Below are 57,671 nucleotides of genomic sequence, written 5' to 3'. Positions count from 1 at the left end.
GCGAGGAGTTCGTACGGGCCGCCGCGCTGGCCGGCAACCAGCGCGAGCGCGACCTGCTGCTCGGCAGGGCGGAGGAGTGCGCGTCCTGACGGTCAGCCTGCCGTCGGGTGCACGGGGCCCCCGATCAGCATGGTCGGTGCCCCCGCGACCCGGGTGAGGAACACCGTGGCCGCGCCCGGCCCGTGCGGCTTGACCTTCCTGCGCAGTTCCTCCGGCTCCACCGCCGAGCCCCGCTTCTTCACGGTGAGCGTGCCGACCTCCCGTTCCCGCAGCAGGGCCTTCAACTTCTTGACGTTGAAGGGGAGTTGATCGGTGATCTCGTAGGCCGAGGCGTACGGGGTGGGGCGCAGCTCGTCGGCCGTGACGTACGCGATGGTCTCGTCGAGGAGTCCGCCGCCGACCTCCTCGGCCACCTCCGCGACCAGGTGGGCGCGGATGACGGCGCCGTCGGGCTCGTACAAGTACCGCCCGACCGGGCGCACTCGGGGGTCGGGCAGCCCCCGGCCGAGGAGTGTGCGCGGGCCCGGCAGCAGCGTGGCGCGTACCGCTCCCGGCGCCCCGGTGCCGAACCACAGCACCGCCTCCTTCACGTCCCCGCCGTCCGAGATCCACTCGGCCTCGGCCTCGGCCGGGATCGCCTCGTGCGGGATGCCGGGGGCGATCTTCAGAGCCGCGCGGGGAGCCCCGAGGGCCGTGGCGACCGCCCAGGACAAGGGCGGTGAGTAAGCCTCCGGGTCGAAGATCCTGCCCCGCCCGCCCCTGCGGGCCGGGTCTACGAACAACGCGTCGTAGCCCGCCGTGTCCACCCCCGTGACGTCCGCCTCGCGCACCTCGATCAGCCCGGCGAGCCCCAGCGCCTCGGCGTTGGCCCGTGCCGCGGCCGCCGTCAGCGGGTCCCGGTCCACGGCGAGCACCCGGATCCCGGCCCGGGCCAGCGCGATCGCGTCGCCGCCGATCCCGCAGCACAGGTCGGCGACCGAGGTCACGCCCAGCTCCTTCATCCGGCCCGCCCGGTACGCCGCCACGCTCGCGCGGGTCGACTGCTCGACCCCGTGGGGCGTGAAGAACATCCGCCCCGCGTCCTCGGCCCCGAACTTGGCTGCCGCCCGCTGCCGCAGCCGGGCCTGCCCCAGCGCCGCCGACACCAGCTCGGCGGGGTGCTCGCGGCGCAGCCGGGTGGCGACGGCCAGCTCCTGCGCGGGATCGGTGTCGCGCACCTCGTCGAGGAGGGCGCGGCCTTCGGGGGTGAGGAGTGGAGCGAGGTCGTTCACCGGGTCATTGTGGGCCAGTCGGTGGATGGTGCGCCTCCGGTGGCGGTGTCGGGCCGGGTTCGGGGCCGGTCCCTGGGAAGATCCGACGCCATGGAACTAGTACTACAAAATGACAAAAGCCGGACACGGTTTCGGAGGGTCGCCCTCCGCTGCGGGGCGGCCGCCCTGGCCTGCGCCGCCCTGGCCTCCGGCTGCTCCGCCCCGGATGCGGACTCCGGCTCCGGCCCGGGCCAGGGCGGCCCCGCCCGGGCCCCGGACCCCCGGGCCCGCGCCGCCGCCGAACACGCCCGACTGGTCGCCGCGGCCCGGCACTGGGGACTGGACGAGGTTCCTCTCAGGCCCCCGGCTCCGCCGGCCCGGAAGCCGACGATCACCCCGCGCGACGGCTTCGAGGTGGACGGCCAGGAGCAGGAGAACCTGCCCCCGGTCTTCACCAGGATCCCCACCAGGCAGAAGGTCGTGTTCCTCACCATCGACGACGGCGCCGAGAAGGACCCCGCCTTCCTGCGCATGATGAGCGACCTGAAGATCCCCTACACGGCCTTCCTCAGCAACTACCTGGTCGAGGACGACTACGGCTACTTCCGCCGGATGCAGTCCGAGGGTCACACCCTCAACAACCACACCCTCACCCACCCCTATCTGCCCGGCCTGTCCTACGAGGAGCAGAGGGACGAGATCTGCGGCATGCAGGCCGTCATGAAGAAGCAGTTCGGCAGGGCACCCACCGTCTTCCGCCCGCCCTACGGCAACTACAACGGCGACACCCTGCGCGCCGCCAAGGCCTGCGGGATCAAGTACGCGCCGATCTGGGACGAGGAGGTCTTCGTCGACCACTGGGAGTACCGCGACTGGGACCGCAGCCTGCACCCCGGCGACATCGTCCTCACCCACTTCCGCGGCCTCGACGACTGGGACGGCACGATGGTCGACGACATGCGCCGGTTCCTGAACAAGGTCACGCGCGAGGGATACGCCGTGGCACGCCTGGAGGACTACCTGTGAGCCGCCGGGGGCGACCGGGAAGCGTGCGGGCCCCGCTGGCCGCCGTACTCGCCTCCACCCTGCTCCTCGCGGGCTGCGCCCAGTCCGTCGACCCCATCGAACGCCTGGGCAAGCGGGCGGCCCAGGGAGTACGGCCGTCGAGCCCGGCCGCGGACGAGCCGTACCGCCGCTGGGGCCTGGCCGCCCCGCTCGCCGCGCCGCCCCGCCCCCCGACGGCCCACCGCACGGGTGTCGCCCCGCCCCGGGTCGTGGACCACGTCGCCACCGCCGACCGGGTCGTCTTCCTCACCTACGACGACGGCGCCGAACGGGACCCGCGCTTCGTCGACATGGTCCGCGACCTGAGACTTCCGGTCAGCTTCTTCCTCACCGACAGCGTCGTGGGACCCGGCTACGGCCACTTCGCCCGCCTGCGCGCGGTCGGCGCCGACATCGAGAACCACACCCTCGACCACCCGGCGATGCCCGGACTGCCGTACGCCGGCCAGCGCGCCGAGATCTGCGGCCAGCAGGACAAACTCAGGTCCCGCTTCGGCCTGCTCCCCCGCCTCTTCCGCCCGCCCTACGGCACGTACGACACCACGACCCTGCGCGCCGCCGCCGACTGCGGCATCTCCGCGCTCGTCCTGTGGCGCGCCGCCATGACCTCCGACGGCATCTTCTACAGCCGCGGCGAACGCCGGCTGCGCCCGGGCGACATCGTCCTCGTCGGCCCCGACGAGGCCACGGGCCTGCCCCTCAAGGAACGCACGAAGCGCCTGCTGCGCCGGGTGCAGGCGAGCGGGCTGACGGTGGGCCGACTGGAGGACTACCTGTAGCTGTGCTTTTCGGCGCCGACCGGCAACCGCCGGCCCGTCGTGGGGGTCCCCCCGCTCGAGCGAAGCCGAGAGCGGGGGAGTTCGAGGACGAGGCCGTTCAGGCCGATAACCCCGCGACGCGCCGCAGGCATTGGCACTCCGCTTGACCGAGTGCTAATCGCGGTCATAGTCTCGGCTCTGGCACTCCCCCATGGAGAGTGCCAACAAACGCGACGGGCAGGTCCGGCACCCGCGACGACGGATCGACCTGGTCGCCACCTCAGACAGTTAACCCCGTGAGATCTCCGAAGGGGGAGGTCGGATCGTGACGACCACCAGCTCCAAGGTTGCCATCAAGCCGCTCGAGGACCGCATCGTGGTCCAGCCGCTCGACGCCGAGCAGACCACCGCTTCTGGCCTGGTCATCCCGGACACCGCGAAGGAGAAGCCCCAGGAGGGCGCCGTCCTCGCCGTGGGCCCGGGCCGCTTCGAGAACGGCGAGCGTCTGCCGCTCGACGTCAAGGTCGGCGACGTCGTCCTGTACAGCAAGTACGGCGGCACCGAGGTGAAGTACAACGGCGAGGAGTTCCTCGTCCTCTCGGCTCGCGACGTCCTCGCGATCATCGAGAAGTAGTCACCTCAAGCAACCCAGTTGCTTCCAGCTGCGCCCCTGGCCCCCGCGACCACCCAAGAAGCCGGGCGCCCGGGGCGCAGTTCTTTTTTCACCCACAGATTTCGAGAGGGCTCCCGCTGTCATGGCGAAGATCCTGAAGTTCGACGAGGACGCCCGTCGCGCCCTCGAGCGCGGCGTCAACAAGCTGGCCGACACGGTGAAGGTGACGATCGGCCCCAAGGGCCGCAACGTCGTCATCGACAAGAAGTTCGGCGCCCCCACCATCACCAACGACGGTGTCACCATCGCCCGCGAGATCGAGGTCGAGGACCCGTACGAGAACCTCGGCGCGCAGCTGGTGAAGGAGGTGGCGACCAAGACCAACGACATCGCTGGTGACGGCACCACCACCGCCACCGTGCTCGCCCAGGCGCTGGTGCGCGAGGGCCTGAAGAACGTCGCCGCGGGTGCCTCCCCGGCCGCCCTGAAGAAGGGCATCGACGCCGCGGTCAAGGCCGTCTCCGACGACCTGCTCGCCACGGCCCGCCCGATCGACGAGAAGTCCGACATCGCCGCCGTCGCCGCGCTGTCCGCCCAGGACCAGCAGGTCGGCGAGCTCATCGCCGAGGCGATGGACAAGGTCGGCAAGGACGGTGTCATCACCGTCGAGGAGTCCAACACCTTCGGTCTGGAGCTGGACTTCACCGAGGGCATGGCCTTCGACAAGGGCTACCTGTCGCCGTACTTCGTGACGGACCAGGAGCGCATGGAGGCCGTCCTGGAGGACCCGTACATCCTCATCAACCAGGGCAAGATCTCCTCCATCCAGGACCTGCTGCCGCTGCTGGAGAAGGTCATCCAGGCGGGTGCCTCCAAGCCGCTGCTGATCATCGCCGAGGACGTCGAGGGCGAGGCCCTCTCCACCCTCGTCGTGAACAAGATCCGCGGCACCTTCAACGCGGTCGCGGTGAAGGCCCCCGGCTTCGGCGACCGCCGCAAGGCGATGCTGCAGGACATGGCGGTCCTCACCGGCGCCACGGTCATCTCCGAGGAGGTCGGCCTCAAGCTCGACCAGGCCGGCCTGGACGTGCTGGGCTCCGCCCGCCGCGTGACGGTCACCAAGGACGACACGACCATCGTCGACGGCGCCGGCAAGTCCGAGGACGTCCACGGCCGCGTCAACCAGATCAAGGCCGAGATCGAGAACACCGACTCCGACTGGGACCGCGAGAAGCTCCAGGAGCGCCTCGCGAAGCTGGCCGGCGGCGTGTGCGTGATCAAGGTCGGCGCCGCCACCGAGGTGGAGCTGAAGGAGAAGAAGCACCGTCTGGAGGACGCCATCTCCGCGACCCGCGCCGCGGTCGAGGAGGGCATCGTCTCCGGTGGTGGCTCCGCGCTGGTCCACGCCGTCAAGGTCCTGGACGGCAACCTCGGCAAGACCGGCGACGAGGCCACGGGTGTCGCGGTCGTCCGCCGCGCCGCCGTCGAGCCGCTGCGCTGGATCGCCGAGAACGCCGGCCTCGAGGGCTACGTCATCGTCTCCAAGGTGGCGGAGCTGGAGAAGGGCAACGGCTACAACGCCGCCTCCGGCGAGTACGGCGACCTGGTCAAGCAGGGCGTCATCGACCCGGTCAAGGTCACCCGCTCCGCCCTGGAGAACGCCGCCTCCATCGCCTCCCTGCTGCTCACGACCGAGACCCTGGTCGTCGAGAAGAAGGAAGAGGAGCCGGCCGAGGCGGGCCACGGCCACGGTCACGGCCACGCCCACTGACGCACCTCAGCACTGAGGCCCGGCACCCCCTGGGGGTGCCGGGCCTTCGCGTCGCCCCCTACTTCTCCAACTCGTCCAGCGCCCCCAACTGCCCCATCAGCCCGAGCCGGTCGTACTGCCACCAGCCCTCGCGGATCTTGCCGTCGCTGTCGAACCGGAAGACCGTCGTACCGGTCATCGACACCTGCCGACCGGTGTTGGGCAGGCCCAGGAACTCGCCCTGCTGGATGCCGTTCCACGTCCACCGGGTGCAGACCCGGTCCGCCTGGGTGATCTGGTCCTCGACGGTGAACGTGAAGCTGAAGGCCTCCCGCCACATCTCGATCTCACGGCGCATGTTCTCCAGCCCGAGATTGTCCTGCTCATTGGCCGGATCGTGGTCGTGGTAGTTCTCCGCGAGCAGGTCGTTCAGCGGTGGCAACGGCCCCTGGACCGCGACCGTGTCGAAGAACCGCCGCGCCTGGGCCGCGTACAGCTGCTCGTCGCGTACGACGTCCAGGTCCGTGAAGGTGGGCATCTCGTCGCACAGGGCGACCAGATCCCGGAAGATCCGGTCGGTCTCCGGCAGGTTCGAGTTCCGCATCGCCTCCTCGTACGACGGGAACTCCACGATCTCGACGACGTGGGTCGCGTCCGAGCGGTCCCTGCCGACCACCGCGTGCGTCGCGGTCCGCTTCCCCTTGGTCTGTTCGACCCACTGGTCCATCAGCCGGTTCATCTCGTCGAGCCGGCTGGTCTTGCAGTCGATGAGCTGTACGAACGTCATGGCGCCGCCTCCCGGCCCCCTGGGTCCGGATCTGTCAGGCCCATTTTCCCACCGGAATGCGGCCGCCACCCGTCCTACTGGGGCCCGTACTTGCGCCCCGTCTTCGAGCTGATTCCGCCGAGCAGCCCGCGCGGGGTGACCTTCACCAGTCCCATCAGCGCCTTGTACCGGGGATCCGGGATGGAGAGCGTCTTGCCGCGCGCGAGGTCGGCCAGAGCCGCCGCGACCAGCTTGTCCGCGTCCAGCCACATCCAGCCCGGGATGTTGTCCGTGCCCATCCCGGCCCGCTCGTGGAACTCGGTGCGCACGAAGCCCGGGCACAGCGCCATCAGGCGAACGCCCGTACCGGCCAGGTCCCTCGCCGCGCCCTGGGTGAACTGCACGACCCAGGCCTTCGAGGCGCCGTAGGTGCCCCGGGGCACGAAGGCGGCCACCGAGGCGACGTTCACCACCCCGCCGCGCCCGCGCTCGCGCATCGCCTCGGACGCCGCCGACGTCAGCCTGAGCACCGCCTCGCAGTGCACCTTGAGCATCCTCAGCTCGTCGGCCATGGGCACCTCGAGATAGCGGCCCTTGTTGCCGAAGCCGGCGTTGTTGATCAGCAGGTCGACCGGGTTCTTCCGGTCGCCGAGCCGGTCGGCCACCGTCTCGATGCCCTTGTCCTCGGCGAGGTCGGCGGCGAGCACCTCCGCCTCGATGCCGTGCCGGTCGTGCAACTCGGTCGCCTGCTCGCGCAGCCGTTTGGCGTCCCTCGCCACCAGGACGAGGTCATGCCCGTCGGCGGCGAGGCGCCGCGCGAACGCGGCACCGATGCCCGCGGTCGATCCCGTAATAAGAGCCGTTGTCATGGCCCAAGGGTAGTGACCCGGACCGACAGCGTCCGCTGCCGGTGACGTCCCCTCAGCGGGCCTGCCCGGCGACGTACTTGCGGGCCGCGGCCAGCGTCTCGGCGCACAGCGCCTCGCCCGCCGCGAGCACCTGCGGCAGCAGTTCCCGCTCCGTGGTCACCGCGCGGAACTGCATCGCCACCGTCACCTCGTGGTCCGGCCGGTGCACGATCTCGATCGGATCGCCCGCCCGGATCTCACCCGGTTCGATCACCCGCAGGTAGGCACCCGTCGCGCCCTTCCGGGTGAACCTCTTCACCCATCCCTGCTCGCCCAAATGGCCCTGGAACGTACGGCACGGAATCCGCCCCGAGGTCACCTCCAGAACCACTTCGGAGCCGATCCGCCAGCGCTCGCCGATCAGCGCCCCGGACACGTCCAGACCCTCCGTCGTGAGGTTCTCGCCGAAGCAACCATTGGCCAACGAACGGCCCAGCTCCGGCTCCCAGTCGTCGAGGTCCTCGCGCGCGTAGGCGTACACCGCCTGGTCGTCACCGCCGTGGTGGCGCAGGTCGCACACCGTGTCCCCGGCGACACCGCTCGCGCCGACCCCCTTGGGCCCCGGGGCCGCCACCCGCACGGGCCCGTCCGCAGGCCGCTTGTCGATGGCCGTCACGCCCTGCGCCTGGTCCGTGTACGGCACCGGCTGCGGGCGGCCGAGGTTGACCGAAAGAAGTTTCATATACGCACGGTACGGGAGCGCACCTCAAAGTGTCGACGCACTATTGGGCGTCCTGTCCAAGTTCGGCTTATGCTCGGAGGGTGATCGAGGCCCGTCATCTCCGCGTCCTGCGCGCCGTCGCCACCACCGGCTCCTTCTCGGCGGCGGGGCGCGAACTGGGCTGCACCCAGCCCGCCGTCAGCCAGCAGATGAAGGCCCTGGAGGCCTCGGTCGGCACCCCGCTGCTGGTCCGCAGCGGCCGCGAGATGCGCCTGACCCAGGCCGGCGAGGCCCTGGTCCGGCACGCCTCCGGCATCCTCGCCGGGCTCACCGCCGCCGAGGAGGAGGTCGCCGCCATCGCGGGCCTCAGGGCCGGCCGGGTCCGGCTGGTCTCCTTCCCCAGCGGCAGCTCCACCCTGGTCCCCACCGCCCTGGCCGCCCTGCGCGCCGCCCACCCCGGCACCCGGGTCTCCCTGGAGGAGGCCGAGCCCCCGAAGTCCGTCGCGCTGCTGCGCGAGGGCGACTGCGACCTGGCGCTCGCGTTCCGCTACGAGGGTGCGGCGGTCGCAGAGGAGTGGGACGACCTCGTCGTACGGCCCCTGCTGACCGACCGTCTGGTGGCCCTGGTGCCGGAGCGGCACCGGCTCGCGCGCGCGGAGTCCGTCGCGATCGGGGAGCTGGCCCGGGAACCCTGGATCGCGGGCTGCCCGCGCTGCCGCGGCCAGCTGGTGGAGGTGTGCGAGAGTGCGGGCTTCACGCCCCGCATCGACTTCGCGACCGACGACTATCCGGCGGTGGTCGGCCTGGTGGGCGCGGGTCTCGGGGTGGCCGTACTGCCGCAGCTCGCGGTGGAGTCCGTACGGCCGCGGGGGGTGCGCACGGTGGCGCTCGAGCCGGTGGTACGACGGCAGATCGTCGCCCTCACGCTGCCCGACCTGGCCCAGGTGCCGGCCGTGGCGGCGACGTTGGAACAGCTGGCCCGGGCGGCCGGGCGCCAGTGACGCCGAGCCAGGGGTGACGCATCAGGGGCACGCGTGCGCGTGCCCGGGTGCGGAGTAGTCGCAAAAACGTTCCTTCAGGCGTTCGAGGCGGTGCTCCCGCTGGTGGTCGATGCCGACACCAGGCGGTTGCGCGCCCGCCCCATCAGCTCTTCGCGCTCGTCCTCGGTCAGGCCGCCCCAGACTCCGTACGGCTCGCGCACGGCCAGCGCGTGCGCCGCGCACTCCGCACGGACCGGGCACCTCATGCAGACCTCCTTGGCCGAGTTCTCGCGAGCGCTCCGAGCCGCCCCGCGCTCGCCCTCCGGGTGGAAGAAGAGCGAGCTGTCCACCCCGCGGCAGGCAGCCAGCAGCTGCCAGTCCCACAGGTCCGCGTTCGGTCCGGGAAGGCGGGAGAAATCTGCCATTACGTGACCCCTTGTAGCCGTTCTGGGCGGATACGGTGCCATCGACCGTACATCTCCGGTCTAAGGAGATGAAAATATGACTCATTGCGAATCTAGCTCCAGACACCAAGAAACGGGACCAAAAACGGCTAAATGGGGCATAGGTTGTGATGAAAAGTTGAGGGTCCGTCGGGCATGTCTGCACCGTGTCGGCACCCTCACGTAGAGTGCCGAAGACGGCACGCGGCCCCGTAACTCTTTCGAGTGACCGTCGTTGAGAGTGCGGAGGCGGTTGAAACCACAAGCGCTCGGGCAGGCGTCCGAGACGGTCGACCGCACAGGTGACGATTCCGTACCAGCCTGGAGGCTCAAGGTGACGCGCATCAGCTGCGGAGGGCGGTCATGACATCCGTCCTCGTCTGCGACGACTCCCCGCTTGCCCGAGAGGCGCTCCGCCGCGCGGTCGCGACCGTGCCCGGCGTCGAGCGCGTGACGACGGCGGCCAACGGCGAGGAAGTCCTCCGCCGCTGGGGCGCCGACCGCTCCGATCTCATCCTGATGGACGTACGCATGCCCGGCCTGGGCGGCGTCGAGACCGTGCGCCGGCTGCTCTCCGCCGACCCGGGCGCGCGCATCATCATGCTCACCGTCGCCGAGGACCTCGACGGAGTGGCCCTCGCGGTCGCCGCCGGAGCCCGGGGCTATCTGCACAAGGACGCCTCGCGCGCGGAGTTGCGCGCCACGGTGACCCAGGCCCTCGCCGACCCGACCTGGCGGCTGGCCCCGCGCCGGCTGCGCTCGGCCGAGATGGGCGCCGCGCCCACCCTCACCGCGCGCGAGATCCAGGTGCTGGAGGGCATGAGCCACGGCCGCTCGAATGCGGAGATCGGCCGCGAGCTGTTTCTCTCCGAGGACACCGTCAAGACGCACGCCCGTCGCCTGTTCAAGAAGCTCGGCGCCTCGGACCGGGCCCACGCGGTGGCACTCGGCTTCCGCTGGGGACTGGTCCGGTAGGAAGCGCACCGCGGCGAGGCTGCGGACCGCCACCCGGGATCCCCGCCTGCCGACGCGCGGGCGGGGCCCAGCGGCGGTGCGGGTGCGGCCGGGACCGGGGGTGGCGGCAGTGAGTGGTGCATCCGTCCCACCCGGAGTCCTCGGTCACCCGTCTGACCTGCTGCCTTGCCGCCACCCGCGGGGGACGAACGCACCACTCGGCGCCCTGCGGACCCTCTCCTGGGGCGCGGCGTGCCCGGGTGGGGGCGGGTGATGGCCCGCCCTGTGCAAGGCGGCCGGGCGGATGCCCGCTGCTCGTTTCGCCGCGGATGCCGCATCCTTGAGGTGTGGAGTCTCTCGGGGACGAGTCGGTCGAGCGGAAGGGGAGGGCGCAGGGGATGAGTGCCGGCGCACCTGCTCATAACGCTTCGGTGCACAACCACGAACACGATGCGACGGACCGGAATGCCGCAAGGCACCATGGACCGATGCGCGACGACGAGGCGGGCACGGCCCATGGGGTGATCGGTGCGCTCGTCCATCGTGCCGTCGACGGCGACGAGCAGGCCACGCACGATCTGCTCGCCCATGTCCACCCCCTGGCGCTGCGCTACTGCCGCACCCGGCTGTCCCGGCTGCCCGGCGACGCGCGCCACTTCGTGGAGGACCTCGCCCAGGAGGTCTGCGTGGCGGTCCTCCTCGCCCTGCCGCGCTACCGCGACACCGGCCGCCCCTTCGAGGCCTTCGTCTTCGGCATCGCCTCGCACAAGGTCGCCGACCTCCAGCGCGCCGCGATGCGCCACCCGGGCTCCACGGCCGTCCCCTCGGACGAGATGCCGGAACGCCCCGACGACTCCCTCGGCCCCGAGGAGCGCGCCCTGCTCAGCAGCGACGCCGAATGGGCCAAGAAACTGCTGGCCAACCTCCCCGAGAACCAGCGGGAGCTGCTCCTGCTGCGCATCGCCGTGGGCTTGACCGCGGAGGAGACGGGGCAGATGTTGGGAATGTCACCCGGCGCCGTGCGGGTGGCCCAGCATCGGGCGCTGAGCCGGCTGCGCGCGCTCGCCGAGCAGTAACCGCCTTGGGCGGAGCCTTCGTAGCTCCTTGGTTGAACAGGCACGCATTCGTTTCCGTACGAACATACGAAGCCTGAAGTCACCTCACACCGTGGAATTTGCTAGCCGTGCTTCCCGTTAGCATGGACATCCGCACCGATCAAGGCCATTTGGGGAAGGTGTCATGACTGCCAACGTCGACGGAGTGCCCGGTAAATTCGCGACACTCGGGCTGACCTACGACGACGTGCTGCTGCTGCCGGGTGCATCCGAGGTGCTCCCCAACGCGGTCGACACCTCGTCCCGCATCTCCCGCAATGTCCGTGTCAACATCCCGCTGCTGTCGGCGGCGATGGACAAGGTGACCGAGTCCCGCATGGCCATCGCGATGGCCCGGCTGGGCGGCGTCGGCGTGCTGCACCGCAACCTCTCCGTCGAGGACCAGGTCAACCAGGTCGACCTGGTGAAGCGGTCCGAGTCCGGCATGGTCACCGACCCGATCACGGTGCACCCGGAGGCCACGCTCGCCGAGGCGGACGCGCTGTGCGCCAAGTTCCGCATCAGCGGTGTCCCGGTCACCGACCCGGCCGGCAAGCTGCTGGGCATCGTCACCAACCGTGACATGGCCTTCGAGAGCGACCGTACGCGCCAGGTGCGCGAGGTCATGACCCCGATGCCGCTGGTCACCGGCAAGGTCGGCATCTCCGGGGCCGAGGCCATGGAGCTGCTGCGCAAGCACAAGATCGAGAAGCTGCCGCTGGTCGACGACGAGGGTGTCCTCAAGGGCCTGATCACGGTCAAGGACTTCGTCAAGGCCGAGAAGTACCCCAACGCCGCCAAGGACGCCGAGGGCCGCCTGCTCGTCGGTGCCGCCGTCGGCGCCAGCCCCGAGGCGCTGGAGCGCGCCCAGGCGCTCGCCGAGGCCGGTGTGGACTTCCTCGTCGTCGACACCTCGCACGGCCACAACAGCAACGCCCTCAGCTGGATGTCGAAGATCAAGTCCAGCGTGAACGTGGACGTGATCGGCGGCAACGTCGCCACCCGCGACGGCGCCCAGGCGCTCATCGACGCCGGTGTCGACGGCATCAAGGTGGGCGTCGGGCCGGGCTCGATCTGTACCACCCGTGTCGTCGCCGGCATCGGCGTCCCGCAGGTCACCGCCATCTACGAGGCCTCCCTCGCCGCCCGTCCGGCGGGCATCCCGCTGATCGGCGACGGTGGTCTGCAGTACTCCGGCGACATCGGCAAGGCGCTGGCCGCCGGTGCGGACACGGTCATGCTGGGCAGTCTCCTCGCCGGTTGCGAGGAGTCGCCGGGCGAGCTGCTGTTCATCAACGGCAAGCAGTTCAAGTCGTACCGCGGCATGGGCTCGCTGGGTGCCATGCAGTCCCGCGGCCAGGGCAGGTCGTACTCGAAGGACCGCTACTTCCAGGCCGAGGTGGCGTCCGACGACAAGCTCGTGCCCGAGGGCGTCGAGGGCCAGGTGCCCTACCGCGGCCCGCTGGCCAACGTGCTGCACCAGCTCGTCGGCGGTCTGCGCCAGACCATGGGTTACGTGGGCGCCGCCACCATCGAGGAGATGGAGTCCAAGGGCCGCTTCGTGCGGATCACCTCCGCGGGCCTGAAGGAGAGCCACCCGCACGACATCCAGATGACGGTCGAGGCGCCGAACTACAGCAGGAAGTGACGCACGCGCACGCGTGAAGGCTCGTCGACGGCGGTCCCGGAGCATCCGGGGCCGCCGTTGTCGTACCCGTCGGCGATACTGGAAGACGCTGCAATGCATCAGGGAAAGGCCAAGACGTGACTGAGATCGAGATCGGGCGCGGCAAGCGCGGCCGCCGGGCGTACGCCTTCGACGACATCGCCGTCGTCCCCAGCCGCCGTACGCGGGACCCGAAGGAGGTCTCGATCGCCTGGCAGATCGACGCCTACCGCTTCGAGCTGCCCTTCCTGGCCGCCCCCATGGACTCCGTCGTCTCCCCGGCCACCGCGATCCGCATCGGCGAGCTCGGCGGCCTGGGCGTCCTCAACCTCGAGGGCCTGTGGACGCGGTACGAGGACCCGCAGCCGCTGCTCGACGAGATCGCCGAGCTGCCCGCCGAGCAGGCGACCCGCCGCCTCCAGGAGATCTACGCGGCTCCCATCAAGGAGGAGCTGATCGGCGCCCGCATCAAGGAGGTGCGCGACTCCGGCGTGGTCACGGCGGCCGCGCTCTCCCCGCAGCGCACCGCCCAGTTCTCCAAGGCGGTCGTGGACGCGGGCGTGGACATCTTCGTCATCCGCGGTACGACGGTCTCGGCGGAGCACGTCTCCCACTCGAGCGAGCCGCTGAACCTGAAGCAGTTCATCTACGAGCTGGACGTCCCGGTGATCGTCGGCGGCTGCGCCACCTACACCGCCGCCCTGCACCTGATGCGCACCGGCGCGGCCGGTGTCCTGGTCGGCTTCGGCGGCGGCGCCGCGCACACCACGCGCAACGTGCTCGGCATCCAGGTCCCGATGGCCACCGCGGTCGCCGACGTGGCCGCGGCCCGGCGCGACTACATGGACGAGTCCGGCGGCCGGTACGTGCACGTGATCGCGGACGGCGGTGTCGGCTGGTCCGGCGACCTCCCGAAGGCGATTGCCTGCGGCGCCGACGCGGTGATGATGGGCTCCCCGCTCGCCCGTGCCACGGACGCGCCCGGCAAGGGCCACCACTGGGGCATGGAGGCCGTCAACGAGGAGCTGCCCCGCGGCAAGAAGGTCGACCTGGGCACGGTCGGCACGATCGAGGAGGTGCTGACGGGTCCGTCGCACACCCCCGACGGTTCCATGAACTTCTTCGGTGCGCTGCGTCGGGCCATGGCCACGACCGGGTACAGCGAGCTGAAGGAGTTCCAGCGCGTTGAGGTTACGGTGGCGGACTCGCAGCACCGCCGGTAGTCGCCACGACGCCTGAAGGGCCGGTCACCTGCGTGGGTGACCGGCCCTTTCGCATGCCCAAGTGCGCCTGAACGGGGGCGCGTTGTGGGGGAGGGGGCGCATGGTTGCGTTCGGGGCGAATGTGGGCCGAACGGGCGTAGCGGGGCGATAGTGTCCGTGATCGGCGACCCAAGCTCTCTGGGGCGCCCCCTTCCAAGGACATGGTCCGGACCCCGCCCTCGGGGCCCGGCCCGAATTCCAAACGGACCGCCTACCGGGTCTCTGGTCGGCATCGTGGAAGGGGGCGCGCCCATGGGCCGTCACCGCAAGCCCACCCGCTGGGACCGCATTCGGCTTCGGCTGGTGAAGTTCCGGAGGAGGTGGATCTTGCGCATTTACGGAAGGTGAGCGGCCACCCCCAAGAAGCGTAGGGGTGGACACTCCGATCTCCTTCCAGGAGCCTGCCGCAGTGCCCTCTGCGGTGGGCTCCACCTATTCGTACGGTACCGGATCCGCCGTCGAGCGGGTGAGGTACCGAAGAGGGTGGATCTTGCGGATTTTCGTGCTCTGTACGCTAGCGGCGCCGAGTCCCCTGTGCCACCGACCCGCAGGCCCCGCACCCCCACGCGCCCCCTTTCACAACCGGTGCGCCGCCCCCGTGGGCGTGGCCCCCCGTGTGTCCAGCAGTAGTTGCGCCTTCACCGACAGGCCCTGCAGGTCGTACGTCCGATGCTGCTGGAGCAGGATCGTCAGGTCCGCGTCGGCTGCCGCCTCGTACAAGGAGTCCGCGCGCGGCACAGGCCGGTCCAGGACGCTCCAAGACGGCACGTAAGGGTCGTGGTAGCTGACCGAGGCACCCAGCTCCATCAGCCGGACGGCGATCTCCTGAGCGGGTGTGGCCTGCAGGTCGGCGACGTCGGGCTTGTAGGTGACGCCGAGGAGCAGGACGCGGGCGCCGCGGGCGGACTTGCCGTGCTCGTTCAGGAGCGTGGCGGCACGCTGGACGACGTAGCGGGGCATGCGGTGGTTGACCTGCTGGGCCAGCTCCACCATGCGCAGCGTGCGGCTCGTCTGGCCGGTGAGGTCCTGCGGGACGCCGTGCCCGCCGACGCCCGGGCCCGGCCGGAACGCCTGGAAGCCGAACGGCTTGGTCTCGGCGCAGCGGATGACGTCCCACAGGTCGACGCCCAGCTCGTGGCAGAGGACGGCCATCTCGTTGACGAGCGCGGTGTTCACGTGCCGGTAGTTGGTCTCCAGCAGCTGCACGGTCTCCGCCTCGCGCAGCCCGCGCGCGCGGACCACCTTGTCGGTGATCCGCCCGTAGAAGGCGGCGGCCGACTCGGTGCAGGCCGGGGTGAGGCCGCCGATGACCTTGGGTGTGCCGGCGGGGGTGCGGTCGCGGTTGCCGGGGTCGATCCGGCTGGGCGAGTAGGCGAGGTGGAAGTCGCGGCCGGCGCGCAGCCTCGAGCCCTCCTCCAGCAGGGGGCGCAGGAACTCCCCGGTGGTCCCGGGGAGTACCGGCGACTCCAGGATGACCGTGGTGTGCGGGCGCAGCCGCTCGGCCAGGGTGCGGGCGGCCGCCTCGAGCTGACCGAGGTCGAGCGCGCCGTCGGCGCCGCGCGGGGTGGGCGCGCAGATCACAGCGGTGCGCACGCGGCCGAGCTGGGCCGCGTCGGTGCCGGGCCGAAAGCCCGCGGCATGCATCCGACGCAGCTCGGCGGGGCTGAGCGAACCCGCCTCGTGGCCGGTGGCGTACCCGATCGTCGGAATCCCTGCGGCGACCGCGGCCTGGGCGAGCGGCAGGCCGAAGGGACCGATTCCGATGACGGCGAGGTCTGCGGGCATGGGTGGGCCGTCCTTCCCAGTAACCGAGGTGGGGCAGAAGCGCAACCGCTGTGGACTGCAGGAGCGTGCGCACTGTCACACTAGGAGTAAATATGACCGTTATGTGGGATTGTGTTCGTGTGTCTTCCCGGGGTTGTGCGCTTGTTGTCCACAGGTTGGAAGCCCGTGGTGGCTGAAGTCGGGCAAGCCGGTCAGAATTTGGGCATGAGGAGGGGGTGAACCGGGCTTCGCCCACCGGGTGCGGCCGGACGGGGCTTCGCCCTCCGGGTGCAGCCGACGCGAGCGAGTTGTTCGACAGCGGGAGGCAGCGGTGAGGACAGCGACTCTGGGTCCGGCGCAGCGCGCCGAGGCACTGGCGGCGATGGCGGAGCGCGAGCTGGACGTGCTGGTGGTCGGCGGCGGAGTGGTCGGCGCCGGCACCGCACTGGACGCCGTCACCCGCGGTCTGTCCACCGGCCTGGTCGAGGCCCGCGACTGGGCGTCCGGCACCTCCAGCAGATCCAGCAAGCTCATCCACGGCGGCCTGCGCTATCTGGAGATGCTCGACTTCGCCCTGGTCCGCGAGGCCCTGAAGGAGCGCGGTCTGCTCCTGGAGCGGCTCGCCCCGCACCTGGTCAAGCCGGTGCCGTTCCTCTACCCGCTCCAGCACAAGGGCTGGGAGCGCCTGTACGCGGGCTCGGGCGTGGCCCTGTACGACGCGATGTCCATGGCCCGCGGACACGGCCGGGGCCTGCCCCTGCACCGGCACCTGACCCGCGGTCACGCCCTGCGCGTGGCCCCCTGCCTGAAGAAGGACGCCCTCGTGGGCGCCCTGCAGTACTACGACGCCCAGATGGACGACGCCCGGTTCGTGGCGACCCTGGTGCGCACGGCGGTGTCGTACGGCGCCAGGGCGGCCAACCGCGCGCGCGTGACCGGCTTCCTGCGCGAGGGCGAGCGGGTCGTCGGCGCCCGGGTGCAGGACGTGGAGGGCGGCGGGGAATACGAGATCCGCGCCCAGCAGATCGTCAACGCCACCGGCGTGTGGACCGACGACACGCAGGCCATGGTGGGGGAGCGCGGCCAGTTCCACGTCCGCGCCTCCAAAGGCATCCACCTGGTCGTGCCCAAGGACCGCATCCACTCCACCACCGGTCTGATCCTGCGCACCGAGAAGTCGGTCCTCTTCGTCATCCCCTGGGGCCGGCACTGGATCGTCGGCACCACCGACACCGACTGGAACCTGGACAAGGCCCACCCGGCCGCCTCCAGCGCAGACATCGACTACCTGCTGGAGCACGTCAACTCGGTGCTCGCCGTCCCGCTCAGCCGCGACGACGTGCAGGGCGTGTACGCGGGCCTGCGCCCGCTGCTGGCCGGCGAGTCCGACGCCACCAGCAAGCTGTCCCGCGAGCACACCGTGGCGCATCCGGCGCCGGGGCTCGTGGTCGTGGCGGGCGGCAAGTACACGACGTACCGGGTGATGGCGAAGGACGCCGTCGACGAGGCGGTGCACGGCCTGGACATGCGGGTCGCCGACTGTGTCACCGAGGAGATCCCGCTGCTCGGCGCGGAGGGCTACCGGGCGATGTGGAACGCGCGGGCGCGGATCGCCGCCCGCACCGGACTGCACGTGGTCCGCGTGGAGCACCTGCTCAATCGCTACGGCTCGATGGCCGAGGAGATCCTGGACCTCATCGCCGCCGACCCCGCCCTCGGGGAGCCGCTCCAGGCCGCCGACGACTATCTGCGCGCCGAGGTCGTGTACGCCGCCTCGCACGAGGGTGCCCGGCACCTGGACGACGTGCTCACCCGGCGCACCCGTATCTCCATCGAGACCTTCGACCGGGGCACCCGCAGCGCCCGCGAGGCCGCCGAACTGATGGCGCCCGTGCTCGGCTGGGACAAGGACCAGATCGAGCGCGAGGTGGAGCACTACGAGAAGCGGGTCGAGGCCGAGCGGGAGTCGCAGCTCCAGCCGGACGACCTCACGGCGGACGCGGCGCGGCTGGGGGCGCCGGACATCGTGCCGCTGTAGGGCAATCATCACCCGAACGAGTGGCCCCGACTGGGATCTTTGCTCGAACCCCGGCCGTTCTACCGGGTGCGAGGGCAGAACTCGGCGGCGAGCAGGCGGGTTTCGAGGCCGGTGTCTGCAATCGCCGTCGTGTTCACGCGGAACGTAAGGACATGCCGGCCGTCGGCGGTGGCTGCGGTGCGCACGTAGCTGCCGGATATCCGGCCGTTGTGTCCCCACACCGTGATGCCGCACGGGAGCTTTGCCGGAAAGATCCCCATGCCGTACGAGCCATGCGCGGCACGGGTGTTGAGCATCTCGCGCAGCCAGTGCGAGGGCAGCAGCCGACCGCCGAGCACCGCCGCATAGAAGCGGTCGAGGCCGGCCAGTGTGGTCACCAGCTCACCCGCCGCGCCGGCCACGCGCGGGTCGAGCTCGGTGACGTCGGAGCCGTCGGCGGCGTAGGCACGGCCGTGCGGCAGGGGCAGCGAGGTGCGGGATCCGGGAAGGGAGGTGCCCGCAAGACCGAGCGGAGCGACGATCCGGCGCCGGATCTCGGTGGCGTACGAGTGGCCGGTGACCTGCCGGACGACCATGCCGAGCAGGACGTAGTCGGTGTTGGAGTAGGAGTAGCGGCCCGGGCGGGCCGGAGGGAGGGCGAGAGCGATGCGTACGGCCTGAAGCGGAGTCAGGGGGACGACCCCGTCGGTGGCCCGGGTGAAGTCGGCGAGTCCGCTGGTGTGGGTGAGCAGGGCGCGCAGGGTGATGTGCCGTCCGTCGGTGCCGCGCCCGCGGAGCAGTCCCGGCAGGTGCCGCTCCACCGTGTCGGACAGGGACAGCCGGTGTTCCGAGGCCAGTTGCAGCACGACCGTCGCGACGAAGGTCTTGGTGATGCTGCCGGCGCGGAAGTGGTCGGCGCGCGCGATGCCCTGGCCGGCGGCCGTGTAGCGGGAGCGGTCCCCGTCCTGGGCGAGCAGGGCGGCGGCGGGCGCCCGGCCCTCGGTGACGAGCAGCGGGAGGACTGCGTCCGGGTGGCCGTCCGGGGCGCCGTCCGCGGAGTCGGTATCGGAGGCGATGGGAGGGAGCAGCAGGGCCAGGAGGACCGGTATGGACAGGACTGTCCGAAGCATCGGCATCCCGGCTCCCTTCTTCCCGGGCCCATCATCCCGGTAAGCGGAACTTCTGCCTCAGCGGGTCTCCCGGTGTGCGGAGCCCGGGCCGGGGTCAGGGGCACCCTGGGCGTTGGGCACTTGTCGGGTGAGAGACAATGGAGGCTCTGTCAGGGCGGGTTGCATGAGGGGACGCATGTCGGAGGCGGAGCGGGCGGGCACATCCCGTCAGGAGACTCGTCAGGACAAGAGCGAGCGTCGTCTCCTCGCCGGGCGGTACCGGCTGGGAGACGTTCTGGGCCGGGGCGGAATGGGCACGGTGTGGCGTGCCGAGGACGAGACCCTGGGCCGGACGGTCGCCGTCAAGGAGCTGCGGTTCCCGTCGAACATCGACGAGGAGGAGAAGCGGCGCCTGATCACGCGCACCCTGCGCGAGGCCAAGGCGATCGCCCGGATCCGCAACAACAGCGCGGTGACGGTCTTCGACGTGGTCGACGAGGACGACCGGCCCTGGATCGTCATGGAGTTGGTCGAGGGCAAGTCCCTCGCCGAGGTCATCCGCGAGGACGGCGTGCTGGAGCCCAGGCGTGCGGCCGAGGTCGGTCTCGCCGTCCTCGACGTGCTGCGCTCCGCGCACCGCGAGGGCATCCTGCACCGTGACGTGAAGCCGTCCAACGTGCTCATCGCCGAGGACGGCCGGGTCGTGCTCACCGACTTCGGCATCGCGCAGGTCGAGGGCGACCCGTCCATCACCTCCACCGGCATGCTCGTCGGCGCCCCCTCCTACATCTCCCCGGAGCGTGCCCGTGGGCACAAGCCGGGCCCCGCGGCGGACCTGTGGTCGCTGGGCGGTCTGCTGTACGCGTCGGTCGAGGGTGTGCCGCCGTACGACAAGGGCTCGGCGATCGCCACGCTCACCGCGGTGATGACCGAGCCCCTGGAGGAGCCCAAGAACGCGGGCCCGCTCAAGGACGTCATCTACGGCCTGCTCAGCAAGGACCCGGCCAAGCGGCTCGACGACGCCGGCGCCCGGACCATGCTCAACGCGGTGATCCACGCGCCCGAGCCGGAGCCGATGGACGCCACTCGGGTGGTTCCGCTGCCGGCGCAGCCCGGCTCGCCCGAGGGCAAGCGGGGCGAGGAGGCCGGGGAGAAGCTGCGCGGGGCGCTGCGTTCGGTCCGCAAGGCGGCCGGGGCGGCCACCGCGGCGGCCGCCGCGCGCCCGAAGAGCGACGGTGGTGCTACGGCGCCGGGCAACGGCGGTGGGCCGGCCGCGGAGAGCGGTGCGGCCTCCTCCGGGGCGGCGGGCGGCGCAGTACCCACCCGGCCGGCCGGTCCGGCCAAGGGTTCCGCGGCCGTACCGAACTCCAGCGCGAACAAGTCGAGTTCGGGGTGGCCGGTCGTGCCGCCGCCGGACCTGGACCTGCCGCCGCGGCCGGTGCCCAGGGCGCCGCTCACCGACGTGGTGCCCAAGCGGACGCTGGTGATCATCGCGGTGGTGGTCGTCCTCGCGGTGATCGGCGTCGTGCTGGCCATCACGCTCGGCGGGGACGGCGACAAGGGGAACAAGAGCGGCGGCAAGGCCGCGGCGAGCGCCGGTGCCGCCACCAAGCAGGACAAGGGCACGGGCGGCAAGGGAAGCGACAGCAGTGCGCGGACGGACGGGGACACCTCGGCGTCCGCCACGGCCGGCTCCGGGTCGGACGACGCCGCGGACGCGGAGAACGCGGCGAGCACCAGTCCGTCCGGCAGCGACGACGACGGCGCGTCCGGCTCGAAGAGCGGCGGCAGCGCGCCGGTGGAGTGGACCCGCAAGAGCGGCCAGGGGTACTCGATCGGGCTGCCCAAGGGCTGGAAGTACCAGTCCACCGGGCAGGCCGGTGACCGCTACACCGGGCCGGACGGTCAGAAGCTGCTCGTCGGCTGGACCAGCTCGCCCAAGGACGACCCGGTGGCGGACTGGAAGAACCAGGAGCGCTACATGGTGCGCTCCCAGTACCAGAAGATCCGCATAGAGCAGGTGGACTACCGCAGCTGGAACACGGCCGACTGGGAGTTCACCTACGCGGAGGGCGGCACCAAGTACCGCTCGATCGACCGGGGGTTCGTGGTGAACGACCATCTCGGTTACGGACTGATGTACACCGCGAAGGACGCGGCCTGGCACAGCGACCTGCGCAAGGACACCTGGAGGACGCTGACGACGTCCTTCGAGCCCAAGTCGTGATGTGAACGAGCCCTGTTTGGGGCCGTGAGAATCCGTCATCCCCTCAATGCGGGTTGCCTCCGGCACGTATCGTGAATGGTTGCGGACCGTACGGAGCGGAATGTGGATGCCGAACGGGCCGATGGGGAACGGATGTGAACGACCAGGCGGCCGGGGGAGGCAACGTGGACGACTATGCGGGCCGGGTGCTCGCCGACCGCTACCGCCTGCCGCTTCCGCCCTCCGACGAGTACGAGCTGACCGAGACCCGTGCCTTCGACACCTACAGCGGCCAGGAAGTGCTGGTCCGTCAGGTGCCGTTGCCGGAGGTCGTCGAGGCCGAGGTGCTCGACGCGGAGGGGCTGCCCGAGGGGTTCACCGCCCGAGAGCGCGGGGCGCGCCGCACCCCGGCGGGGCGGACCGCCACCCGCCGTCCCTCGGATCCGGCGGTGCGGCGTGCCGTCGAGGCCGCGCAGGCGGCGGCCCGCATCCCCGACCATCCGCGCCTGGACCAGGTCTTCGACGTGTTCGCCGAGGGCGGCTCGCTGTGGATCGTCAGCGAGTGGGTGGCCGCCCGCCCGCTGTCCGCGCTGCTGGCCGAGCAGCCGCTGACGCCGTACCGGGCGGCCGAGGTCGCCTCCGACGTCCTCATGGCGCTGCGGGTGCTGCACGCCCACGGCTGGGTGCACCGCAATCTCACCGCCCGCACGGTCCTCGTCTGCGACGACGGCCGGGTGATGCTGACCGGCCTCGCGGTCGGCGCGGCGGAGGAGGCCCTGTGCGGGTACGACCCGGTGCCGGGGCAGGACGGACAGGAGGCGCCGGCGGGGGCGCCTGGGCCGGCGGTCGGCGGGGCCGGTGACGCCATCGGCAGCACGGGCGGTCGGGGTACCGCAGGTGCCGGTGGTGCCGATGGCGCCGGTGGTGCGGTCGCGGCTGTGAGCGGTCCGGTCGGCTCCACGGGATCCGTTCCGTCGCCCGAGGTGGATCCCGAGGCCGCGCGGCGGGCCGCGATCCAGGCGCGGGCGGTCGGCGGGCTGGCGGGGCCGGGCGCGAACGGGGGGCCGGGCGGGGCCACGGTCCCCGGACCGCCGGGGCGACGGGCCCTGGAGAGCGGTGACGACATCCGTGCCGCCCGTGCCGGAGCCATCGCCGCCTACCGCGCGGGAGCCCGGGCCGCGGCCCGGGTGCAGGAAGCCCAGCAGAACGGCCGCGCCGCCCTGCCCGGAGCCCGCCCGCCCGCCGAGGGCGACGCCGGGACCAACGGCACGGGCCGGCCGCCGTACTCCTCCGGCCAGGCCACCCAGCCACCCGGCAGGATCGCCGACCCCTACGGGGTGCACGGTGCCCCCTGGCACGGTGCCTCACCGCGCCCGGGCCCGAGCGGCACGCCCACCGCGCCGAGCGGTGACGGACAGCGACCCGGACTGCCGTCCGGAGCCCCAAGCCCCGGCACGACACCCGGCTCCGGCCGGCTTCCCGTACCGGGCCAGGCGCCCGGCGGTCCGGCGCGCGGCTCCGGTCAGGGCACCCTCGGCCCCGACCGCCACGCCGCCCTTCCGGGCCAGGCCCCCGCTCCCTCCGCGGGCGCGGCTCCCGTCGCCCTCCCCGCGCAGGGCTCCCCGGCTCCCCAGTGGGACGCCCCCGGTGTCGTACGCCGTGGCCCGGGTACCGCGCTGGCCGCTGAGCGGGCGCGGCAGGTGCGGATGACCGTGGTGGGGCCGGTGACCGAGCGATGGGCGCCGGAGCAGGCCGGGCCCGTGCACGAGAACTGGCAGCTGGCGCCGCCGATCGGGCCTGCCACCGACCTGTGGGCCCTCGGGGCGTTGCTGTTCCGGGCCGTGCAGGGGCATGCGCCCTACCCCGAGGAGTCCACGGCCGAGCTGGTGCAGCTGGTGTGCGCGGAGCCGCCCGCCTTCGCCGAGGAGTGCGGGCCGCTGCGCCCGGTCGTGGAGTCGCTGCTGCGCCAGGACCCCACCGACCGGCTGGACTTCGAGGAGCTGAGCGGCTGGCTGCGCTCGCTGGTGCGCTCCGCGCCCGAGCCGGACGCCGGCACCCATGTCGTGCCCGTCCCGCCCGCCGACCCGCGCCGGCTGCCGATCGTCCGGCGCCGCGGCGAGCTGGTGCGGCGGCGGCGCGCCGGGCTGCCCGCGACCCATCCGCACGGCCGGCACAAGCGGGCCCGGGAGGAGGCGACCCGTTCCCCGCGCAGCCTCGGCCGGACGCTGCTCCTGCTGATCCTGCTCCTGCTGGCGGGCGCGGTGGCGTACGCGATGCTGTTCATGCCGAAGCAGGGGGAGAGCGGCGCGGCCGGCAGCGAGCGCACCGGCAGCGCGGGCCAGGCGAGCCCCGCGCCCTCCCGCACCTCGTCACCGTCGTCCGGGCAGTCCGCGGACGGCGGCCCCTCGGCGTCCGCACCCGCCACCGAGACCCAGACCGACGGCGGCAGCGCGGTCGCCGACGGGTTCACCCTGCGCACGGACCCGGACGGCTTCCAGGTCGCCGTCGCCAAGGGCTGGGACCGCACCGGCAAGAACGGCAGTGGCCAGGTGGTGTACGCGCACGGGAACTTCGAGCTGCTCCTCGTGCCGGGCCGGGACGGCGCCGCGAGCTACGGCAGCGACCCGATGGCCTACCAGCGGGACAAGGAGCGCGAACTGCAGCCGTACCGGGACTCCAGCTGGGCCACCGCCACCGGTCTGAGAACCATCGAGGTCGGCGGACGGACCATGGCCGAGGGCCAGTTCACCTGGACCGACGCGCAGGGCCGCGACCTGTACGTGCGCAACATGGCGATCCTGCTGAACGGCCGCTACCACATCGTCCAGGTGCGGGGCCCGGAGGCCGAGCGGGACGAGGTGACGCGGCTGTACGAGCAGGCCACGGCGACGTACCGCTACACGCGTTGAGCGGCCTGTACACGGGGGCAGGGACAAGCGTCACAGGACTGTCACCTTGGCACCCCCCTTGTTCCCAGAGGGCAGACCGGTCCTTAGTCTGACCCTGTCAAGAGCATTGCGGGGCAACGTGAATCAGATGCAGGGCCTGCTGATAGCGGGCCGCTACCGGCTTGCCGATTCCATCGGCAGCGGCGGCATGGGCCGGGTGTGGCGCGCCCGCGACGAGGTGCTGCACCGGACGGTCGCCGTCAAGGAGTTGACCGCCGCGCTCTACGTCTCCGACAGCGACCGGGCCGTGCTGCTCGCCCGCACCCGGGCCGAGGCCCGGGCCGCAGCGCGCATCAACCACTCCGCCGTCGTCACCGTCCACGACGTGCTCGAACACGACGGCCGTCCGTGGATCGTGATGGAGCTGGTCGAGGGCAACTCGCTGGCCGACGCGGTCAAGGAGCGGGGCCGGATAGAACCGCGCGAGGCCGCCCGGATCGGCCTGTGGGTGCTGCGGGCGCTGCGCGCCGCACACTCCGCCGGTGTGCTGCACCGGGACGTCAAGCCCGGCAATGTGCTGCTGGGCCGCGACGGCCGGGTGCTGCTCACGGACTTCGGCATCGCGCAGATCGAGGGCGACACCACCATCACCCGCACCGGAGAGGTCGTCGGCTCGGTCGACTACCTCGCTCCCGAGCGGGTGCGCGGCCACGACCCCGGCCCGTCCTCGGACCTGTGGGCGCTGGGCGCCACGCTGTACACGGCGGTCGAGGGCCGCTCGCCGTTCCGCCGCACCTCGCCGCTGAGCACCATGCAGGCGGTCGTCGAGGAGGAGGTCGAGCAGCCCCGCCACGCCGACGCGCTCGGACCCGTGATCGCCGCCCTGCTGCGCAAGGAGCCGGCCCAGCGGCCGGGCGCGGAGGAGGCGGAGCAGATGCTCGCCGAGGCGGCGGAGGGCCGCCGGCCGAGCGCCGCGCAGGCCTTCGTCCCGACCCAGGGCGCGGGCGTGGACACCAGCGGGTCGTACGTCTCCGGTGCGCACGCTTCCGGTTCCTACGCTTCCGGTTCGTACACCTCGGCAGCGGGCACCTCGGGCTACGGCTCCGGGACGACGGCGGCCGGACACCGCTCGGGCCCGGCAGGGCGTTCCGTCACCGGTCCGACGGCGGTCGGCCCGGCCGGCATGGGACCGACCGCGGTGGGGCCCGCGCCCAGCGCACCGGTCCGCCCCCGCCCCCGGCGCCGGCTGCGCACGCTCGCGCTGGTCGTCGCCGTCGCGGCCGTGCTCGGCGGCGGCGCCGCGGTGCTCGTCCAGCAGTGGGGCGCCTTCCAGCAGGACACCGAGACGGGCGGGGCGACCCCGGCGCCGGCCACCTCGGCCACGAGCAGCCCGGGCCCGGAGGGCGCGGTCCCCGACAGCTGGGTGCGCAACGACGACCCGGAGGGCTTCAGCCTCTACCTGCCCAAGGGCTGGAAGCGCAAGGTGTACGAAATCAAGGGCAACCTCAAGCAGATCGACTACACCCCCGACGGCGGCAAGCACTTCGTCCGCATCGCCATCGACACCGACCCGGACTTCGCCGACGCCTACCAGCACCAGAAGGACCTGGAGCAGCAGCTCCAGCGGCTGGTCGGCTTCAAGACCGTGACCATGAAGGCGAACACCTACCGCGACCGCAAGGGCTCGCTGTGGGAGTACACCTGGACCGCGCTGAAGAAGGACCCGCCCCACGTGCCCGGGCCGCGGCACGCCGTCGAGGAGACGTACTACTCGCGGGAGGGCACGGAGTACGCGATCTACATGTCGACGCCCGAAGAGGACTGGGAGAAGACGAGCAGACAGTTCAAGTGGGTCCTCAAGGGCTGGCAGCCGAACTCCGGCTGACCGGGTGATGCTTGGCCGATGACCGTCCCGGAGGTGTGCGGCCGGTGCGGCATGATGGGGCTCATGGGATCCGAGGGGGACGACTTCCGTGTGATCGCGGGCCGTTACCGCCTTCAGGCGCGGATCGGCCGCGGCGGGATGGGCGTCGTCTGGCGGGCGAGCGACCAGGTGCTGGGACGCCTCGTGGCGGTCAAGGAGCTGGCCCCGGACGACTCCCTCACCGAGGACGACGCCCGTCGTCGCCGTGAGCGCACCTTCCGCGAGGCACGGGCGGTCGCGCAGCTGCACCACCCGCACATCATCGTCGTGCACGACGTGATCGAGCAGGACGAACGGCCGTACATCGTCATGGAATTGATCGACGGTGTTTCCCTCGCCGACCGTATCGCCGCAGGTGGCCCGGTCGACGCGGCGGAGGCGGCCCGGATCGGCATCGACCTGCTGAGCGCGCTGCACACCGCGCACGCGGCCGGGGTGCTGCACCGGGACATCAAACCCGCGAACGTGCTGATCGAGTCCGGCACCGACCGGGTCGTGCTCACCGACTTCGGTATCGCGCAGGTCGCGGGCGCCACCACGCTCACCGAGACCGGCTCCTTCGTCGGCTCGCCCGAGTACACCGCTCCCGAGCGGATGTCCGGCGTCCGGACCGGGCCGGAGTCCGACCTGTGGTCGGTCGGCGCGCTGCTGTGCGCGGTGCTCAGCGGCGAGTCCCCGTTCCGGCGCGACTCGATCGGCGGCATCCTGCACGCCGTCGTCGCCGCCGAGATCCGGCCACCCGCGCAGGCGGAGCCGCTGCTGCCCGTCGTACGGGGGCTGCTGGAGCGCGACCCCGAGCGGCGGCTGGGCGCGGCGGACGCCGAGCTGATGCTGCGGACGTTCCTGGAGACCGGCCGCACCCCGGCCACCCCGGGCACCCCGGGGCCGGGCCGCACGCCCCGGACCGGTGACTCCCGAGGCCGTACGCCCGTGATCCCCTACACGCCGACCCAGCACGACGTGCCGCGCGGCTCGCTCGCGCCGTCGGCGCCCACCGCCGAACAGGCCCCGGCCGCACGCCAGTCCGCGCGCGGCGTGCTGGTCGCGGCGCTGCTCGTGGCCGCGGTGGCCGGGGCGGGCGTGTCGGCGGCGGCCCTGCTGCTGAACCAGGGCGGGCACGGGGGAGGCGGCACACCGAGCCGTACGACGACCAGCCCGCCGACGCGGACGAGCAGTTCCTCATCACCTTCCCCTTCACCCACACCGTCCTCCACTGCCACGACACCCTCCTCGTCGGCCTCCGCCACCCACACCGCACCCTCCGGCTACCGCACCGCCCGCGACCCGGCCGGCTTCTCCCTGGCCGTACCGCAGGACTTCACCCGCGAACGGCAGGGCGAGCGGGTCTTCTACCTCTCCCCGGGGCAGACCTTCCGCCTCGGCATCAAGGTCGCCGAGCCCGAACCGGGCGGCCCCGTCGCGGTGCTGAACCGTTCCGCGGCCGACGGGCCAGCCACAACCCCGGTTACCACGACGGCCGGGTCACCAGGACCACGCACGCCGGACACCCCGCCGCGCTCTGGGAGTTCACCTGGGACGGCTTCAGCGCCGCGGAGGGCCCGCGCCACACCTACGACCTGTGCTGGGAGGAGGGCGGGCGGATGTACGACGTGTGGGTGTCGGCGCCGGTCGGCAAGGTCCGTGAGGCACGGGAGCACTTCGACGTGGCCGTGGACACCTTCTCGGTCACGGCTCTGTGACCGGTTCGTCTCCGCCGGGCGGTACCGGCTGCTCGCCAAGCTGGGCCACGGCGGGATGGGCACGGTGTGGCGGGCCGAGGACGAGATGGTGGACCGCGAGGTCGCCGTCAAGGAACCCCGGGTACCCGACCATCTTCCCTAGTGGGAACGCGCCAACGCCTTCGAGCGGATGCGCCGCGAGGCGCGCGCGGCGGCCCGGATCGGTCTCCAGGTGCTCGGCGCGCTTGAGGCGGCACATGCGGCGGGCGTCCTGCACCGGGACGTGAAACCGGACAGCGTGCTGCTGGGCCGGTACGACCGGGTCGTGCTCACGGACTTCGGCATCGCGCAGATCGAGGGCGAGACGAACTCCCGGACACCCTCCAGTCCGTCCTCAACGCCACCCCGGCCGCGCCCGCCGCCGCGCAGGGCCCGCTGGCCGAGGCCGTCAACAGCCTGCTCCGGAAGGACCCCGCCCGCCGTCCGACGGCGGCGCAGGTCCGTGCCCTGCTGGAAGGGGCCGCGAACCCGCCGGCGCCGGAGCCCACCCAGCGCGTGCAGGTCACCCGTGCCCCGCGCAGGGGACGGAAGGTCTGGCTGGGGGCGGGCGCCGCCGTGGTCGCGGCCGTGGCGGCCGGTTACCTGCTCCTCGCCGACCCCTTCGCGGAAGTCGGACGACTCCCTGAACGCGATCAAGAGCAATGCGGTGGCCCAGATGCGGGCCGACGACGAGAAGTTCAAGAACGAGGGCGAGTACGACCTCGACATGCCCAAGGGCGCGAAGACGCACCCGGACGACGACGCCACGTACCGCGGCAGAGAGGCCGCCACGAACACCGTCGCCCACCCGGGCAAGGGCGACTTCACGGCCCGGGGCCGGGAGGTGGCGAAGGCGGCGATCGCGAACCTGGACCTCAGGAAGCCCTGAGGTCCGGCCGGTCGGCCCGGACCTTCTCCCGGTACCTCCCCGGCGTCGTCCCGAACTCCCGGCTGAACGCATGCGAGAGGGCGTACGGGCTGCCGTAGCCGGACTCCCGGGCCACCGTGGCCAGGGGCACGTCCGAGTCGCGCAGGAGGGTCGCCGCCCGGGTCAGGCGCCACCAGGTGAGGTACGCCATCGGGGGGCGGCCGACGAGTGAGGTGAAGCGGCGGGACAGGGTGGCACGGGAGACGCCCGCTTGCGCGGCCAGCAGGTCGTTCGTCCAGGGGGCCGCGGGGTCGGTGTGCAGGGCGCGCAGCGCGGCCGCCGTAGCCGGGTCGGTCAGGGCCGTCGGCCACACGCCGGTCGACGCCTCCGTCATCCACGCCCGGATCAGGTAGATCAGCAGCAGGTCCAGCAGACCGGGGAGGGCGAGGGCCGATCCCGGCCGGGTGCCGGTCAGCTCCCTGGCCAGGAGATCCACCGCTGCACGCAGCTCGGGATGTGCGTCCATCCGGTTGCGCAGGTGCACCGTCTCCGGCAGCTCCGCCATCAAGGGATGCGCCCGGCTGCGGTCCAGCCGGTACTTGCCGCACAGCAGCTCCACTTCGGGCCCGTCCCCGGGGAGCCGTACGTCCGCGTCCCGCACCTCCTCGAACGGCACCGCCCGCCGCACCTCGGCCGGCCCCGCCGCCGCGTGCGCCAGCACGTGCCCGGCTCCGTGCGGCAGCAGCACGACATCGCCCGTGCCCAGGTCCACGGGATCACCGCCCCCCTCCGGCAGCAGCCGGCAGGCGCCGCCGAGGACCACATGGAAGCCGGCGCCCTCGTACGGCGCCAACCGCACGCACCAGCGGCCGCTCACCCGGAGCCGGTTCGAGGACGGCCGGCCCACCCGGACCGCGGAGATCGCATCGCTCACCACGTCCATGAGACGTCAGCGTATTCGATCGAGCCGGATGAGCATTGGGATGCTCACCTATGGTTCCTAGGGTCGTAGGCATGACTGACGACAACGTGCAGAGGTTCATGGTCGGGGACGTCGAGGTCCGACGCGTCGTCGAGTGGCAGGGGCCGTTCGCGGCGGCCCGGCAGCTCGTCCCGGACTGCGGCGCGGAGGTGTGGAAGGAGCACGAGGAGCAGCTCGTGCCCGGCCACTGGGAGCCCGGCGCCGACCTCGCCGTGTCCGCCCTGCAGACCTGGGTGGTGCGCAGCGCCGGACGGACGGTGCTGGTCGACACCGGCGTGGGCAGGGACCGGGAACGCCCCGGGAACCCGCTGTTCCACCGGCGCCAGGGCGACCTGCCGGGGCGGCTGCGGCAGGCCGGCGTGGACCCGGGAGACGTCGACTTCGTGGTGAACACCCACATCCACGCCGACCACGTCGGCTGGAACACCCACGACGCCGACGGCGTGTGGGCGCCCACGTTCCCGGGTGCCCGGTACCTCCTGCCGGCCGCCGACGACCACCACTTCGGGCCCGAGGGCGGCTACGGCGGCGGTGTGCGCGTGGACGACCGGCTCCTCTACGAGGACAGCATCGCGCCCGTGCACCGGTCCGGGCAGGCCGTGGTGTGGGACGGCGCGTACCGCATCGACGAGCATCTCGTCCTGGAGTCCGCCCCCGGCCACACCCCGGGCTCCTCCGTCCTGCGCCTGGAATCGCGCGGAGAACGGGCCGTGTTCGTCGGGGACATGCTGCACAGCCCGGTGCAGATCCTGCGCCCCGAGTGCAGCAGCTGCTTCTGCCTCGACCCGCGGCAGGCGGCCGAGACCCGGCTCCGGGTGCTCGAACGCGCCGCCGACGAGCGGGCCCTGGTGGTCCCCGCCCACTTCGCCGACGCGGGCGCGGTGGAAGTGCGCAAGGAGGGCGGGGAGTTCACCCTGCACCGATGGGCAGCCTGACCGTTCGCCCGTCTGACCGTTCCCCCGTCTGACCGCCCGCTTCGACAAGGGCATGGTGCGCACGGTACTCATGTGCCATGAGTGGAGACGGCGAACTCCCGCCCGACGGACGTCTGATCGGTGGGCGCTACCGGCTGGTCGAGCGGATCGGGTCCGGCCCGACCGGAACCGTCTGGCGCGCCCGGGACGAGCGGGGGCCGGGGCAGGTCGCCGTCAAGGAGCTCGCGCTGCCCGCCGATCCGGCCGACGACGAGGAGAGCCCGGGGGTACCTTCCACGCCCTTCAGGCAGTGGGGGAGTGTCGCGCAACGGCTCCACCACGAGGCCCGGGCCGCCGCGCGGGTGCGGCACCCCTCCGCCGTCACGATCCACGACGTCGTCAGCGAGGACGGAGTCCCCTGGATCGTCATGGAGTTGGTCGAGGGCGAGTCGCTGCGGGAGCTGGTCCGGCGCGGCCCCCTCCCGCCCGCCGAGGCCGCCCGGGTCGGGCTCGCGGTCCTCGGTGCGCTGCGGGCCGCGCACGCCGTCGGGATCGTGCACCGGGACGTCAAACCCGCCAACGTGCTGATCGAGTCCGGCACCGGCAGGGTCGTCCTCACCGACTTCGGGACCGGGGACGGGCACGACGTCGGGACGGGTGACGGGAACGCCGAGGAGGCTCCCGCCGCGTTCGTCGCCCCCGAGCGGGCCTCGGGCCCCGGCGCGGGGCCGGCCTCCGACCTGTGGTCGCTGGGCGCGCTCCTCGCCGCCGCCGTCGAGGGCGGGGACGCCGGCCCGCTCGGCCCGCTGCTGACCCGGCTGCACGCGCCGGAGCCGGAGGCGCGGCCGGGCGCGGCGGAGGTCGCGGCGGCACTGCAGGTCTGCGCGGGGGTGACGCCCGTGGAGGAGGCACCACCCGAGCCCGAGCCGGAACCCCAGCCCGTGCCGCCCGCCTCCGTCCCCGCCCCGACCCCCTCCGCCCGACCGCGCACCCCCCTCGCCGCGCTCGGTCTCCTCCTCGCGAAAAAACCCGGAGCCGAGTGATCGTCACCCCGACAACCCGCTGATCAGCTCATTCGCTGCCAGTGATCACTGGCGCCGTGTGAGCACTCCGTGAATCCCCGTTACCGACGGGTACCCAAAGCCTCCGCTGCGGCATACCCTGCGCGTCATGACGGACTCGCAGGCCCCGGACATCACCGGCACCAACCCCCTCGCGCCCGCCCCCGAGGGCGCCCGCACCGCTGCCGACGTGGTCACCCCCGAGCTGGTGGCCCAGCTGACCAAGGGCGTCGCCGGCTCAGGACGTACCGCCAACCACACCCCGTTCACCGGCGAGAAGCTGGCCGACCTGCCCGAGTCCACCCCCGAGGACGTGAGGGAGGCCTTCCAGGCCGCCCGCGCCGCACAGGCGGTGTGGGAGAGGACGCCGGTACGGCAGCGGGCCGCCGTGCTGCTCCGCTTCCACGACCTGGTGCTGGAGCGCCAGGCCGAGGTCCTCGACCTCATCCAGCTGGAGACCGGCAAGGCCCGCCTGCACGCGCACGAGGAGGTCCAGGCCGTCGCCGTCGCGGCCCGCCACTACGGCCGCAAGGCCCCCGCCTACCTGCGGCCCAAGCGGCACGCCGGCGCCATGCCGACCCTGACGAAGGTCACCGAACTCCGCCACCCGCGCGGGGTGGTCGGCCAGATCGCCCCCTGGAACTACCCTCTGGAGCTGTCCGTCGGCGACGCGCTGCCCGCCTTCGCCGCGGGCAACGCGGTCGTGATGAAGCCGGACACCGAGACCTGCCTGACCGCCCTGTGGGCCCGTGACCTGCTCATCGAGGCCGGACTGCCCGCCGACGTCTTCCAGGTCGTGCTCGGCGAGGGCCCGGTCGTCGGCCCGGAGGTCGTCAGGCACGCCGACTACGTCTCCTTCACCGGCTCCACCCGCACAGGGCGCGAGGTCGCCCAGGGTGCCGCCGCCCGCCTGGTCGGTGTCTCCCTCGAACTCGGCGGCAAGAACGCCATGCTGGTGCTGGACGACGCCGACATCGAGAAGGCCGCCGCCGGCGCCGTACGCGCCTGCTTCTCCTCGGCCGGCCAACTCTGCATCTCCATCGAGCGGTTGTACGTCCACGAGTCCATCGCAGACGCCTTCCTGGAGCGCTTCGCCGCCCGCACCAGGGCCATGCGGCTCGGCAACTCCCTCGCCTACGGGGCCGACATGGGCTCGCTGGTCGGCGAGCGGCAGCTGAAGACCGTCGAACGGCACGTGGAGGAGGCCGTCGCCAAGGGCGCCAAGGTGGTCGCGGGCGGTGTGGCCCGCCCGGACATCGGCCCGTACTTCTTCGAGCCGACCGTCCTCGACGGCGTCGAGGACTCCATGGCCGTGTGCGAGGAGGAGACCTTCGGGCCGGTCGTGTCCATCTACCGGTTCAAGACCGACGACGAGGCGGTCGAGCGCGCCAACTCCACGCCGTACGGCCTGAACGCGTCCGTGTGGACCAGGAGCGCCCGCCGCGGCCAGGACATCTCCTCCCGGCTGCGCACCGGCACGGTCAACGTCAACGAGGGCTACGCCCCCGCCTACGGCAGCGTCCAGTCCCCGATGGGCGGCATGAAGGACTCCGGCCTCGGCCGCCGCCACGGCTCCGAGGGCATCCTCAAGTACACCGAGGCCCAGACGGTGGCCGAGCAGCGGCTGCTGCCGATGGCGCCGTCGCTGGGGATGGACGACGAGAAGTACGCGGCGTTCATGAGCCGCAGTCTGAAGCTGATGAAGGCCTTGCGCTTCAAGTAGTAACAGCCGTTCTCAACGAGGAGAGCATGTGTCACAGGACACCTACGACTACGACGTCATCGTCGTCGGATCGGGCTTCGGCGGCTCCGTCACCGCCCTTCGCCTCACCGAGAAGGGCTACCGCGTAGGTGTCCTGGAGGCCGGCCGCCGCTTCACCCGCGAAACCCTCCCCAAGAACTCCTGGGACCTCAAGAACTACCTCTGGGCGCCGAAACTCGGCATGTACGGCATCCAGCGCATCCACCTGCTGGGCAACGTCATGGTCCTGGCCGGCGCGGGCGTGGGCGGCGGCTCCCTCAACTACGCCAACACCCTCTACGTACCGCCGAAGCAGTTCTTCGACGACCCCCAGTGGCGTGACATCACCGACTGGCAGGAGGAGCTGAAGCCGTACTACGACCAGGCCCAGCGCATGCTCGGCGTACGGCTCAACCCCACCATGACCCCGTCCGACGTGCACCTGAAGGCGGCGGCCGAGCGAATGGGCGTGGGGGACACCTTCCATATGGCGCCGGTGGGCGTGTTCTTCGGCGACGGCAAGGACGCGGAGGGAAAGGCGAAGGCGACCCCCGGCGGGCAGGTGGCCGACCCCTACTTCGGCGGCGCGGGCCCCGCCCGCAACGCCTGCACCGAGTGCGGCGAGTGCATGACCGGCTGCCGGCACGGCGCGAAGAACACCCTCAACGAGAACTACCTGTACCTCGCCGAGAAGGCGGGCGCGGTGGTCCACCCCATGACGACGGTCGTGTCCGTCACCGACGACTCGCGGGGCGGCTACGCGGTGGCGACCCTGCCGACCGACCAGAAGAAGAAGGGCAGGGGACGGCTCTTCACCGCGCGGCGGGTCGTGATCGCGGCCGGTACGTACGGCACCCAGACCCTGCTGCACCGCATGAAGGCCGACGGCCGGCTGCCGTACCTCTCCGCCCGCCTCGGCGACCTGACCCGCACCAACTCCGAGGCGCTGGTCGGCGCGCAGACCGACAACCGGCGCTACCGCAAGGCGACCGGGGAGCCGCAGGCCGACTTCACGCGCGGGGTCGCCATCACGTCCTCGGTCCATCCCGACGAGAACACCCACATCGAGCCCGTCCGCTACGGCAAGGGCTCCAACTCGATGGGCGGCCTGTCGATCCTCCAGGTCCCCTACGCCGAGGGCTCCTCGCGCGTGCTGGCCTGGCTGGCGAACGCGGCCCGCCACCCGCTGCTGGTCGCCCGCTCGCTGTCCAACCGGCGCTGGTCGGAGCGGACCATCATCGGCCTGGTGATGCAGTCGCTGGACAACTCGCTGACGACGTACCTGAAGCCCGGCGGCGTCGGCAAGGGCCTGCTCACCGCCCGCCAGGGCCACGGCGCCCCGAACCCCAAGCAGATCAAGGCCGCCTCCGAGGCCGCGTCCGCGCTCGCCGCCGAGATCAACGGCTTCGCCGGCAGCAACGTCGGCGAGCTGATGGGCACCCCGCTGACCGCGCACTTCCTCGGCGGCTGCCCCATCGGCGACTCCCGGGAGACGGGCGTGATCGACCCGTACCACCGGCTCTACGGCCACCCCGGCATCTCGGTGGTGGACGGCGCCGCGGTCTCGGCGAACCTGGGCGTGAACCCGTCGCTGACGATCACCGCGCAGGCCGAGCGGGCCATGTCGTACTGGCCGAACAAGGGCGAGGAGGATCCGCGTCCGGCGCAGGGGGCGGCGTACGAGCGGCTGAAGCCGGTGGAGCCGCGCACTCCCGCGGTCCCCGCGGACGCGTTCGCCGCGCTGAAGCTGCCGTTCCTGGGGATCCCGGCGGTACCGCCGAAGAAGTAGCCGGACCGGACCGAAGAGGTGCCGCGAAGCACCGAGGGACCTGCATCCCCCTCCGAACGCAGGTCCCTCGCTTCTTACCGTCTTCTTGATCCGGCAGCAGGTTTGATCGGCGAGGGGCCGGAACGGTTGCGCCGCCTTCACGAGATATTCATGTGACGTGTGTCACGCGTGATGCGCACGGCGAAGGGCCCCGCGGGACCTGAGGCCGCGGGGCCCTTCTTTCGTCAGCACCGACGTCAGGGCTGCGTCGGTGCCTGGAAGCGGCGCCGGGGGGTTGCGCCGCTCGCACTGTGGTCTCCGTCTCGGGCGGGCGTGGTGGGGCCGGCCCAATGCCGTTGTCTGCGAGGGGACTTGGGGCTGTCTACGCATCGTGCTGGATGAACAAGGCATCCGCAACCGTTTGACCCGGCACTGGTGCATATTTGCAGTTTTCCGCCGGTCGGCCCCGGGCGTCCCCGGAGCCGACCGTTCTCTTGGGTGACCGGGCTGCTGTCCCCTGCCGTCCGGTCACTTCCCTGGAGCGAGGTCCCACGGCGTACGGCACGACCCGTACGCCTCATCGCCCCAGCGAGCCACGCGTGGTTCTGTCGGGCCCGCCCCTGGCTGGCACGGACACCGGACACAACGAAGGGGTCGGCGGGCCGGTCACGCGCCGAGCGGGTGAGAGCGGGATCGAACTCAGATGCGACCCCGGCACAGCTCCAGCAGGGTCATGGCGAGGGCGGTGCCCGGCTTGCCGAGGGCCTCGCGGTAGCGACCGAGGATCTCCATCTCGCGGGAGAGGTGCACCCGCCGCCCGCCGGAGGCGATACGGGCCTCCTGGACGACGGCGGACACGGCCATCCGCTCCTGGATCAGGCCGATGATCCGGTCGTCGAGCGCGTCGATGCGTTCGCGGGCGTCGGCGATGGTCGCTTCCGGGGTGGTGGTCACGTCGGGCTCCTTGATCGGGAGGGTGGATGCCCTGGAACGACAGAACCCGGAAAACGACAGGCGCCCCGGGCCTTGTCGGCCCGGGGCGCCTGGGAAGTCGCTTGGCGTTGGCTCAAGCAGCACGACCATGGCAGCCGGCGGGCCGGGTGCCATAGGTAAAGACGAAGGTCGAGAGCTTGCGCATGGGGGTCAGTATGCCACGTCCCGGTCCAGAGGAAGCGTGCCCACCCACACCGTTAGACTCGTTAGCACAGACCCCCGCCCGACCACCAGAAGGCACCCCGTGTCATCAGCGACTTCCACTGCCGCCACCCCCGACACCGTCCTGGTCGTCGACTTCGGCGCGCAGTACGCCCAGCTCATCGCCCGTCGCGTCCGCGAGGCGCGGGTCTACAGCGAGATCGTGCCCAGCACCATGCCGGTCGCCGAGATGCTCGCCAAGAACCCCGCGGCGATCATCCTGTCCGGCGGCCCCTCGTCCGTGTACGAGGAGGGCGCCCCCCGCCTCGGCCGCGAGCTCTTCGAGGCCGGCGTCCCCGTCTTCGGCATGTGCTACGGCTTCCAGCTGATGGCGGAGGTCCTCGGCGGCACGGTGGACAACACCGGCGCCCGCGAGTACGGCCGTACCGACCTGCACGTCTCCCGCACGTCCTCCACGCTCTTCGAGGGCACCCCGGCCGAGCAGCACGTGTGGATGTCGCACGGCGACGCGTGCTCCGCCGCCCCCGAGGGCTTCACGGTCACCGCGTCCACGGACGTGGTCCCGGTCGCCGCGTTCGAGAACGACGAGAAGAAGCTCTACGGCGTCCAGTACCACCCCGAGGTCATGCACTCCACGCACGGCCAGCTGGTGCTGGAGCACTTCCTGTACCGCGGCGCGGGCCTGACCCCGTCCTGGACCACGGGCAACGTGATCGAGGAGCAGGTCGCCGCGATCCGCGAGCAGGTCGGCGACAAGCGCGCGATCTGCGGTCTGTCCGGCGGTGTGGACTCCGCCGTCGCCGCCGCCCTCGTCGCCCGCGCCATCGGTGACCAGCTGACCTGCGTGTACGTCGACCACGGTCTGATGCGCAAGGGCGAGACCGAGCAGGTCGAGAAGGACTTCGTGGCCGCGACCGGCGTCAAGCTGGTCGTCGTCGACGCCGAGGAACGCTTCCTCACCGCGCTGAAGGGCGTCTCGGAGCCCGAGGAGAAGCGGAAGATCATCGGCCGCGAGTTCATCCGCGTCTTCGAGCAGGCGCAGGCGGACATCATCGCGGACGAGGGTCCGGCGGTGGAGTTCCTCGTCCAGGGGACCCTCTACCCCGACGTGGTCGAGTCCGGCGGCGGCACCGGCACCGCCAACATCAAGTCGCACCACAACGTCGGCGGCCTGCCCGAGGACCTCGAGTTCCAGCTGGTCGAGCCGCTGCGCAAGCTGTTCAAGGACGAGGTCCGGATGGTCGGCCAGGAGCTGGGCCTGCCGGAGGAGATCGTCCAGCGCCAGCCCTTCCCGGGCCCCGGCCTCGGCATCCGGATCGTCGGGGAGGTCACCAAGGAGCGCCTGGACCTGCTCCGGGACGCCGACGCCATCGCCCGCGAGGAGCTGACCGCGGCCGGCCTGGACCGGGAGATCTGGCAGTGCCCGGTGGTCCTGCTCGCGGACGTCCGCTCGGTCGGCGTCCAGGGCGACGGCCGCACCTACGGCCACCCGATCGTCCTGCGCCCGGTCTCCTCCGAGGACGCCATGACCGCCGACTGGTCGCGGCTGCCGTACGACGTCCTCGCCCGCATCTCGACGCGGATCACCAACGAGGTCCGGGACGTCAACCGGGTCGTCCTCGACGTGACGTCGAAGCCGCCGGGCACCATCGAGTGGGAGTAGTCCTCCCTAGGCCCGCTTGAGCGTGCGCACCGGCGCTCCGGGCTTCCAGACCTGGGTGACCAGGTACTTCTCGTCCTCGACGTAGGTCCGTACGACCTCCGTCAGCTCGGTGCGGAAGAGGTGGAACGGCTGCGGCGGTTCCACCTCTTTCAGGTACGCCCCCTTCATCGCCGTATCGACGACCTCGAAGGCCCGCCCGGCGACCCGGACATCCCCGCTGCCCATGTCGGCGTCGCTCACAGGTGCGCGGGGAGCCGTCCCTGCGCAGGGTCGCGAGGACGTGGTGCCGGTAGGCGCCGAAACGCTTCTCGGCGATCTCTGCCAGGTCGGGTGCGGAGGTCGTGAAGGCTGTCCAGTTGGTCATACGCGCCAGTCTCACCGGCAAACCGGACATCCTCTGTCGGGTATTCGCCGCCTACGTCATCTTTACAAAACAGCTCTGCCCTTTTGCGCTGACCGGCGGTAACTTCCGGCCCGTACAGCAATCCCCCCGCTGGAGGACCTATGCACGGGCCCACCCCACCCCTCCCGCTGCCCACCGACCAGCTGCGGTTCGCCATGCCGCCGATGCACGACTCGGTCGAGGACGAACGCCGGCACCGCAAGGAGCGGCTCGCGGGCGCCCTGCGGGTCTTCGGGCGCGCCGGACTCGAGGACGGGGTATCGGGTCACATCACCGCGCGCGACCCGGAGTTCACCGACTGCTTCTGGGTCAACCCGTTCGGGATGCCGTTCAAGCACGTCACCGTCAGCGACCTCGTCCTCGCCAACCAGGACGGGCAGGTGGTCGAGGGCCGTTACCACGTCAACCAGGCCGCGTTCACCGTGCACGCCCAGGTCCACGCCGCCCGCCCCGACGTCGTCGCCGTCGCCCACTGCCACTCCGTGCACGGCCGGGCCGTCGCCGCGCTCGGCGACCTCATCGACCCCCTCACCCAGGAGAGCTGCGCCTTCTACGAGGACCTGGCGCTCTACGACGCCTACACCGGCGTCACCGTCGACGCCGAGGAGGGCCGCCGGATCGCAGGGGCCCTCGGCTCCCGCAAGGCGCTCGTGCTGCGCAACCACGGGATGCTCACCGTCGGGGACTCGGTGGACGCGGCGGCCTGGTGGTTCCTGTCGCTGGAACGGTCCTGCCAGGTGCAGCTGATGGCGAAGGCGGCCGGCCGGCCCGTCCTCATCGACCACAAGCAGGCCGTGGCCACCCGCGAACAGCTCGGCGGCGACCTCGTGGCCTGGATCAACTACCAGCCGCTGTGGCAGGACATCAGCCGCAGCGAGCCGGACCTGCTCAGCTAGGGCCTGTCCTGGAAACCTCGCAGGATGGTGGTCTTCGTCGTCGCGAACTCCTCGTCCGTGAGCACCCCGTCGCGGTGCAGCTCGCCGAGCTCCCGGAGGCGGCGCAGCAGTACGTCGTGGTGGGCGGCCTGCGCGGGCACGGTGGCCGGCGACCGTTCCCGGTCCGTGACAGCGCGGGCGGAGGGATGCGGCAGCCGGGCGGTCACGGCCGCCGCGACCAGCGCGGTCAGCAGGTCGCGGCGGACGCTGCCCCACAGGTCGAGCGTGTAGGGGTCCCGCTCGGGCGGCAGCTTGGAGAACACCGTCTCCCGGGTCACGAACCGCAGGAAGCCGTCCTCATAGCCGGAGTTGGGCAGCCACTCGACCTGGACCAGGTCGCCGAGGCCGATGATGCGCGGTCCGGTCGCGCGCTTGACCCGGTCCGAGGTGTCGGCCCAGTCGATGCGCACCTGGGCGCCGTCGAAGGAGACCGTGCCGTCGGAGGACCGCACCGAGACCGGCACGGGCGGCCCCGTCAGCAGATAGGCCGCCGTGGGCTCCTTGGGGACCTGGTCGAGCAGCAGCGCGTGCCGGATCTCCTCGGCGACGAACTCGGCGACCCCACCGCGGTCCGCGTGCACGGCCAGCCGGTAGGGGTCGGCCGCGTCCGGCAGCCGCCCGCCCGTGGCCTGGAGCAGGGGGTCGGCGCCCTCGCGCAGTCGCAGCCGCAGCAGGCCCCGCTTGCGCCGGGGTTCGTAGCCGACACCCGACACCGCTGCCAGCGGTACGGCGATCTCCCCGTACGTCTGCCGGAACAGCGGTACGGAACGGTGGAGTCCGGGGGTGATCCGGATCGTGCTGCCGTCGAACGCCCAGGTGCCGTCCCGCTGGATGATCTCGGCCATACGGAGATTCTCGCAGCCGGGTCAACACAGCGGCCCGAACTTCACCCGCACTGACCCGTCCCGGCGGGCCCCGACGGCCCCGCGTAGGGCACAATTCGCTCTCGACAGACGGGAGTTGCACGGCGGCGGACCGGCTCGCAAAGGGGGCCGCCGGCCGTGTCTCGGGCCGAGGGGAAGGCGGGCGTCGGGCGTGGCGGTGCAGGAGGCGAGTCAGGGCGCGGCAACGGGTGCCGTCGGGGCGCACGGGGGCGGCTGCACCTGCGGGGACTGTCCGCACGGGGCCCGCGAGGGGCATCGACGGGCCGTCGCCGCGTTCCTGCGCGCCCGCGACGCGTTCGCGGCCGGGCAGGGCCTGCCGACGGCCGTGGCGCACTCGGCCTCCGCGTCCCGCCAGTGGGTGTCCGAGGAGCTGACCCAGCAGGCGGAGGCCGTCGCCGAACGGGGCCGGGCGGAGGGCGAGGCGTGGCTGGCCCGGCTGTGGCTGCGCACGGTGTGCGCGGTGTGGGGCGCGGTCGTCGCCCTGCTGCTCGGCGAGTCGCTCACCGCGGTCGGTGCGGGCTGGACCAGCGCCCGTACGGCCGCGCTGCTCGCCGCGCTCGTCGTCGCGGTGGCCCTGACCGCCGCCTCCTGGTTCCATCGTGCGCGCGGCGGCGTACTGGCCCCCGTGATCGGCGAGGACAACCGGATGTCCACCTCCCGTACGGTGGCGGCCGGTTGGGTGCTGCTCGTCGCCTACGCGATCCTGCTGCTGGCGGGCCGCCTGGCCGCCGCCTCCGACCACGCCGAACGCGACGCGCTCCTGGCCGGCCTCGACCTCGCGCGCGGGGCGGGCACGGTGACCGTCCTCGCCGTGGTCTGCGGCATCGCCGTGCTGGTCCGCCGGGTGGTCGGCCTGCGCATCCTCGCCCTGCGGCTGCAGAAGGTGCCGGCCCACCGGCCGCGCGCCGCCGACCTGCTGACCGACGACTCCGGCCGGGGCGCCTTCGCCGACCTCCAGTACGTCGTCGTCAGCTCCGTCGCCGTGCTCTTCGCCGCCGTACGACTGGCCCGCCGCCCCGACCAACTGCCCGACCTGCCCTGGGGGCTCGCGGTCGTGGTCCTGATCTCCGCCGCGACCTACCTGGCCGGCAAGTACGCCGAGGGCGGCCGGCCGGTGATCCTCTCCGTGGTCCGCGCCCGCGAGCCCGGAGACCTGGACGGACCGATCCGCACCGGCGACGACATCGAGATCCGCGGCACCGGCTTCGTCCCGCCCGGCGCCCAGACCGCCGACCGCCTCTCCCGCATGGTCGTCCGCATCGGCTCCGTCGACGTCCACGTCCCGCTCGTCCCCGTCGCCGGAGGCTTCCGCAACCCCACGGACACCGTCCTGACCGTGCCCGTACCGGCCGAGGTGGAGCCCGGATCGGTGGAGGTACAGGTGGTCACTGCCTCCGGGGTGGCGACCAATCGGTGCATAGTCCAGGTGACCGAGTGAGAGCCGGAGGCCGCCCTTCGCCCGTGACGGGGACCCGAAATCCGCAAAAACGTCCGGGAGAGGATTGAACCGGCGACGTCGGTCATACGTATCGTCGGGTGAGGAGTCTGCACAGCGGGCGAGAGGCGGCTTACAGCGATGACTCACGGCATCCGAACGGACACACACACCTCCTACCTCAACCGCGACGGCGGCTGGCGGGACACCGTCGCCCGCTACGCCCTCCTTCCGCTGCGCGTCTTCCTCGGCGTCACCTTCGTCTACGCCGGTCTCGACAAACTCACCGACAGCGCCTTCCTGAAGTCCGGCGGCGCGGGCTCGATCGGTGAGACGATGCGCGCGGCCCGCGACTCCGCCGCCATCCCGGCCCTGATCGACATGGCCCTGAAGAACCCGGTCGGCTTCGGCTACGCCATCGCCCTCGGCGAACTGGCCGTCGGTATCGGCACCCTGCTGGGCCTGTTCGGCCGACTGGCCGCCCTCGGCGGCGCCCTGATCTCGCTGAGCCTGTGGCTGACCGTCAGCTGGGCCACGACGCCGTACTACTTCGGCAACGACCTCGCCTACCTGATGGCCTGGCTGCCCCTCGTCCTCGCCGGCGCCCCCTACCTCTCCCTGGACGCGGCCTGGCGCACCCGGCGCCGACAGCGGACGGGCGGCTACCGCTAGCTCTTCCACCTGTACTCGTTCGGCCCTCCGCTGTGCACAGCGGAGGGCCGAACCATTGAACGGCGCGAGGTGTCGTATCCGTCCGGGCGGCCACGCGTCGGCATGCGGCCCTGGCAGCCTCTGTGAGTAGCACCGGAGGCAGATGGCCTGGGAAATGCGCAGGTCAGATGCCCAATTCCGGTGAGGTTCCAGCCTTTTGGCGCGCACAGGGAGTCCTCAGATTTCCGTCTTCTTCCCGGGCGTCGGCAACCTCTCGTTCACGGGGCCGTCGCCGGGGGACGGCTTGCTATGGGGCGAAGTTATCTAGACAACTTTGCTCACCCGGGTGCCGCCGCGGCGGCACCCGGGGCGGAGAGGACCCAACACCGTGTCATCCCTCTCACAGGCCGCCGCGTCCGGGAGCAGCATCGCGATCGGCTCCCCGACGCCCCCGCAGCGCGGCGACAAACTGGCCTTCACCTGGGCGACGGACGCGCCCGACCCCAAGAACTGGATCGGCGTCCACCCCGCCGACCGGCTGCCCGGCAGCGGCAGCAACTCCCTGGTGTGGGCGTACGTGCCCGGCGCGTCCGGGCAGACCACCCTCGACACCTCCGGCCTCAGTGGCGGGCCCTACATCGCGTATCTGCTGGCCAAGGACGGCTACGGCGTCCTCGCCAAGACGGAGCCGTTCAGCTTCGCCGGCGCGCCCGCCGGTGACTCGGTCGAGCTGACGACACCCGCCCCGCACGAGGGCGACAAGGCCTCCTTCCACTGGACGACCGACGCACCCGACGCGAAGAACTGGATCGGCGTGTACGACGGCGACCGGCAGCCGGGGCACGGCTCCTCCCTCGCCTGGGAGTACACCCCTGGTGCCTCCGGCGACATCACCCTCGACACCTCGGGCCTCAGCGGCGGGCCGTACACCGCCTACCTGTTGGCCAAGGACGGCTACGGCATCCTCGCCAGGACGGCCCCGTTCAGCTTCGCGGTGCGCCCCGAGATCCCGCGCCCGCACGCGGTCGTGGACGCCGTCACCACCGAGCCGCAGACCGCGGGCCAGGACTTCTCGGTGAAGCTGGGCGGTCTGTGGATCAGGCCCGAAGGAAACGCCCCGGGCAGCGCGACCTTCAAGCGGGTCGGGGGCGACCCCTGGCTGTCGGTGGCCGCGGACGGCACGGTCAGCGGTACGGCCCCGCTCCTCGCGCCCCGGAAGCCCGGCCGGCTGGTGGCCGCCGTCACCGACAGCGCCGTCGGCAGCGACACCATCACCGTCCAGGTGCCGGTGCGCACCTCGCGGGAGCGGCTGCGGCTGAAGGTGGCCACGCTGAACCTCTGGGACGCCGGCACCCACGTCGACGGGTTCCTGGAGAAGTGGCTGCGGCTGGTGCTCACCCAGGGCCTGGACGTCGTAGCGCTCCAGGAATGCGGTGACAAGGCGGCCGAGAACCTCGCCGGAGCGCTCGGCTGGCATGCGCACCGGGCCGGCGGCCTCGGCATCGTGAGCCGTTACCCCCTCACCGACGTCGTCGCCCCCACCGCGGCGCTCCCGGCCGCAGCGGCGACGCTGCACCTGCCCGGCGACCGCACGGTACGCCTGTGGACGGCCCAGTTGGACGAAGCCGACTACGGGCCGTACGCGCTGCCGGCCGGTCGCACCCCCGCGCAGGTCGAGGCGGCGGAGAAGGAGACGGCCCGCTACCGGCAGGCGCAGGCGCTGGTGGCCGCGCTGCGGCCGGAACTCGCCTCCCGCACACCGATCGTGCTGGCGGCCGGACTCGCCTCGCCGTCCCACCACGACTGGACGAGCCGGACCGCGTCCGCGCACGGCGGAGTGGGCCGGGTCCGCTGGCCCGTCACCGAGGCGCTGGAGCAGGCCGGCCTCGTCGACGCCTTCCGCGACGCCCACCCCAGCCCGGTGAAGGCACCCGGCATCACCTGGTCCCCCGTCAGGCCGCAGCACGAGGGCGGCGGCTCGGAACCCCAGGACCGGATCGACCAGATCCAGTTCGCCGGGCGGCTCAAGGTCCTTGAGGCGCACAACCTGTTCACGGGCTGGCCCCGACCGGTCCCGGACACCGCCGCCAACGGCTGGCCCTCCGACCACGCCGCCGCCGTCGTCACCTTCTCCCTGTCCGCCCGCGGCTGACCGCGAACGACCCGAAGGACCTTTCCTCCCATGACTCCCAAGGCCGAGATCAGCCGCCGCTCCTTCATCGGCACCGCCGCGGCCGGAGCCGCCCTCGCGGCCGGAATACCCGGCACTGCGGAGGCCGCCGGCGCCCGCCACGGCAGTCTCGCCGACGTCAGGCACGTCGTCATCCTGATGCAGGAGAACCGCAGCTTCGACCACTACTTCGGCACCCTGAGCGGGGTGCGGGGCTTCGGTGACCGCCAGGCCACCGTCCTCCCGGGCGGCGAATCGGTGTTCCGCCAGCCCGCCAGAGGCCGCAAGGAGGGCTACCTCCTGCCGTTCCGCATGGACACCACGAAGTACAACGCGCAGAACGCGGGCGGCCTCCCGCACGACTGGGACACCGGCCACACCGCCGTCAACGGCGGCGCCATGAACAAGTGGGTCTCCGCCAAGGGCGAGCGGACCATGGGCTACTTCACGCGCGAGGACATCCCCTACCAGTACGCGCTGGCCGACGCCTTCACCCTCTGCGACGGCTACTTCTGCTCGCTGAACGGCCCCACCGACCCCAACCGCCTCTACCTGTGGACCGGCACCGCAGGCCCCGGCGTCGACGGCACCACCGGCCCGTGGACGGACAACACGCCGGTCACCAACAACCCGGTGGCCGACTGGACGACCTACGCCGAACGCCTGGAGCAGGCCGGTGTCACCTGGCGCGTCTACCACAACCCGGATGGCTCCGACGATCGTTACGGCGACTACGACGACAACGCGCTGTCGTACTTCAAGCAGTTCCACGCGTTCCCCAAGGATGACCCGCGCTACGTCAACGCCATGACGAAGTGGGACCTCACGGCGTTCGACCAGCACTGCAAGGACGGCACCCTGCCCACCGTCTCCTGGCTGGTGGCGCCCTACCTGTTCTGCGAGCACCCGAACGCCAGCCCCGACTACGGCGCCCACTGGGTCAACACCGCGCTGCAGTCGCTGTTCTCCAACCCCGAGGTGTGGCAGCACACCGTCTTCCTCCTCATGTACGACGAGAACGACGGGTACTTCGACCACGTCATCCCCCCGTCCCCCGAGCCGGGCACCAAGGACGAGTTCGCGAACGGCAAGCCCATCGGTCTGGGCAGCCGGGTGCCGCTGTGGGTCGTCTCGCCGTGGTCGCGCGGCGGCTGGGTCAACTCCCAGGTGTTCGACCACACCTCGGTGCTGCGCTTCCTGGAGCGCGTCACCGGTGTGCACGAGCCCAACATCTCCGACTGGCGGCGCACCGTCTGCGGCGACCTCACCAGCTGCTTCGACTTCGCCAAGCCCGACTACAGCATCCCCGAACTCCCCGACACGGTCGCCCTGATGGCCAAGGCGGACGCCGGCAACTCCCTGCCGCCGGTCAAGATCCCCGACCAGCAGTCCATGCCCGCCCAGGAGAAGGGCCACCGGCCGCGCCGCGCCCTGCCCTACCGTCCGTGGGCCGATGTGCAGGTCGATCGGACCACCGGCAAGGTCACCTGCACCCTCACCAACGACGGCAGCGTCGGCTACCACTTCACCGTCCTGCCGAACGTCGCCCTGCCCTTCGACGGCACGCCCTTCACGGTCCCGCCGCGCTCGTCCCGCACCTATGTGTGGGACGCCGCCGACACCGACGGCCGCTACGACTTCTCCGTGTACGGCGCCGACGGTTTCGTCCGCCGCTTCTCCGGCACCGTCGTCCGCGCCGGCCAGGACGATGTGGCGGTGCCCTCGGTGACGGCGGCCCTGCGCCACTCCGGGCGGCCGGAGCACGCCACGGTGGAGCTGGAACTGCGCAACACCGGCGGCACCGACGTGGCGTTCACCATCACGCCGAACGACTTCACCGGCGAGGAGCGGACCGTGTGGGTCGGGACGGGCGACCGCACCCGCCTGACGTGGCGCACCGACGAGGGGCGGTACGACATCACGGTCACCGCGGGCACCGGCACCCGGTTCGCCCAGCGGTACGCCGGAACCGTCCACACCGTGTGAGCCACCGCCGGCGAGGACCGGGCGCCGACACCGGCGGCCCGCCCGGTCCCCGCCGGCGGTTGGGGTACGGCTAGCCGCCCTCGGCGCCGCGCCGTCTGCGTATGCCCCGGGCCACGGCGGCCGTGACACCGGCCAGGAACAGACCGCCCACCACCAGCGGGACGATCGCGAACCAGGGGGTGTCCCACAGCCCGGCCGCGTCACCCGCGTAGACGGCGCCTGTGGCGGTGAGGAAGAGACCGGCGACCAGCTTCCCGGGCTGGAACTCATGACGCAGCACGGCTGACCTCCACCTGTCCGACGCCCACCCGCAGATCGAGCTTCAGCGTGCCGGCGTCCTTGCCGCCCTTCACCGGCGACAGCGTGACCTCCTTGTGCCTGCCCGGCTGCACGTCCACGTCCTTTCTGTCGTCACCGGGCAACCGGACGTCGCCCACCCCCACGTCGATGCTCATCCGCACGGTCGCGTCCGCCGGCACGATCACCTTCAGCTGACCCGCCCCCACCTCGGCATGCGTGGCCACCGTCTGCCCGCGGGCAGGGTGCACGCCGGTCAGGTCCAGGGTGCCGACGCCGGTCCCGAGGTCGTAGCCGGACCGCACCTGAGCCGTCGCGGCCGGCCTCCAGGCCGTCTCTCTCCAGTGGGTCGAGATGTCCTTGGGCAGGGCCGTGGTCCCCGCGAGCAGCGCCGCCGTGACGAGCGCCAGGAACACCGACCCGGCCCCCGTCCGCCCCAGGAACGCGCTGAGCGTGATGCCCAGGCCGAACACCACGAGCGCACAGGCCAGGCCGGCCTGCAGGCTGGTGCCCAGCGGATGCGTGTCCCAGGTCAGCCCGGTGCCCAGGCCGCCTGCCACGAGGGCGAGCAGGAACACCCAGCCGCCGATCCAGCGCGGGCCGCGCGGTCTCGGGGGCGCGGTGCGCGGCGGGTGGGGGGAACCGGGGTGGGTCCAGGGGGTGGCCATCCCGACGTCGACGGCCGAGAGGAGATCCTGGTCGCGGGTGTCGCCGGGCCCCCACAGATAACCGGTGCCACCGACATGGGTGCCGTCCTTCACGATCGGGTCCCGCCACCAGGAGGGGTAGGTGGTGACGACCGGCGGCGCCTGGGCCTCCGGCGGGGCGTCGGCGGCCGCCTGCGCGGCGAGCGGGTCGGGATCGGGGGCGCCGCGGCGCCGCGACCAGTACCCGGCACCGGCCAGCAGCAGGGAGAGCACCACGGCGAAGGCCAGCACCCCGCCGTTGCGCAGCATGGTCAGGAACGTGCCGCAGCCGACCAGGGCGAACAGCACGGCGGCCAGCGCCTGGCCGTCGACCCGCCCCGTCAGCAGCTTGCGGACCTCGTTCTCCTCTTCGTCCTCGTACGGCACGAGGAGCCAGGCGAAGCCGTAGAAGATGAGGCCGATGCCGCCGGTCGCGGCCAGCACGGCCAGGGTGATCCGGAAGATCACCGGGTCCATGTCGGTCTGCCGGCCGAGCCCGGCACACACGCCCGCGATCATCTTGTGCCGGCGGTCGCGCCGGAACCGGCCGGGGGCCCCGGCCCCGCCCTGCTCCTGTGCGGCTCCCGTCTCTCCCGGCGCTCCTGTCTCTCCTGTCTCCCTTGTCTCTCTTGCCGCTCCCGTCGCGGCGGGCGCGGCATCCGTCGGTCCGGTGCCCGGGGCCGGGCGCGGGCCGGAGCCGGGTCCCGGACCCGTCGCGGCGTGCTCGTGATCCGTCATGCGTCCATGGTGACGGCCCGCCCGTCGCGACGGCAGTCGGGATGACCCTGGGCGAACCCTGAGATCTGCCCTGAGGCCGGACGGGGAGGCGTTCGACACCCGGTCGGCACCGGGCCGGCGCTCGGTCGACGGCCGTTCCGCACCCGCGGCGCGAAGATCAGGGGAGTCTAGGGGGCCGACCCTGATGCCCCGGACCCACGGCCATGTGACCATCGATGGCATGCCGGAAGCCGCAGCACTGCCACTCGAAGACCCGCGGCCACCGCGCAAGCTCTACCGCAGCAGCGACGGTCGCTGGCTCGGCGGAGTGGCGCGGGGCCTCGCCGGGCACCTCGGGCTGCCCGTGATCTGGGTCCGGCTCGCCTTCGTCGGTCTGTTCATGGCCAACGGCCTCGGCGCGCTGCTGTACGCCGCGTTCTGGTTCTTCGTCCCGCTCGGCGTCGGTGGCGTCGGCGGTCAGAAGCCGCCGCTGGTCGCCACCGAGGCCGCGCCGGGCGGCCGCCGTCGGATCATGACCCGCAAGCCGGACAAGGGGCAGATCGCCGCCCTGCTGCTCATGGTCATCGTGTCCATGGTGTTCGTGGGCAGCGTCAACCTGAGCAGCGCGGCCAAGGCGTATCTGCTCCCCGCTGTCCTGGTCGCGGCCGGTGTCGCCCTCGTCTGGCGCCAGGCGGACAACGCCCGCCGGGCCCGCTGGGTCGAGGTCGGCAGCCGCCGGCGCACGCTCACCCTGCTGCGGGCGGGCGTCGGCGTCCTGCTGGTCACCGCCGGTGTCTCGGCCATCTTCGTCACGCAGGGCTCGGCCGCCCACCTCGGCGCGGTCCTCCAGGCCGCGCTCGCCGTCCTCGTCGGCATCACGCTCCTCGCCGGCCCCTATCTGGTCCGCATGACCCAGGACCTGTCCGAGGAACGTCTGATGCGCATCCGCGCCCAGGAGCGCGCCGAGGTCGCCGCCCACGTCCACGACTCCGTGCTGCACACCCTCACCCTGATCCAGCGCAACGCCGACAACGCGAGCGAGGTGCGCCGCCTGGCCCGCGCCCAGGAGCGGGACCTGCGCACCTGGCTGTACAAGCCGGAGGGCACCGGCAAGGACGAGGCCGACGAGCCGGACACGGTCGCCGAGGCGGTGCGGCGCAACGCGGCCGAGGTCGAGGACAAGCACGGCGTCCCCATCGAGGTGGTCGTGGTCGGCGACTGCCCGCTCGACGAGCGGACCGGTGCGCAGATGCAGGCCGCGCGTGAGGCGATGGTGAACGCCGCCAAGTACGGTGGCGAGGGCGGTGCCGTACAGGTCTATGCCGAAGTCGAGGGGAAGACGGTCTTCGTGTCCGTCCGCGACCGCGGCCCCGGCTTCGACCTCGACTCGATACCCGCCGACCGCATGGGCGTCAGAGAATCGATCATCGGCCGCATGGAGCGCAACGGCGGCACGGCCCGGCTGCGGTCGGTGCCGGGCGGCGGTACCGAAGTCGAGCTGGAGATGGAGAGGGCGGAGAAGACGTCATGAGCGACGCGACCGAGGCGAACGGTACGGCGGGAGCGGCGGAGCAGGCCGGGCCCGGCCCCGCCGGGAAGCGGCACGTGCGCGTGGTGCTCGTCGACGACCACCGCATGTTCCGCACGGGCGTGCAGGCCGAGATCGGGCAGACCGCCGAAACCGGTGTGGAGGTGGTCGGCGAGGCCGCCGACGTCGACCAGGCGGTCGCGGTCATCACCGCGACCCGGCCCGAGGTGGTGCTCCTCGACGTGCACCTGCCGGGCGGCGGCGGGGTCGAAGTGCTGCGCCGGTGCGCCCCGTTGATGGCGGACGCCGAGCAGCCCGTGCGCTTCCTCGCGCTGTCCGTGTCGGATGCGGCGGAGGACGTGATCGGGGTGATCCGCGGCGGCGCCCGCGGCTATGTCACCAAGACCATCACCGGCACCGACCTGGTCGACTCGATCTTCCGGGTCCAGGAGGGCGACGCCGTCTTCTCCCCGCGCCTGGCCGGGTTCGTCCTGGACGCCTTCGCCTCCACCGACGCCCCGCCGGTCGACGAGGACCTGGACCGCCTCACCCAGCGCGAGCGGGAGGTGCTGCGCCTGATCGCCCGCGGCTACGCCTACAAGGAGATCGCCAAGCAGCTGTTCATCTCGGTGAAGACGGTCGAGTCCCATGTCTCGGCGGTCCTGCGCAAGCTCCAGCTGTCCAACCGCCATGAGCTGACCCGCTGGGCGACCGCCCGCCGCCTGGTCTGACCCCCTGCCCGGCGGCGCCCCTCAGACCACCCGGGTGGCCCCCGCGAACGGCATCTGGTCGAGGGGCGCCAGCCGGACCGGTGCCGACGGGTTCGGGGCGTGGATCATCTGGCCGTTGCCGACGTAGATGCCGACATGGCTGATGCCGGCGTAGAAGAACACCAGGTCACCGGGCTGGAGTTCGGAGCGCGAGACCCGCCGGCCCGCGTTGATCTGGGCATAGGTGGTGCGCGGCAGGGAGATGCCGGCGGAGCGGTAGGCGGCCTGCACCAGGCCCGAGCAGTCGAACGCGTCCGGGCCGGTCGCGCCCCACACATAGGGGCTGCCGAGCTTCTCGTAGGCGTAGGCGATGGCCGCCGCCGTACGGGAGTCGGGGGCGGCGACGGTCCCGGCCTGCTCCAGTGCCGCCCTGGCGTCCGAGGCCGACCGCGAGGCGCGGCCCGCAGCCGTGCCGTCGCCGGTGACCTCGGCCCGCTGCGGCGGAGTGAGCCGCGCCAGCAGCGCGCGCGCCTCGGCCAGTTTGCCGGTGATGGTCTTCTTCTGCTGCCTCAGCACCGCTTGCCGCGAGCGCAGCGACGTCACCTCGATGCGGGCGGCGCCGCGCAACTGCTCGATCTCCCGCAGCTGTTCGCGTACCCGCCCCACAGCCTCGGCCTGCCGCTCGCCGGCCCGCTCCGCGAACGCGGCCCCGTCCAGGTACCGGTCGGGGTCCTTGGACAGCGCCAGCTGCCAGGCGGGGTCGATCTCGCCCTCCCGGTACTGTGCCGCGGCCAGCGAACCCAGCGCTTCCCGCGCAGCGTTGAGCTTCTGCTGCTTGCGGGCGGTCTCGTCGCGCAGCGAGTTCAGCCGCCGCTGGGCGGTGTCCGCCTTCTCCTTCGCCCCGTTGTACGTCTCGGTGGCGGCCTCCGCCTCCTGGTAGAGCTTGTCCACCTTGGCCTTCACCTGTGCCGGGGTCAGCTGCGGCTCGGCGTTGCCCGTTCCCTCGAAGGCCGCCCCGGTGGCCGCGCCCGCCACGGCGAGGGTGAAGACCGTGCGGGCCGTGCTGCCCCCGAGCGAGCGCTGTCGGGGCTTGCGGTGCGCTGCCACCTGGACCGTCACGTCCTTCCGTGGGACTCGTGCCGACCGAGCGAGCGGTCGATGCGTCCGGCGGCGGTCCACACAGGGGGAACGGGCCGCCGCCGGACCTTTCTCGGCGGTGGTGGCCGGCGGCCGCCCCTGGCCCGGGCGGCGGTGGGGTGCCGGTCACCTGGGGGAGGACGCTATGCCCGTCCGTGACAGGGAGGTAACACGGAGTGCGGAACTGGTTTCGACAGATCGGGACGCGACCGTATGTGACCGGGTTTCCGGGCCGGAGGCGTCGCCTTCGCACAGCGTGGTGACCGATGCGCGCAATCCGGGACTCGCACGAGTCGAGTGGTGCTATGGGGCGCATATATGCAAGGTCCACGGATCCGGGGGCGGGCCCGGTGGAAGGAGCCTCGAGCGCCCTTCATTAGGCTCCGGACCCATGGACGTACTCATCCACCTTTTCGTCGGCCTGCACATCGTCGGCATCGCCGCGCTGCTCGGTGGTTTCCTCACCCAGATGAAGGCGATGGGCCAGGGCACGGCCCGTTTCGTCCCCGGGATGCTGCACGGAGCGCTGACCATGCTGGTCACCGGCGTGGTCCTGGTGGGCCTCAACCAGGCCGACGACCACCACGTCAACACCATCAAGATCGGTCTGAAGCTGGCCCTGCTGATCGTGATCCTCGGGCTGGTCTACGTCAAGCGCGACGAGGAGAAGGTGGACAAGGGCGTCTTCGGACTGGTCGGCCTGCTGACCACGGCGAACATCTTCATCGCCGTGCTGTGGACCTGAGCCTCAGCGCCCCCCGCCGATCTCGGCACGGGCTGCGAGGGCCGCGCCGGCCGCGACCGCCAGCCACACCGCCAGCGCCATCCACACCAGCACCCGCCCCGGCCCGTTCAACCACCCGATGCCCACCGCGGCCGCGACCGACAGCGTGGCCGCCCCGGTCATCCCCATCGGGAACACCGTCGCCCACCGCCGCGTGTCGTAACGCAGCCGCGGCCGGGCCGCCTCGGCGGCCAGCAGGACCACGTACACGGCCAGATCCAGGATGAGCAGTGCGACCGTCACGTTGCGCAGCACACCCCGGTCGTCGTCGTTCCACAGGTACAGCCGCGCACTGTCCGCGGCGAGCAGCTTCGCCCCGGCCAGCGCCGAGATGGCGAGCGCCCCGCCCGCGATCCACTGGTCCCCGGCCCCCTCGAACACCTGCCGCCGATCGAAGTGCTGCAGGGCGAGGACGTAGAGCACCAGGCCCAGCCAGAACAGCACCAGCGCGGCACGCGCGAGCCATGCCGTCGTCTCGGCCGCGGCCAGCGTGGCCGCCAGCACCGCCGGCCCCTGTGTGGCCACACAACACAGGAACACCGCTCCTGGCATGCGCCGCGTCCAGTGCCGTACGACGAGGACCAGCAGCACCGGCCACAGCACCACCGCCACCGCCAGCAACCCTCGGCCGGCGTCTGCCGGCCGAGCGCCGAGAACCGGGTGCCGAGCACCGCCGTGGCGGCGACGGCGGTGAGCGCGCCCGGACTCTCCGCCTCGGCCACCCACCGCTGCCGCCGCACCAGCAGCCGTACGAGGAAGTCGACGGCCAGCGCCACCCAGGCCACGCAGGCCAGCCACAGGAAGACCCGGGACAGCGTCTCGGCGCCCGTCAGATGCAGGCCCACCGAGACGATGCCGGTCGCCATGACGGCGGCCCCCGCCGCCGGCGGACGCTCCGCCCACCACGCACGCAGACCTGAGATGCCGGGCATGCGCCCGATGCTAAGGAGCCTCGCGGGCCCGGCGAGGAGGGCACGCGCGCGTGGGGCTCGAAAAGACGACGGTCAGGCCGGGCGCACCACGCTGTGAATGATCGATTCGCCCCCGTGGAAGACGGACTCCTCGCGGATGTACGCACCGGGCTGCGGGGCGTGGATCATCATCCCGTTGCCCGTGCAGAGGCCGACATGGCTGCGGTCCTCGTGGAAGAAGACCAGGTCACCAGGGTGTGCGTCGGCGAGGGCGACCGGGGTGCCCGCGTCGGCCTGGTCGCGCGCGGCGCGCGGGAGGGTGACACCGGCGGCCTTCCAGGCGGCCTGGGTGAGGCCGGAGCAGTCGTAGGAGCCGGGGCCGCTGGCCCCGTTCACGTACGGCTTGCCGATCTGGGCGCGGGCGAAGGAGATCGCCTTCTCGGCCTTGGTGGCCTGCGCGCCGGAGGACCCGTACGACCGCGGGTCGGCCTCCGCAGGCTTCCGGTGCTTCGGCGCGGTCGGCCGTGCCTGCTCCCCGGCCGTCAGCCGGGACAGCAGCTCGCGGGCGGAGGCGAGCTTCTTCTGGACGACGGCCTTGGCGCTCTTCGGGTCACGCGGCGACGGGGCCGGGGTCTCGGCCGGCGCTTGCGGGCTCCAGAGAGCCGGAGCCTCCACGCCCGTGGCGGCCGCCGCATCCATGGTCCTGTCGGCCGGCGCCTCCACGCCCCTGGCGGTCTGCTGCCGCTTCTTCACGGTCGAGGCCAGCCGGTCCATCAGCCGGTTCTGGTCGAAGTAGCCCGGCGCACGCTCCGTCTCCTCCCGCTGTGCGTCCGCCAGCAGGGTCTTCGCGCGCAGGGCTTCCAGCCGCCCCTGCTGCCGCCCGGCCCGCTCCGTGGCCTCCTCGGACCGCTCGGTCGCCGAGTCCGCCCGGCGGTACAGCTCGTCGATCTTCTTCTCGATCTCCTCCACGCTCGGCCTGCCGTCGTGGACGGGGGCGGCCTCGGCCGTCTGGGACAGCACGGCCACGGAGGTGAAGGCGGCGGTGGCGAGGGCGGGCGTGCGCAGGCCCGGTCCGAGGGTGGTGCCGGGGCGCGGCTTGCGGTGCGACGCCAAAGGAGGCGACTCCTTCCAATGTGCCGCCTACCGGGTTAGCTGTCGGGTTCGGGCGGGTGGTTCGGAAGGGTTGCCCTACGGCGTCGTCCCGGGCGGGAGTCGGCCGATTCACCCCAGGATCGGTGGGTCCCCGGCTCCGGCTGCCAGATAAGGGCGCACCGGACTCGGCGGAGGCCGCGGCGCTCGGCGACGTTCGCCGGAAGGGGGTCGTGCGGCCTGACGGCAACCTAGCCAACTCGTGTGACTCCTGTGAAGGTTGGTGTGCCATATGTCCGATACATTTCCGTGACCTGAGGCCGTTTTCATACGGGCGTGACAAGGCGCTTCCGCAGCGTGAGGGCCCGATCGACCTGGAGCGGCGCGCTGATCGACTCCCCGTGCTGTGTCCGATTGCGGGCGCCCGCGGGGCCGTGTTCCCGGGACGGCGACCGGTTGTCGGTGCGGCGCCCTAGACTCGGAGAGCGATGAGCAGCCTCTTTGACGACAGCTTCCTGGCGGACCTCCAGGCCCCTCGCGGGCACGAGGAGGAACCCCCGCCGCCGCCCGAGGACGATCACGCTCCGGAGCCGCTTCCGGACGATCTGTTCGGCGGGAAGTTCGACGCGCCGCCGGACCGGGACGCGTACTACCGCGACGGCGCCCCCCGCCCCGCGATCGACGCGGCAGCGCTCCTGGAGGGGCTGAACGAGAACCAGCGCGCGGCGGTCGTCCACGCCGGCTCACCGCTGCTCATCGTGGCCGGCGCCGGCTCCGGCAAGACCCGCGTGCTCACCCACCGCATCGCCCACCTCCTGGCCGAGCGGAACGCGCACCCGGGCCAGATCCTCGCGATCACCTTCACCAACAAGGCCGCGGGCGAGATGAAGGAGCGCGTCGAGCAGCTCGTCGGCCCGCGCGCGAACGCGATGTGGGTGATGACCTTCCACAGCGCGTGCGTACGGATCCTGCGGCGCGAGTCGAAGAAGCTCGGCTTCACCTCCTCGTTCTCCATCTACGACGCCGCCGACAGCAAGCGCCTGATGGCCCTGGTCTGCCGCGACCTGGACCTCGACCCCAAGCGCTTCCCGCCCAAGTCCTTCAGCGCCAAGATCAGCAACCTCAAGAACGAGCTGATCGACGAGGAGGACTTCGCCGCCCAGGCCGCCGACGGCTTCGAGAAGACCCTCGCCCAGGCCTACGCGCTCTACCAGTCGCGGCTGCGCGAGGCCAACGCGCTCGACTTCGACGACCTGATCATGACGACGGTCAACCTGCTGCGCGCCTTCCCGGACGTCGCCGAGCACTACCGCCGCCGCTTCCGGCACGTCCTGGTGGACGAGTACCAGGACACCAACCACGCCCAGTACGCGCTGGTGCGCGAGCTGGTCGGCACCGGCGAACACGATGAGGACGTACCGCCCACCGAGGCCGACCTCCCGCCCGCCGAACTGTGCGTGGTGGGTGACGCGGACCAGTCGATCTACGCCTTCCGGGGCGCGACCATCCGCAACATCCTCCAGTTCGAGGAGGACTACCCGAACGCGACGACGATCCTGCTGGAGCAGAACTACCGCTCCACGCAGACCATCCTGTCCGCCGCCAACGCGGTCATCGAGCGCAACGAGTCCCGCCGCCCGAAGAACCTGTGGACCAACGCCGGCCAGGGCGCCCGGATCACCGGCTACGTCGCCGACACCGAGCACGACGAGGCCCAGTTCGTCGCCGACGAGATAGACCGCCTCACGGACGCGGGCGAGGCGAAGGCCGGAGACGTCGCCGTCTTCTACCGCACCAACGCCCAGTCCCGTGTCTTCGAAGAAGTCTTCATCCGCGTCGGCCTGCCCTACAAGGTCGTCGGCGGCGTCCGCTTCTACGAGCGCAAGGAGGTCCGGGACGTCCTGGCCTACCTGCGTGTCCTCGCCAACCCCGAGGACTCGGTGCCGCTGCGCCGCATCCTCAACGTGCCCAAGCGGGGCATCGGCGAGCGCGCCGAGGCGATGATCGACGCCCTCTCCCAGCGCGAGAAGATCAGCTTCCCGCAGGCCCTGAAGCGCGTGGACGAGGCCTACGGCATGGCCGCGCGCTCCACCAACGCCGTCAAGCGGTTCAACACGCTGATGGAGGACCTGCGCACGATCGTGGAGTCCGGCGCCGGACCGGCGACCGTTCTGGAGGCCGTGCTCGAACGCACCGGCTACCTGGCCGAGTTGCAGGCCTCGACCGACCCGCAGGACGAGACCCGCATCGAGAACCTCCAGGAACTCGCGGCCGTGGCCCTGGAGTTCGAGCAGGACCGCGGGGAAGGCGAGTCGGTGGCGCTGTCCGACTTCCTGGAGCAGGTCGCGCTGGTCGCCGACTCCGACCAGATCCCCGACGAGGACGAGGAAGGCTCCGGCGTCATCACCCTGATGACCCTGCACACCGCCAAGGGCCTGGAGTTCCCGGTCGTCTTCCTGACCGGCATGGAGGACGGCGTCTTCCCGCACATGCGCGCCCTCGGCCAGACCAAGGAGCTGGAGGAGGAGCGGCGCCTGGCGTACGTCGGCATCACGCGCGCGCGGGAGCGGCTCTACCTCACACGGTCGGCGATGCGCAGCGCCTGGGGACAGCCGTCGTACAACCCGCCCTCCCGCTTCCTGGAGGAGATCCCGGCCGCCCATGTGGAGTGGAAGCGGACGGGAGCGTCCGCGCCGGTGTCCTCCGGGCCGGCCTCCGGGATCGCGGCCTCCCTCTCCTCGTCCCGCTCCCGCTCGTCGGCGGCGGGCGCGTCCGGGTTCGCCACGCGGCGGACCACGGAGAAGCCGGTGGTCGCCCTGGCCGTCGGGGACCGCGTGACCCACGACCAGTTCGGCCTCGGCACGGTCGTCGCGATCAAGGGCACGGGTGCGAACGCGGAGGCGACGATCGACTTCGGGGACGCCAAGCCGAAGCGGCTCCTGCTGCGGTACGCACCGGTCGAGAAGCTGTAGACGAGCTGAGCCCCGCCGGATCGATCGGCGGGGCTCGCTTCACGCAGGGCTCAGGTCGGGTCCAGGCCGTGGCTGCGCAGCCACGGCAGCGGGTCTATGGCCGCCCCGCCGGCCGGCCGTACCTCGAAGTGCAGGTGCGGGCCGGTGGAGTTGCCCGAGTTGCCCGAGTAGGCGATCGGGTCGCCGGCCTTGACGGTCGTACCGGAGGCGACACGGTAGCTGGAGAGGTGGCAGTACCAGGTCTCCGTGCCGTCCTTCGCCGTCACGATCAGCATGTTGCCGTAGGCGCTGTTCCACTTCGTGGTGACGGTGCCGTCGGTGGCGGACATCACCGTGGTGCCGTAGGAGACGGGGAAGTCGATGCCCGTGTGCACGGACATCCAGTTCACACCGGCCTGACCGAAGTACGCGCTGAGGCCCCTCTGCAG

The 57,671-nt window shown here is 72.0% G+C and carries 44 protein-coding genes, 5 pseudogenes and 1 riboswitch (2 of these 50 only partly in view); of the genes and pseudogenes, 31 read left to right on the top strand and 18 right to left on the bottom strand.

All coding sequences use genetic code 11. The annotated features are described in order from the left end of the window. Positions 1-89 carry the final stretch of an RNA polymerase sigma factor gene (locus tag ACZ5DS_RS31310; RefSeq protein ID WP_468245191.1) on the top strand. Its footprint begins 1,174 nt before the window's first position, so 89 of the gene's 1,263 nt are visible here — the last part of the coding sequence; its start codon lies off the left edge, out of view; it ends in the stop codon at positions 87-89. 3 nt (positions 90-92) lie between these two features. On the opposite strand, the gene ACZ5DS_RS31305 is transcribed toward ACZ5DS_RS31310, so the two are convergent. Further along, positions 93-1,271 carry a THUMP-like domain-containing protein gene (locus ACZ5DS_RS31305; protein WP_468245190.1) on the bottom strand — a complete coding sequence of 393 codons (1,179 nt, stop codon included), beginning with the start codon at positions 1,269-1,271 and terminating at the stop codon, positions 93-95. Positions 1,272-1,361: 90 nt separating this feature from the next. Here ACZ5DS_RS31305 and ACZ5DS_RS31300 point away from each other — a divergent pair, with 90 nt between their 5' ends. The 4 genes from ACZ5DS_RS31300 (at position 1,362) to groL (ending at position 5,457) form a co-directional block, all read left to right on the top strand. After that, positions 1,362-2,276 carry a polysaccharide deacetylase family protein gene (locus tag ACZ5DS_RS31300; RefSeq protein ID WP_468245188.1) on the top strand — a complete coding sequence of 305 codons (915 nt, stop codon included), beginning with the start codon at positions 1,362-1,364 and terminating at the stop codon, positions 2,274-2,276. Between the two features lie 23 nt (positions 2,277-2,299). After that, on the top strand, positions 2,300-3,094 hold the full coding sequence (locus ACZ5DS_RS31295; RefSeq protein WP_468245186.1) for a polysaccharide deacetylase family protein: 795 nt from the start codon (positions 2,300-2,302) through the stop codon (positions 3,092-3,094). 304 nt (positions 3,095-3,398) lie between these two features. Further along, positions 3,399-3,707: a co-chaperone GroES gene (gene groES, locus ACZ5DS_RS31290; RefSeq protein WP_057584642.1), complete on the top strand. Its 309-nt coding sequence runs from the start codon at positions 3,399-3,401 to the stop codon at positions 3,705-3,707. A gap of 121 nt (positions 3,708-3,828) precedes the next feature. Beyond that, a complete protein-coding gene (gene groL / locus ACZ5DS_RS31285; protein WP_468245183.1) occupies positions 3,829-5,457 on the top strand; it encodes a chaperonin GroEL in 1,629 nt (542 codons plus the stop codon). Positions 5,458-5,515: 58 nt separating this feature from the next. Here the strand turns inward: groL and ACZ5DS_RS31280 are convergent, their stop codons facing one another. The 3 genes from ACZ5DS_RS31280 to ACZ5DS_RS31270 all read right to left on the bottom strand — a co-directional run bounded on the left by ACZ5DS_RS31280 (position 5,516) and on the right by ACZ5DS_RS31270 (position 7,792). Next, complete coding sequence (locus ACZ5DS_RS31280; protein WP_468245181.1) at positions 5,516-6,223, bottom strand: ester cyclase; 708 nt, start codon at positions 6,221-6,223, stop codon at positions 5,516-5,518. A 74-nt stretch (positions 6,224-6,297) separates the two neighbouring features. Next, entirely contained in the window at positions 6,298-7,071 is a 774-nt protein-coding gene (locus ACZ5DS_RS31275; protein ID WP_468245178.1) for an SDR family NAD(P)-dependent oxidoreductase, read from the bottom strand. Positions 7,072-7,123: 52 nt separating this feature from the next. Next, on the bottom strand, positions 7,124-7,792 hold the full coding sequence (locus ACZ5DS_RS31270) for an MOSC domain-containing protein (RefSeq protein WP_468245176.1): 669 nt from the start codon (positions 7,790-7,792) through the stop codon (positions 7,124-7,126). A gap of 80 nt (positions 7,793-7,872) precedes the next feature. Here ACZ5DS_RS31270 and ACZ5DS_RS31265 point away from each other — a divergent pair, with 80 nt between their 5' ends. Beyond that, on the top strand, positions 7,873-8,772 hold the full coding sequence (locus ACZ5DS_RS31265) for a LysR family transcriptional regulator (protein WP_468245174.1): 900 nt from the start codon (positions 7,873-7,875) through the stop codon (positions 8,770-8,772). A gap of 74 nt (positions 8,773-8,846) precedes the next feature. Here the strand turns inward: ACZ5DS_RS31265 and ACZ5DS_RS31260 are convergent, their stop codons facing one another. Then, positions 8,847-9,176: a WhiB family transcriptional regulator gene (locus ACZ5DS_RS31260; RefSeq protein ID WP_359070218.1), complete on the bottom strand. Its 330-nt coding sequence runs from the start codon at positions 9,174-9,176 to the stop codon at positions 8,847-8,849. 381 nt (positions 9,177-9,557) lie between these two features. On the opposite strand from ACZ5DS_RS31260, the gene ACZ5DS_RS31255 reads away from it, so the two are divergent. The 4 genes from ACZ5DS_RS31255 (at position 9,558) to ACZ5DS_RS31240 (ending at position 14,131) form a co-directional block, all read left to right on the top strand. Continuing rightward, positions 9,558-10,169 carry a response regulator transcription factor gene (locus ACZ5DS_RS31255; RefSeq protein ID WP_003948568.1) on the top strand — a complete coding sequence of 204 codons (612 nt, stop codon included), beginning with the start codon at positions 9,558-9,560 and terminating at the stop codon, positions 10,167-10,169. Between the two features lie 467 nt (positions 10,170-10,636). Further along, positions 10,637-11,224: a sigma-70 family RNA polymerase sigma factor gene (locus ACZ5DS_RS31250; RefSeq protein WP_468245171.1), complete on the top strand. Its 588-nt coding sequence runs from the start codon at positions 10,637-10,639 to the stop codon at positions 11,222-11,224. 163 nt (positions 11,225-11,387) lie between these two features. Further along, a complete protein-coding gene (gene guaB / locus ACZ5DS_RS31245) occupies positions 11,388-12,890 on the top strand; it encodes an IMP dehydrogenase (protein WP_468245169.1) in 1,503 nt (500 codons plus the stop codon). Between the two features lie 116 nt (positions 12,891-13,006). Next, a complete protein-coding gene (locus tag ACZ5DS_RS31240; protein WP_468245166.1) occupies positions 13,007-14,131 on the top strand; it encodes a GuaB3 family IMP dehydrogenase-related protein in 1,125 nt (374 codons plus the stop codon). A gap of 615 nt (positions 14,132-14,746) precedes the next feature. Here ACZ5DS_RS31240 and ACZ5DS_RS31235 read toward each other — a convergent pair. Further along, positions 14,747-15,955 carry a nucleotide sugar dehydrogenase gene (locus ACZ5DS_RS31235; protein WP_468245164.1) on the bottom strand — a complete coding sequence of 403 codons (1,209 nt, stop codon included), beginning with the start codon at positions 15,953-15,955 and terminating at the stop codon, positions 14,747-14,749. 310 nt (positions 15,956-16,265) lie between these two features. Here ACZ5DS_RS31235 and ACZ5DS_RS31230 point away from each other — a divergent pair, with 310 nt between their 5' ends. After that, a complete protein-coding gene (locus ACZ5DS_RS31230; protein WP_468245162.1) occupies positions 16,266-17,972 on the top strand; it encodes a glycerol-3-phosphate dehydrogenase/oxidase in 1,707 nt (568 codons plus the stop codon). A 59-nt stretch (positions 17,973-18,031) separates the two neighbouring features. On the opposite strand, the gene ACZ5DS_RS31225 is transcribed toward ACZ5DS_RS31230, so the two are convergent. Then, on the bottom strand, positions 18,032-19,087 hold the full coding sequence (locus ACZ5DS_RS31225) for a serine hydrolase domain-containing protein (protein ID WP_468245159.1): 1,056 nt from the start codon (positions 19,085-19,087) through the stop codon (positions 18,032-18,034). A gap of 169 nt (positions 19,088-19,256) precedes the next feature. On the opposite strand from ACZ5DS_RS31225, the gene ACZ5DS_RS31220 reads away from it, so the two are divergent. From ACZ5DS_RS31220 to ACZ5DS_RS31195, 6 genes and pseudogenes are all read left to right on the top strand, one after another. After that, positions 19,257-21,287: a serine/threonine-protein kinase gene (locus ACZ5DS_RS31220; RefSeq protein WP_468245299.1), complete on the top strand. Its 2,031-nt coding sequence runs from the start codon at positions 19,257-19,259 to the stop codon at positions 21,285-21,287. 134 nt (positions 21,288-21,421) lie between these two features. Further along, entirely contained in the window at positions 21,422-24,175 is a 2,754-nt protein-coding gene (locus tag ACZ5DS_RS31215; RefSeq protein WP_468245156.1) for a protein kinase, read from the top strand. Positions 24,176-24,302: 127 nt separating this feature from the next. Beyond that, complete coding sequence (locus ACZ5DS_RS31210) at positions 24,303-26,039, top strand: serine/threonine-protein kinase (RefSeq protein ID WP_468245154.1); 1,737 nt, start codon at positions 24,303-24,305, stop codon at positions 26,037-26,039. 63 nt (positions 26,040-26,102) lie between these two features. Beyond that, a pseudogene (locus ACZ5DS_RS31205) lies at positions 26,103-27,778 on the top strand (serine/threonine-protein kinase). 28 nt (positions 27,779-27,806) lie between these two features. Then, positions 27,807-28,444: pseudogene (locus tag ACZ5DS_RS31200) on the top strand (protein kinase domain-containing protein); the annotation flags it as partial. A 19-nt stretch (positions 28,445-28,463) separates the two neighbouring features. Further along, entirely contained in the window at positions 28,464-28,685 is a 222-nt protein-coding gene (locus ACZ5DS_RS31195; protein WP_468245311.1) for a hypothetical protein, read from the top strand. Here ACZ5DS_RS31195 and ACZ5DS_RS31190 read toward each other — a convergent pair. Then, positions 28,672-29,607: an AraC family transcriptional regulator gene (locus tag ACZ5DS_RS31190; protein WP_468245152.1), complete on the bottom strand. Its 936-nt coding sequence runs from the start codon at positions 29,605-29,607 to the stop codon at positions 28,672-28,674. The genes ACZ5DS_RS31195 and ACZ5DS_RS31190 overlap by 14 nt on opposite strands. Before the next feature lie 71 nt (positions 29,608-29,678). On the opposite strand from ACZ5DS_RS31190, the gene ACZ5DS_RS31185 reads away from it, so the two are divergent. The 4 genes from ACZ5DS_RS31185 (at position 29,679) to ACZ5DS_RS31170 (ending at position 35,151) form a co-directional block, all read left to right on the top strand. Next, a complete protein-coding gene (locus ACZ5DS_RS31185; RefSeq protein ID WP_468245149.1) occupies positions 29,679-30,581 on the top strand; it encodes an MBL fold metallo-hydrolase in 903 nt (300 codons plus the stop codon). Positions 30,582-30,658: 77 nt separating this feature from the next. After that, positions 30,659-31,603, top strand: a complete 945-nt coding sequence (locus ACZ5DS_RS31180; RefSeq protein ID WP_468245147.1) for a serine/threonine-protein kinase — start codon at positions 30,659-30,661, stop codon at positions 31,601-31,603. A gap of 127 nt (positions 31,604-31,730) precedes the next feature. Then, on the top strand, positions 31,731-33,344 hold the full coding sequence (locus tag ACZ5DS_RS31175) for a succinic semialdehyde dehydrogenase (RefSeq protein WP_468245144.1): 1,614 nt from the start codon (positions 31,731-31,733) through the stop codon (positions 33,342-33,344). Between the two features lie 28 nt (positions 33,345-33,372). Continuing rightward, on the top strand, positions 33,373-35,151 hold the full coding sequence (locus tag ACZ5DS_RS31170; RefSeq protein WP_468245142.1) for a GMC family oxidoreductase N-terminal domain-containing protein: 1,779 nt from the start codon (positions 33,373-33,375) through the stop codon (positions 35,149-35,151). A 678-nt stretch (positions 35,152-35,829) separates the two neighbouring features. On the opposite strand, the gene ACZ5DS_RS31165 is transcribed toward ACZ5DS_RS31170, so the two are convergent. Beyond that, positions 35,830-36,099, bottom strand: a complete 270-nt coding sequence (locus ACZ5DS_RS31165) for a chorismate mutase (RefSeq protein WP_468245298.1) — start codon at positions 36,097-36,099, stop codon at positions 35,830-35,832. A gap of 268 nt (positions 36,100-36,367) precedes the next feature. Here ACZ5DS_RS31165 and guaA point away from each other — a divergent pair, with 268 nt between their 5' ends. Then, positions 36,368-37,948, top strand: a complete 1,581-nt coding sequence (guaA, locus tag ACZ5DS_RS31160; protein ID WP_468245140.1) for a glutamine-hydrolyzing GMP synthase — start codon at positions 36,368-36,370, stop codon at positions 37,946-37,948. 6 nt (positions 37,949-37,954) lie between these two features. On the opposite strand, the pseudogene ACZ5DS_RS31155 reads toward guaA, so the two are convergent. Both ACZ5DS_RS31155 and ACZ5DS_RS31150 read right to left on the bottom strand, forming a co-directional pair. Then, positions 37,955-38,176, bottom strand: a pseudogene (locus ACZ5DS_RS31155) (pyridoxamine 5'-phosphate oxidase family protein); the annotation flags it as partial. Between the two features lie 13 nt (positions 38,177-38,189). Next, positions 38,190-38,312, bottom strand: a pseudogene (locus ACZ5DS_RS31150) (pyridoxamine 5'-phosphate oxidase family protein); the annotation flags it as partial. Positions 38,313-38,452: 140 nt separating this feature from the next. On the opposite strand from ACZ5DS_RS31150, the gene ACZ5DS_RS31145 reads away from it, so the two are divergent. After that, positions 38,453-39,247 carry a class II aldolase/adducin family protein gene (locus tag ACZ5DS_RS31145; RefSeq protein ID WP_468245137.1) on the top strand — a complete coding sequence of 265 codons (795 nt, stop codon included), beginning with the start codon at positions 38,453-38,455 and terminating at the stop codon, positions 39,245-39,247. Here ACZ5DS_RS31145 and ACZ5DS_RS31140 read toward each other — a convergent pair. Next, positions 39,244-40,131 (bottom strand): DUF4429 domain-containing protein, encoded by an 888-nt coding sequence (locus ACZ5DS_RS31140; protein WP_468245135.1) that lies wholly within the window; start codon positions 40,129-40,131, stop codon positions 39,244-39,246. The genes ACZ5DS_RS31145 and ACZ5DS_RS31140 overlap by 4 nt on opposite strands. Positions 40,132-40,321: 190 nt before the next feature. On the opposite strand from ACZ5DS_RS31140, the gene ACZ5DS_RS31135 reads away from it, so the two are divergent. The 4 genes from ACZ5DS_RS31135 (at position 40,322) to ACZ5DS_RS31120 (ending at position 46,412) form a co-directional block, all read left to right on the top strand. Then, a complete protein-coding gene (locus ACZ5DS_RS31135) occupies positions 40,322-41,608 on the top strand; it encodes a hypothetical protein (RefSeq protein WP_468245133.1) in 1,287 nt (428 codons plus the stop codon). A gap of 138 nt (positions 41,609-41,746) precedes the next feature. After that, positions 41,747-42,277, top strand: coding sequence for a DoxX family protein (locus ACZ5DS_RS31130; RefSeq protein ID WP_468245132.1), 531 nt, complete (start codon positions 41,747-41,749; stop codon positions 42,275-42,277). Positions 42,278-42,644: 367 nt separating this feature from the next. After that, positions 42,645-44,408 carry an endonuclease/exonuclease/phosphatase family protein gene (locus tag ACZ5DS_RS31125; RefSeq protein WP_468245129.1) on the top strand — a complete coding sequence of 588 codons (1,764 nt, stop codon included), beginning with the start codon at positions 42,645-42,647 and terminating at the stop codon, positions 44,406-44,408. Positions 44,409-44,438: 30 nt separating this feature from the next. Further along, the gene (locus ACZ5DS_RS31120) at positions 44,439-46,412 is read left to right on the top strand and encodes a phosphocholine-specific phospholipase C (protein WP_468245128.1); all 1,974 of its coding nucleotides are present in this window, start codon (positions 44,439-44,441) and stop codon (positions 46,410-46,412) included. Positions 46,413-46,482: 70 nt separating this feature from the next. On the opposite strand, the gene ACZ5DS_RS31115 is transcribed toward ACZ5DS_RS31120, so the two are convergent. Further along, positions 46,483-46,692 carry a hypothetical protein gene (locus ACZ5DS_RS31115; RefSeq protein ID WP_468245126.1) on the bottom strand — a complete coding sequence of 70 codons (210 nt, stop codon included), beginning with the start codon at positions 46,690-46,692 and terminating at the stop codon, positions 46,483-46,485. Beyond that, positions 46,679-48,133 carry a PspC domain-containing protein gene (locus ACZ5DS_RS31110; RefSeq protein ID WP_468245124.1) on the bottom strand — a complete coding sequence of 485 codons (1,455 nt, stop codon included), beginning with the start codon at positions 48,131-48,133 and terminating at the stop codon, positions 46,679-46,681. Before ACZ5DS_RS31110 ends, ACZ5DS_RS31115 begins: the two co-directional genes overlap by 14 nt. Positions 48,134-48,353: 220 nt before the next feature. On the opposite strand from ACZ5DS_RS31110, the gene ACZ5DS_RS31105 reads away from it, so the two are divergent. Together ACZ5DS_RS31105 and ACZ5DS_RS31100 are read left to right on the top strand one after the other, a co-directional pair. Further along, the gene (locus tag ACZ5DS_RS31105) at positions 48,354-49,643 is read left to right on the top strand and encodes an ATP-binding protein (protein WP_468245121.1); all 1,290 of its coding nucleotides are present in this window, start codon (positions 48,354-48,356) and stop codon (positions 49,641-49,643) included. Beyond that, a complete protein-coding gene (locus ACZ5DS_RS31100; protein WP_468245119.1) occupies positions 49,640-50,371 on the top strand; it encodes a LuxR C-terminal-related transcriptional regulator in 732 nt (243 codons plus the stop codon). The genes ACZ5DS_RS31105 and ACZ5DS_RS31100 overlap by 4 nt, the downstream gene beginning before the upstream one ends. 21 nt (positions 50,372-50,392) lie before the next feature. On the opposite strand, the gene ACZ5DS_RS31095 is transcribed toward ACZ5DS_RS31100, so the two are convergent. Beyond that, entirely contained in the window at positions 50,393-51,457 is a 1,065-nt protein-coding gene (locus tag ACZ5DS_RS31095) for a C40 family peptidase (RefSeq protein WP_468245295.1), read from the bottom strand. A gap of 421 nt (positions 51,458-51,878) precedes the next feature. On the opposite strand from ACZ5DS_RS31095, the gene ACZ5DS_RS31090 reads away from it, so the two are divergent. After that, positions 51,879-52,232 carry a hypothetical protein gene (locus ACZ5DS_RS31090; protein ID WP_468245116.1) on the top strand — a complete coding sequence of 118 codons (354 nt, stop codon included), beginning with the start codon at positions 51,879-51,881 and terminating at the stop codon, positions 52,230-52,232. Here the strand turns inward: ACZ5DS_RS31090 and ACZ5DS_RS31085 are convergent. Both ACZ5DS_RS31085 and ACZ5DS_RS31080 read right to left on the bottom strand, forming a co-directional pair. Further along, a pseudogene (locus ACZ5DS_RS31085) lies at positions 52,210-53,203 on the bottom strand (tellurite resistance/C4-dicarboxylate transporter family protein). The gene ACZ5DS_RS31090 and the pseudogene ACZ5DS_RS31085 overlap by 23 nt on opposite strands. A 72-nt stretch (positions 53,204-53,275) precedes the next feature. Then, positions 53,276-54,295, bottom strand: coding sequence for a C40 family peptidase (locus ACZ5DS_RS31080; protein WP_468245114.1), 1,020 nt, complete (start codon positions 54,293-54,295; stop codon positions 53,276-53,278). 8 nt (positions 54,296-54,303) lie between these two features. Further along, positions 54,304-54,461: riboswitch (cyclic di-AMP (ydaO/yuaA leader) on the bottom strand. 298 nt (positions 54,462-54,759) lie between these two features. Here ACZ5DS_RS31080 and pcrA point away from each other — a divergent pair. After that, the gene (pcrA, locus tag ACZ5DS_RS31075; RefSeq protein WP_468245111.1) at positions 54,760-57,243 is read left to right on the top strand and encodes a DNA helicase PcrA; all 2,484 of its coding nucleotides are present in this window, start codon (positions 54,760-54,762) and stop codon (positions 57,241-57,243) included. A 50-nt stretch (positions 57,244-57,293) separates the two neighbouring features. Here the strand turns inward: pcrA and ACZ5DS_RS31070 are convergent, their stop codons facing one another. After that, on the bottom strand, positions 57,294-57,671 hold the 3' portion of the coding sequence (locus ACZ5DS_RS31070; protein WP_468245108.1) for a M23 family metallopeptidase. Its footprint extends 1,185 nt past the window's final position; the window shows 378 of its 1,563 coding nt (coding positions 1,186-1,563); its start codon lies off the right edge, out of view; it ends in the stop codon at positions 57,294-57,296.

It is taken from the genome of Streptomyces sp. NPDC031100, from assembly GCF_055570785.1.
This window is presented reverse-complemented; position numbering and strand designations above follow the sequence as displayed.

Coding starts and splice junctions, on each gene's coding strand:
- ACZ5DS_RS31235 (WP_468245164.1), bottom strand. CDS start 15,955: ATGCCCGCAGACCTCGCCGTCATCGGAATCGGTCCCTTCGGCCTGCCG.
- ACZ5DS_RS31175 (WP_468245144.1), top strand. CDS start 31,731: ATGACGGACTCGCAGGCCCCGGACATCACCGGCACCAACCCCCTCGCG.
- ACZ5DS_RS31090 (WP_468245116.1), top strand. CDS start 51,879: ATGGACGTACTCATCCACCTTTTCGTCGGCCTGCACATCGTCGGCATC.
- ACZ5DS_RS31185 (WP_468245149.1), top strand. CDS start 29,679: ATGACTGACGACAACGTGCAGAGGTTCATGGTCGGGGACGTCGAGGTC.
- ACZ5DS_RS31190 (WP_468245152.1), bottom strand. CDS start 29,607: ATGGACGTGGTGAGCGATGCGATCTCCGCGGTCCGGGTGGGCCGGCCG.
- ACZ5DS_RS31260 (WP_359070218.1), bottom strand. CDS start 9,176: ATGGCAGATTTCTCCCGCCTTCCCGGACCGAACGCGGACCTGTGGGAC.
- ACZ5DS_RS31120 (WP_468245128.1), top strand. CDS start 44,439: ATGACTCCCAAGGCCGAGATCAGCCGCCGCTCCTTCATCGGCACCGCC.
- ACZ5DS_RS31280 (WP_468245181.1), bottom strand. CDS start 6,223: ATGACGTTCGTACAGCTCATCGACTGCAAGACCAGCCGGCTCGACGAG.
- guaB (WP_468245169.1), top strand. CDS start 11,388: ATGACTGCCAACGTCGACGGAGTGCCCGGTAAATTCGCGACACTCGGG.
- ACZ5DS_RS31210 (WP_468245154.1), top strand. CDS start 24,303: ATGCAGGGCCTGCTGATAGCGGGCCGCTACCGGCTTGCCGATTCCATC.
- ACZ5DS_RS31250 (WP_468245171.1), top strand. CDS start 10,637: ATGCGCGACGACGAGGCGGGCACGGCCCATGGGGTGATCGGTGCGCTC.
- ACZ5DS_RS31130 (WP_468245132.1), top strand. CDS start 41,747: ATGACTCACGGCATCCGAACGGACACACACACCTCCTACCTCAACCGC.
- ACZ5DS_RS31255 (WP_003948568.1), top strand. CDS start 9,558: ATGACATCCGTCCTCGTCTGCGACGACTCCCCGCTTGCCCGAGAGGCG.
- groL (WP_468245183.1), top strand. CDS start 3,829: ATGGCGAAGATCCTGAAGTTCGACGAGGACGCCCGTCGCGCCCTCGAG.
- ACZ5DS_RS31110 (WP_468245124.1), bottom strand. CDS start 48,133: ATGACGGATCACGAGCACGCCGCGACGGGTCCGGGACCCGGCTCCGGC.
- ACZ5DS_RS31270 (WP_468245176.1), bottom strand. CDS start 7,792: ATGAAACTTCTTTCGGTCAACCTCGGCCGCCCGCAGCCGGTGCCGTAC.
- ACZ5DS_RS31180 (WP_468245147.1), top strand. CDS start 30,659: ATGAGTGGAGACGGCGAACTCCCGCCCGACGGACGTCTGATCGGTGGG.
- ACZ5DS_RS31220 (WP_468245299.1), top strand. CDS start 19,257: ATGTCGGAGGCGGAGCGGGCGGGCACATCCCGTCAGGAGACTCGTCAG.
- ACZ5DS_RS31225 (WP_468245159.1), bottom strand. CDS start 19,087: ATGCCGATGCTTCGGACAGTCCTGTCCATACCGGTCCTCCTGGCCCTG.
- ACZ5DS_RS31105 (WP_468245121.1), top strand. CDS start 48,354: ATGCCGGAAGCCGCAGCACTGCCACTCGAAGACCCGCGGCCACCGCGC.
- ACZ5DS_RS31145 (WP_468245137.1), top strand. CDS start 38,453: ATGCACGGGCCCACCCCACCCCTCCCGCTGCCCACCGACCAGCTGCGG.
- ACZ5DS_RS31140 (WP_468245135.1), bottom strand. CDS start 40,131: ATGGCCGAGATCATCCAGCGGGACGGCACCTGGGCGTTCGACGGCAGC.
- ACZ5DS_RS31300 (WP_468245188.1), top strand. CDS start 1,362: ATGGAACTAGTACTACAAAATGACAAAAGCCGGACACGGTTTCGGAGG.
- ACZ5DS_RS31275 (WP_468245178.1), bottom strand. CDS start 7,071: ATGACAACGGCTCTTATTACGGGATCGACCGCGGGCATCGGTGCCGCG.
- pcrA (WP_468245111.1), top strand. CDS start 54,760: ATGAGCAGCCTCTTTGACGACAGCTTCCTGGCGGACCTCCAGGCCCCT.
- ACZ5DS_RS31100 (WP_468245119.1), top strand. CDS start 49,640: ATGAGCGACGCGACCGAGGCGAACGGTACGGCGGGAGCGGCGGAGCAG.